Annotated in this window: 56 protein-coding genes (1 of these 56 running past the window's edge); 42 read left to right on the forward strand and 14 right to left on the reverse strand. The window is 54.7% G+C overall.

Annotation, left to right across the window (positions count from 1 at the left end; translation table 11 throughout):
* A partial coding sequence (locus tag KQI17_RS09280) for a hypothetical protein (RefSeq protein ID WP_216495878.1) occupies positions 1–260 on the reverse strand: 260 nt, incomplete at its 3' end.
* Positions 261–509: 249 nt separating this feature from the next.
* On the opposite strand from KQI17_RS09280, the gene KQI17_RS09285 reads away from it, so the two are divergent.
* The 5 genes from KQI17_RS09285 to KQI17_RS09305 all read left to right on the forward strand — a co-directional run bounded on the left by KQI17_RS09285 (position 510) and on the right by KQI17_RS09305 (position 2373).
* On the forward strand, positions 510–806 hold the full coding sequence (locus tag KQI17_RS09285) for a hypothetical protein (RefSeq protein WP_216495879.1): 297 nt from the start codon (positions 510–512) through the stop codon (positions 804–806).
* On the forward strand, positions 803–1297 hold the full coding sequence (locus tag KQI17_RS09290; RefSeq protein WP_253285756.1) for a DUF3990 domain-containing protein: 495 nt from the start codon (positions 803–805) through the stop codon (positions 1295–1297). Before KQI17_RS09285 ends, KQI17_RS09290 begins: the two co-directional genes overlap by 4 nt.
* A 4-nt stretch (positions 1298–1301) precedes the next feature.
* Entirely contained in the window at positions 1302–1538 is a 237-nt protein-coding gene (locus KQI17_RS09295) for a hypothetical protein (RefSeq protein ID WP_216495880.1), read from the forward strand.
* 12 nt (positions 1539–1550) lie between these two features.
* Entirely contained in the window at positions 1551–1766 is a 216-nt protein-coding gene (locus KQI17_RS09300) for a DUF3791 domain-containing protein (protein WP_216495881.1), read from the forward strand.
* A 208-nt stretch (positions 1767–1974) separates the two neighbouring features.
* Positions 1975–2373, forward strand: a complete 399-nt coding sequence (locus tag KQI17_RS09305; RefSeq protein WP_216495882.1) for an amidohydrolase family protein — start codon at positions 1975–1977, stop codon at positions 2371–2373.
* A 220-nt stretch (positions 2374–2593) separates the two neighbouring features.
* On the opposite strand, the gene KQI17_RS09310 is transcribed toward KQI17_RS09305, so the two are convergent.
* From KQI17_RS09310 to KQI17_RS09340, 7 genes are all read right to left on the reverse strand, one after another.
* A complete protein-coding gene (locus KQI17_RS09310; RefSeq protein ID WP_216495883.1) occupies positions 2594–2968 on the reverse strand; it encodes a response regulator transcription factor in 375 nt (124 codons plus the stop codon).
* A gap of 39 nt (positions 2969–3007) precedes the next feature.
* Positions 3008–3319, reverse strand: a complete 312-nt coding sequence (locus tag KQI17_RS09315) for a helix-turn-helix transcriptional regulator (protein WP_216495884.1) — start codon at positions 3317–3319, stop codon at positions 3008–3010.
* Between the two features lie 242 nt (positions 3320–3561).
* Positions 3562–4761, reverse strand: coding sequence for an ATP-binding protein (locus tag KQI17_RS09320; protein WP_216495885.1), 1200 nt, complete (start codon positions 4759–4761; stop codon positions 3562–3564).
* A gap of 497 nt (positions 4762–5258) precedes the next feature.
* On the reverse strand, positions 5259–5549 hold the full coding sequence (locus tag KQI17_RS09325; RefSeq protein WP_216495886.1) for a type II toxin-antitoxin system YafQ family toxin: 291 nt from the start codon (positions 5547–5549) through the stop codon (positions 5259–5261).
* Complete coding sequence (locus KQI17_RS09330; protein WP_216495887.1) at positions 5546–5824, reverse strand: type II toxin-antitoxin system RelB/DinJ family antitoxin; 279 nt, start codon at positions 5822–5824, stop codon at positions 5546–5548. The genes KQI17_RS09325 and KQI17_RS09330 overlap by 4 nt, the downstream gene beginning before the upstream one ends.
* Positions 5825–5940: 116 nt before the next feature.
* Positions 5941–6291 (reverse strand): hypothetical protein, encoded by a 351-nt coding sequence (locus KQI17_RS09335; protein ID WP_216495888.1) that lies wholly within the window; start codon positions 6289–6291, stop codon positions 5941–5943.
* On the reverse strand, positions 6288–6626 hold the full coding sequence (locus KQI17_RS09340) for a DUF5674 family protein (protein WP_216495889.1): 339 nt from the start codon (positions 6624–6626) through the stop codon (positions 6288–6290). Before KQI17_RS09340 ends, KQI17_RS09335 begins: the two co-directional genes overlap by 4 nt.
* A 373-nt stretch (positions 6627–6999) precedes the next feature.
* Between KQI17_RS09340 and KQI17_RS09345 the strand changes: the two genes are divergently transcribed.
* The 8 genes from KQI17_RS09345 (at position 7000) to KQI17_RS09380 (ending at position 15064) form a co-directional block, all read left to right on the forward strand.
* Positions 7000–8778 (forward strand): DUF4209 domain-containing protein, encoded by a 1779-nt coding sequence (locus KQI17_RS09345; RefSeq protein WP_216495890.1) that lies wholly within the window; start codon positions 7000–7002, stop codon positions 8776–8778.
* Between the two features lie 200 nt (positions 8779–8978).
* On the forward strand, positions 8979–10553 hold the full coding sequence (locus KQI17_RS09350; protein ID WP_216495891.1) for a SatD family protein: 1575 nt from the start codon (positions 8979–8981) through the stop codon (positions 10551–10553).
* A gap of 1 nt (position 10554) precedes the next feature.
* A complete protein-coding gene (locus KQI17_RS09355) occupies positions 10555–11307 on the forward strand; it encodes a DUF3307 domain-containing protein (RefSeq protein WP_216495892.1) in 753 nt (250 codons plus the stop codon).
* 897 nt (positions 11308–12204) lie between these two features.
* A complete protein-coding gene (locus KQI17_RS09360; RefSeq protein ID WP_256445989.1) occupies positions 12205–12387 on the forward strand; it encodes a helix-turn-helix transcriptional regulator in 183 nt (60 codons plus the stop codon).
* 122 nt (positions 12388–12509) lie between these two features.
* Positions 12510–12998: an RNA polymerase sigma factor gene (locus KQI17_RS09365; protein ID WP_216495894.1), complete on the forward strand. Its 489-nt coding sequence runs from the start codon at positions 12510–12512 to the stop codon at positions 12996–12998.
* Positions 12991–13980 (forward strand): DUF4367 domain-containing protein, encoded by a 990-nt coding sequence (locus KQI17_RS09370; RefSeq protein WP_253285759.1) that lies wholly within the window; start codon positions 12991–12993, stop codon positions 13978–13980. The genes KQI17_RS09365 and KQI17_RS09370 overlap by 8 nt, the downstream gene beginning before the upstream one ends.
* 1 nt (position 13981) lies before the next feature.
* Positions 13982–14416: a hypothetical protein gene (locus KQI17_RS09375; protein ID WP_216495896.1), complete on the forward strand. Its 435-nt coding sequence runs from the start codon at positions 13982–13984 to the stop codon at positions 14414–14416.
* A 285-nt stretch (positions 14417–14701) separates the two neighbouring features.
* The gene (locus KQI17_RS09380; RefSeq protein ID WP_216495897.1) at positions 14702–15064 is read left to right on the forward strand and encodes a sporulation initiation factor Spo0A C-terminal domain-containing protein; all 363 of its coding nucleotides are present in this window, start codon (positions 14702–14704) and stop codon (positions 15062–15064) included.
* Between the two features lie 212 nt (positions 15065–15276).
* Here KQI17_RS09380 and KQI17_RS09385 read toward each other — a convergent pair whose 3' ends face one another.
* A complete protein-coding gene (locus tag KQI17_RS09385) occupies positions 15277–17187 on the reverse strand; it encodes a sigma 54-interacting transcriptional regulator (RefSeq protein ID WP_216495898.1) in 1911 nt (636 codons plus the stop codon).
* 260 nt (positions 17188–17447) lie between these two features.
* On the opposite strand from KQI17_RS09385, the gene KQI17_RS09390 reads away from it, so the two are divergent.
* From KQI17_RS09390 to KQI17_RS09420, 7 genes are all read left to right on the forward strand, one after another.
* Positions 17448–18413, forward strand: a complete 966-nt coding sequence (locus tag KQI17_RS09390) for a 2-hydroxyacid dehydrogenase (RefSeq protein ID WP_216495899.1) — start codon at positions 17448–17450, stop codon at positions 18411–18413.
* Positions 18414–18520: 107 nt separating this feature from the next.
* Positions 18521–19498: a tripartite tricarboxylate transporter substrate binding protein gene (locus KQI17_RS09395; RefSeq protein ID WP_216495900.1), complete on the forward strand. Its 978-nt coding sequence runs from the start codon at positions 18521–18523 to the stop codon at positions 19496–19498.
* A 39-nt stretch (positions 19499–19537) separates the two neighbouring features.
* On the forward strand, positions 19538–20020 hold the full coding sequence (locus KQI17_RS09400) for a tripartite tricarboxylate transporter TctB family protein (RefSeq protein WP_216495901.1): 483 nt from the start codon (positions 19538–19540) through the stop codon (positions 20018–20020).
* A 19-nt stretch (positions 20021–20039) separates the two neighbouring features.
* Positions 20040–21545 (forward strand): tripartite tricarboxylate transporter permease, encoded by a 1506-nt coding sequence (locus KQI17_RS09405; protein WP_216495902.1) that lies wholly within the window; start codon positions 20040–20042, stop codon positions 21543–21545.
* Between the two features lie 5 nt (positions 21546–21550).
* The gene (locus KQI17_RS09410; RefSeq protein ID WP_216495903.1) at positions 21551–22642 is read left to right on the forward strand and encodes a lactonase family protein; all 1092 of its coding nucleotides are present in this window, start codon (positions 21551–21553) and stop codon (positions 22640–22642) included.
* A gap of 24 nt (positions 22643–22666) precedes the next feature.
* Positions 22667–23392 carry an RraA family protein gene (locus KQI17_RS09415; protein WP_216495904.1) on the forward strand — a complete coding sequence of 242 codons (726 nt, stop codon included), beginning with the start codon at positions 22667–22669 and terminating at the stop codon, positions 23390–23392.
* A 145-nt stretch (positions 23393–23537) separates the two neighbouring features.
* On the forward strand, positions 23538–24887 hold the full coding sequence (locus KQI17_RS09420) for an MATE family efflux transporter (protein ID WP_216495905.1): 1350 nt from the start codon (positions 23538–23540) through the stop codon (positions 24885–24887).
* A 20-nt stretch (positions 24888–24907) separates the two neighbouring features.
* On the opposite strand, the gene rpoN is transcribed toward KQI17_RS09420, so the two are convergent.
* Positions 24908–26260, reverse strand: a complete 1353-nt coding sequence (gene rpoN, locus KQI17_RS09425; RefSeq protein ID WP_216495906.1) for an RNA polymerase factor sigma-54 — start codon at positions 26258–26260, stop codon at positions 24908–24910.
* Positions 26261–26846: 586 nt separating this feature from the next.
* Between rpoN and KQI17_RS09430 the strand changes: the two genes are divergently transcribed.
* The 11 genes from KQI17_RS09430 to KQI17_RS09480 all read left to right on the forward strand — a co-directional run bounded on the left by KQI17_RS09430 (position 26847) and on the right by KQI17_RS09480 (position 38535).
* Complete coding sequence (locus tag KQI17_RS09430) at positions 26847–27716, forward strand: M20/M25/M40 family metallo-hydrolase (protein ID WP_216495907.1); 870 nt, start codon at positions 26847–26849, stop codon at positions 27714–27716.
* A 298-nt stretch (positions 27717–28014) separates the two neighbouring features.
* Positions 28015–28791: an IclR family transcriptional regulator gene (locus KQI17_RS13895; RefSeq protein WP_216495908.1), complete on the forward strand. Its 777-nt coding sequence runs from the start codon at positions 28015–28017 to the stop codon at positions 28789–28791.
* Positions 28792–28877: 86 nt separating this feature from the next.
* Positions 28878–30101, forward strand: a complete 1224-nt coding sequence (locus tag KQI17_RS09440) for a 3-isopropylmalate dehydratase large subunit (RefSeq protein WP_216495909.1) — start codon at positions 28878–28880, stop codon at positions 30099–30101.
* The gene (locus KQI17_RS09445) at positions 30098–30580 is read left to right on the forward strand and encodes a 3-isopropylmalate dehydratase small subunit (protein WP_216495910.1); all 483 of its coding nucleotides are present in this window, start codon (positions 30098–30100) and stop codon (positions 30578–30580) included. Before KQI17_RS09440 ends, KQI17_RS09445 begins: the two co-directional genes overlap by 4 nt.
* Before the next feature lie 54 nt (positions 30581–30634).
* Positions 30635–31537 (forward strand): isocitrate lyase/PEP mutase family protein, encoded by a 903-nt coding sequence (locus KQI17_RS09450; protein ID WP_216495911.1) that lies wholly within the window; start codon positions 30635–30637, stop codon positions 31535–31537.
* Positions 31538–31540: 3 nt separating this feature from the next.
* On the forward strand, positions 31541–32812 hold the full coding sequence (locus KQI17_RS09455) for a 3-isopropylmalate dehydratase large subunit (protein ID WP_216495912.1): 1272 nt from the start codon (positions 31541–31543) through the stop codon (positions 32810–32812).
* On the forward strand, positions 32809–33312 hold the full coding sequence (leuD, locus tag KQI17_RS09460) for a 3-isopropylmalate dehydratase small subunit (RefSeq protein ID WP_216495913.1): 504 nt from the start codon (positions 32809–32811) through the stop codon (positions 33310–33312). The genes KQI17_RS09455 and leuD overlap by 4 nt, the downstream gene beginning before the upstream one ends.
* A gap of 4 nt (positions 33313–33316) precedes the next feature.
* Positions 33317–34180: an oxaloacetate decarboxylase gene (locus KQI17_RS09465; RefSeq protein ID WP_216495914.1), complete on the forward strand. Its 864-nt coding sequence runs from the start codon at positions 33317–33319 to the stop codon at positions 34178–34180.
* A 57-nt stretch (positions 34181–34237) separates the two neighbouring features.
* A complete protein-coding gene (locus KQI17_RS09470; RefSeq protein ID WP_216495915.1) occupies positions 34238–35260 on the forward strand; it encodes a TAXI family TRAP transporter solute-binding subunit in 1023 nt (340 codons plus the stop codon).
* 100 nt (positions 35261–35360) lie between these two features.
* Entirely contained in the window at positions 35361–37265 is a 1905-nt protein-coding gene (locus KQI17_RS09475) for a TRAP transporter fused permease subunit (protein ID WP_216495916.1), read from the forward strand.
* A gap of 97 nt (positions 37266–37362) precedes the next feature.
* Positions 37363–38535: an isochorismatase family protein gene (locus KQI17_RS09480; RefSeq protein WP_216495917.1), complete on the forward strand. Its 1173-nt coding sequence runs from the start codon at positions 37363–37365 to the stop codon at positions 38533–38535.
* 494 nt (positions 38536–39029) lie between these two features.
* On the opposite strand, the gene KQI17_RS09485 is transcribed toward KQI17_RS09480, so the two are convergent.
* The 3 genes from KQI17_RS09485 to KQI17_RS09495 all read right to left on the reverse strand — a co-directional run bounded on the left by KQI17_RS09485 (position 39030) and on the right by KQI17_RS09495 (position 41897).
* A complete protein-coding gene (locus KQI17_RS09485; protein WP_216495918.1) occupies positions 39030–40331 on the reverse strand; it encodes an ATP-binding protein in 1302 nt (433 codons plus the stop codon).
* Between the two features lie 259 nt (positions 40332–40590).
* Positions 40591–40818, reverse strand: a complete 228-nt coding sequence (locus KQI17_RS09490; RefSeq protein ID WP_216495919.1) for a hypothetical protein — start codon at positions 40816–40818, stop codon at positions 40591–40593.
* A 179-nt stretch (positions 40819–40997) separates the two neighbouring features.
* Positions 40998–41897 (reverse strand): LysR family transcriptional regulator, encoded by a 900-nt coding sequence (locus tag KQI17_RS09495; RefSeq protein WP_216495920.1) that lies wholly within the window; start codon positions 41895–41897, stop codon positions 40998–41000.
* A gap of 256 nt (positions 41898–42153) precedes the next feature.
* Between KQI17_RS09495 and KQI17_RS09500 the strand changes: the two genes are divergently transcribed.
* The 10 genes from KQI17_RS09500 to KQI17_RS09545 all read left to right on the forward strand — a co-directional run bounded on the left by KQI17_RS09500 (position 42154) and on the right by KQI17_RS09545 (position 52651).
* Positions 42154–43206 carry a tripartite tricarboxylate transporter substrate binding protein gene (locus KQI17_RS09500; RefSeq protein WP_216495921.1) on the forward strand — a complete coding sequence of 351 codons (1053 nt, stop codon included), beginning with the start codon at positions 42154–42156 and terminating at the stop codon, positions 43204–43206.
* A 31-nt stretch (positions 43207–43237) separates the two neighbouring features.
* Positions 43238–43729 carry a tripartite tricarboxylate transporter TctB family protein gene (locus tag KQI17_RS09505; RefSeq protein ID WP_216495922.1) on the forward strand — a complete coding sequence of 164 codons (492 nt, stop codon included), beginning with the start codon at positions 43238–43240 and terminating at the stop codon, positions 43727–43729.
* A 13-nt stretch (positions 43730–43742) separates the two neighbouring features.
* Positions 43743–45242, forward strand: coding sequence for a tripartite tricarboxylate transporter permease (locus tag KQI17_RS09510; protein ID WP_216495923.1), 1500 nt, complete (start codon positions 43743–43745; stop codon positions 45240–45242).
* Positions 45239–46516 (forward strand): amidohydrolase family protein, encoded by a 1278-nt coding sequence (locus tag KQI17_RS09515; protein WP_216495924.1) that lies wholly within the window; start codon positions 45239–45241, stop codon positions 46514–46516. The genes KQI17_RS09510 and KQI17_RS09515 overlap by 4 nt, the downstream gene beginning before the upstream one ends.
* 16 nt (positions 46517–46532) lie before the next feature.
* Positions 46533–47339 (forward strand): HpcH/HpaI aldolase/citrate lyase family protein, encoded by an 807-nt coding sequence (locus KQI17_RS09520; protein WP_216495925.1) that lies wholly within the window; start codon positions 46533–46535, stop codon positions 47337–47339.
* Between the two features lie 23 nt (positions 47340–47362).
* Positions 47363–48313 (forward strand): hydroxyacid dehydrogenase, encoded by a 951-nt coding sequence (locus KQI17_RS09525; protein WP_216495926.1) that lies wholly within the window; start codon positions 47363–47365, stop codon positions 48311–48313.
* Between the two features lie 245 nt (positions 48314–48558).
* Positions 48559–49860, forward strand: a complete 1302-nt coding sequence (locus KQI17_RS09530) for a tyrosine-type recombinase/integrase (RefSeq protein ID WP_216495927.1) — start codon at positions 48559–48561, stop codon at positions 49858–49860.
* A 157-nt stretch (positions 49861–50017) separates the two neighbouring features.
* Positions 50018–51133 carry an alanine dehydrogenase gene (locus tag KQI17_RS09535; protein ID WP_216495928.1) on the forward strand — a complete coding sequence of 372 codons (1116 nt, stop codon included), beginning with the start codon at positions 50018–50020 and terminating at the stop codon, positions 51131–51133.
* A gap of 38 nt (positions 51134–51171) precedes the next feature.
* Positions 51172–51678: a hypothetical protein gene (locus KQI17_RS09540; RefSeq protein ID WP_216495929.1), complete on the forward strand. Its 507-nt coding sequence runs from the start codon at positions 51172–51174 to the stop codon at positions 51676–51678.
* Positions 51590–52651, forward strand: coding sequence for an S-layer homology domain-containing protein (locus KQI17_RS09545; RefSeq protein ID WP_216495930.1), 1062 nt, complete (start codon positions 51590–51592; stop codon positions 52649–52651). The genes KQI17_RS09540 and KQI17_RS09545 overlap by 89 nt, the downstream gene beginning before the upstream one ends.
* A gap of 209 nt (positions 52652–52860) precedes the next feature.
* On the opposite strand, the gene KQI17_RS09550 is transcribed toward KQI17_RS09545, so the two are convergent.
* The gene (locus tag KQI17_RS09550; protein ID WP_216495931.1) at positions 52861–54573 is read right to left on the reverse strand and encodes a helix-turn-helix transcriptional regulator; all 1713 of its coding nucleotides are present in this window, start codon (positions 54571–54573) and stop codon (positions 52861–52863) included.
* A 194-nt stretch (positions 54574–54767) separates the two neighbouring features.
* On the opposite strand from KQI17_RS09550, the gene KQI17_RS09555 reads away from it, so the two are divergent.
* Positions 54768–57671: the 5' portion of an S-layer homology domain-containing protein gene (locus KQI17_RS09555; protein ID WP_216495932.1), read on the forward strand. It continues 324 nt past the right edge of the window; only the first 2904 of its 3228 coding nucleotides appear in the window; its start codon is at positions 54768–54770; its stop codon lies off the right edge, out of view.

Consider the following 57671-nt stretch of genomic DNA (forward strand, 5'->3'; position numbering starts at 1 on the left):
GAGGAAAATGTGCCCCTGTCGGCGTTGAGACCCCAGCTCTCCCAGAATTCGTCCTCGAAGTAGTTATAGCAGCCCCACGCGCGTCCGGTCTCATCCAACTCCGGCGGATAGAGCAGGCGGATGCGGTGGCCGAAAAGTCCCACCTCGTCCACGGACATCATGCCGCCCGCATGGAGCAGACGGAGCATCTGCCGCGCGTATTCCGCGCGCCGGTTCTCCGGAACGTCCATTTCCCCGATATAGTCTGCAAAGGTCCCCATAAGCCTATCCTCCCGTGTTTTCTTTCAGCATAACACGGGGCAGGGGAGACGTCATTGGAGCCATGGTATAATAAGGTGCGCTCTTTTCTGTCGGCACCATTCAGACAAAATATTTTATGACAATGCGAAAAGCCTTTGAAATAAAGGCTTTTGAAAAAGTCAATTACATTGATAGAGCTATCTTTTATACCACACACAATGGTTGATATTCTGTGGCTTGTGTGGTATCATCAGCTTGAGGTGAGAGCGATGCTGATCGATTCCGTGGTTCAGCGGGAGGCTGTTCGCAACAAACAGATGATACTTCAATATGAGTCCCTGATTGGGGAGCTTCCCAAAGGGTCGATTACCTGCCGTAAAAACGGATATTACTATCTCAGATACCGCGAAGGCGGCAAACTGTATGACAGGTACATTGGCAAGAGCGCAGAAAAGGTTGATGCAATCCGCGAAAAACTCGCTCTCCGAAAGCACTGTACGGAAATGCTCTCCGCATTAAAACGTGAACAAAAGACCATTCATAGACTGTTGGAGGAACTTGCATGATCATTTATCACGGAAGTACGGTACTCGTTGAAAAACCGGAGATCCGCACCGGCGATTCGTTCCTTGATTTTGGAAACGGCTTTTATACTACGACAGATGAAGGTCAGGCGGAACGTTGGGCGAAAACCAAAATGCGGAGAGAGCGTAAAAGCGTTGGGTATGTTTCAATATACGGATTTGACTTTGAACTGGCGAAGGAGCAGACAGCAATCTATCGCTTTGACCATGCCGACATGGAATGGCTGCAATTCGTTGTCAGAAACCGTCGCGGCGAAATGCCGGAAAATGCATTCGATATGCATATCGGCCCGGTAGCGGACGATAATGTTTACCGATCTATCCGACTTTTTGAAACCGGTGTGCTGGATGCGGACGAAACGGTGAAGCGGCTGAAAACAGAGGTTTTGCAGGATCAATGGACATTCCATACGAAAAAAATACTGTCCTTTGTTCATTTTATTGATTCAAAAGAAATCAGAGCGGAGGAATGATGATATGGGACAGGAACAATTTGCCGCAATCATGCCCTACATCAGCGCCGATCTTGTTGGGATGATTGTCAAAAAGAAAAACATATCCGAGCCTGATGCGGTTACAAAGCTGTATAACTCAAAGCTGTACGCCGCTCTTGAGCAGGAGGATACAAAGGTCTGGCAATACAGCACGGATATGCTGTATTCCCTCCTTGAGCAGGAAGAAAGAACAGGGGAAATCGAATTTCCCGATGTGTGAGGAGGCGCAAATATGAGCAAGGAGACTGCTTTTGCTGTGTTTTGCCTTGAAAGCTATAAGGTTTATAAGTCCCTGACGGGCAAACAAACGGCAGAATTGTTTCGCCGCTACGGTGTGTTTGACTATCTGAACGAGTTTTACGATGTCCTTCATACGACAGGGTATCAATATATCAACCATGACATTGATATCTACCTGAAGTCTCGCAACGCCGTGATTCCGGCATGATGTAAAAAGATGTGAACTACCTGCGACTGAAGTCGCAGGCATCCGGCAGCGAGATTTTATCACTGCCGTCACTTTTCCTGATTAACCAGACTGACAGGATGGTTTCCGGCCATCCCTGCTTGCAGTACATGGTCCTTAGCCCAGGCGTCCCAACCGATTCTCGGTTAAGGAAGGCAGCATCGGGAAGGGGAGGATCCATTGAAGCTGTATGGCCGAGCCGTTTATCTGCGTAGGGATCGACGGATATTCCTTTTCCTATGATAAGCTACACACAAAGACCAATCCTCACCCGCGCAACTTTGCTACCTTCCCGCAGTTCTTCCAGACCGTCCGTGAAAAACAGCTTATGTCCATACAGGATGCCGTCTATAAGGCGACTGCGCTTCCGGCACAGATTCTCGGCCTGTGCGACCGCGGGCAGTTGAAAAAGGGGATGGCTGCGGACATAACGATATTTGATAGAGAGCGAATCGCAAGCTGTTCAACATATCTGGATTCAAAGGTTCGTCCAGTGGGAGTCCCGTATGTCTTTGTCGGCGGCAAGCTGGCATACTGCGATGGTCGCACCGTCGATTTCCATTTCGGCAAGGTGCTACTTCATCTGTAACTGTCGGGGCTATGCCATATACAATGCGTCTATCGGTTGGATCACGGGCAGTTCCTCGAAAGCGTCCATAACAAAACAGCGAGGCAATGCCTCGCTGTTTTGCTTGCCCGGGAGAGATCTCTTCCTGCAGAAGGTCTGCTAAACGCTGCCTCGGTCCGAGGCGCGGCTCTATAAAAAGCGAATGGTCTGTCTGCAAAAAAATCTGAATGGAATTCAAAGATCACGATCTCCCCAAAATGTGATCCATTCTGCGTAATAAAAATTTATGACTGAACGGCTTTGGCAGATAGCATGCCGCGCCCAATGCAAAAAACTCTTCGCGCAGGCGGTTTGACACTCTTGCCGAAATGATGATCGTGCGCAGAGCAAGCTTCTGACGGCCCAGCTCACGCATGACCTCTGCACCATTCACATCCGGAAGATCCGGATCCATGATCAAAAGCGCCGGCTGTCTTTCTCGAACAGAGCGCAGAATATCCCATCCCTTTTTTGTCCGCACGACCCGATAGTTTTCGCGCAGCGCGATGGATTCCTGCAAGAGACCGCAAAAGGCTTCGTTGGCATCCGCCAACAGAATGTCATGACAATGCTTCATACATATCTTCCTATCCTAATTTTTTGAATCAAATAGTATTTACGTACACAGTGCGGCAGGCGGTGCTTCTTCTGCCTCCATCAGGCCATCTTCTTCATTCTCACAGAGCTCGCGCCGAAGCGCACAAAGCGTATCTCTCACCGCTTGGTCGTTCAGTTCGTCCAAAAGCAGCAGAAGAAAAACCAGACTTGTCGCAGACAGGCAGTATTTCCCTCGCTCCAGATCACTGTATGCACGGCTCGTGATGTGAAGGCGTTCTGCCATTTCTTCCTGTGAAAGCCGAAGCTTGCGCCGCAGGTCACGGGCTGACCGGGAAAAGAAATTCCGGATCAGCCGCTTGTAATATCCCATATGATAAGATCTCCGTTTCTTTGAGGAATTCTACGGAAATCTTACTCAGTGCCGAAGTGCGCTTCCATGAAGTACACTTCCTAATATTGAAATTTCCTTTTCCTTCCATATCATTTTAACATCCTTAAGAAAACGCTTTCCGGAACGTTTCCGACTATCCGGTCCCACATGCAAGAAAAATGCTGCACATCCTCACGGTCAAAGCCGCAAGGATGTGCAGCGCATGATTCTGCGATCCGTATTCACCATTCTTCGGCAAGCAAAAAGTCTGCAAGATGAACGATTTTGATGCCGTTTTCGATACCGGTATCCATTTCATTGAGCGTAACGACATATTTGGGGTAATGGTCGCGGATCTCCATCAGGTTTCCGACCTCGCGGTCAGAAGTCTCCGGAATCCGGACACAGACCTGCACATAGATACGTTCGTCGCGGCGTGTGGCCACAAAGTCGATTTCCTTTGTATCATTCTTGCCGATGAAAACATCGTAACCGCGGCGCTTCAGTTCAAGAAACACGATATTTTCCATTGCGCCGTCCAGCATTTTCCGGTTGTACCCCAGCAGCGCATATTTCAGGGAAACATCGGCAAGGTAATACTTTTCCTGCGTTTTCAGGATGCTCTTGCCTTGCAGGTCATAGCGCTCGCAGGGGTAGATAATAAACGCCTGCTCCAGCCAGCGCAGGTAGTTATAGATGCTCTCCACCGAAACCTTGCGATGCTCGCTCTTTAAGAATGTGGAGATAGCGTTCGCAGAAAAGGTTTTGCCCATATTCTCGATGATATATTTTACCACGCGGTCAAAAAGGTCGTGCTTATTGATGCGGTGGCGCTTGACAATATCGCGGGAAACCACGGTGTGATAGATGCCGTTGACGATCTGATAGGCGCTTTGCTCGTCGTACTCATTGAGCGCCACGATAGGGAAGCCACCGAAGCGGATATAATCTTCCAGCAGCTCCCTGCGGGATAATGAGCTGTCCTGTTTGAACGCAAAGTATTCCTTGAACGACAGCGTATAGACCGGGATAGAAACATAGCGTCCGGTCAGATAGGTCGAGATCTCGCCGGACATGAGCTTGGAATTGGAGCCGGTCACATAGATGTCGGCATCCGCACTTTCCAACAGGCTGTTGACCGCCTTCTCCCAGCCGGTGATCTCCTGAATCTCGTCCAGCAGAAGATAGCAGTGTCCCTTGCCCACCATGGCAGCGGTCAGCTCGTCATACATCTGCTTGGCGGTGATGTTCTCGGGAATATCCATCTCCGTGTACCGCTTGCAGACGATCTGGTCCCCCCCAATACCGCGCCGCAGCAGTTCCTCTCTCAGCATCTCAAAGATCGTAGACTTGCCACAGCGACGGATACCGGCAAGTATCTTGATGAGCGGCTTGTCGATAAAAGGCTCAAGTGCCTCAATATAATCCGGCCTGTTGATCATCGTATCGCCTCCCTCACAGTTGTTAGTATAACCGAAATAACCGCTATTTTCAATAAGTTTTTAAGGTTTAGCAAGAAAAATCATCAAGCGGTTAGGAGATCAACGAGGGCTGTGCGGCATGAAAAAAGCGAAGCACCTCTGCCAGCATATCACTCAGCGGAGGTACTCTGATCTTTTCGATATGATAGTTTGTTGGGACTTCGCTAATTTCTCAGCATCAGCGCAAACGCATCGAAGTAGCGAAGCATATCGTTATCGTTGTCAATATATCAACCGTGACATTGATATCTACCTGAAGTCTCGCAACGCCGTGATTCCGGCATGATGTGCATACGGCGGTATAGCACTGCGTGCCATGCGTGGAAAGATCAAGACCGAGGAGAAACTGCGGGGCACCTCGAAAAGAGCGCTCAGCCCAAGGAGGAGAAATGGAATGAACCCGAACGCTGAGCCGAAAAAAACCGCCGTACAGAATGACTTCCATACGGCGGCAGGCGTTATTTTCCGAACAGGTCGCTGTGCGTCCCCGTGCGGGCCAAGATCAGCACCAGCACTTCATCCTCGATGCGGTAGATTAGCAGCCAATCCGGGAGGACATGACACTCACGGTGTCCGACCCAATTTCCGGTCAACGCGTGATCCTTGTGCTTTTGGGGGAGTGTTTCGCCCATTGCAAGGGCGGCGATCACTTCCTCCAGCAGCTCGATTTTCAATCCGCGCTTCATGGCCATCTTGAAATCCTTTTTAAACTGCGTGGTGGGCTTGACGGTGTATCTTGTCTTTCTCATGCTTCCAGGTCTGCAAAGAGTTCATCCAGGTCGTTGTACCCCTTCACGGACGGATCCTTTGCGATCCTTTCTGCCTCCAACATAGCGCTGATCGTTTCCTTGTTGGGCGGGTTGAGAGAGATGTCAAACGGGATACGACCCTCGCGGAGCGACTGACGGACAAAGACATTGAACGCCGTGGACAGGTTCATGCCGAGTTCGCCAAAGAGCGCGTCAGCCTGTGCTTTCAAATCTGAATCCATACGGATGCTGATATTCGTGGTGGAGCCAGCCATAAAACCATCCCCTTTCCTGCCGGCAAGTATAGTATATGCTGTTTGCACGGAGAAATCAATACTTTGCACGAATGATTGCGTTAATTTTATTACAAGGGTTGCTTATAAGGTTTGCTCTAATTTCTCAGCATCAGCGCAAACGCATCGAAGTAGCGAAGCATATCGTTATCGTTAGACAAGTACGCATTCTCTCCACAGTAGTAGTCACACACGACTTCGCGAAGCCTGCATAACTCATGGAGCGCGCCTGGATGGGCCCGTCGGGCTTCACCCGTCTGCGCCCATTGGATGCTCAAGTCGATCAGTTCCAGCGCTCTATCCAACGCACCGTTCATACGCTCGGTATTACCCTTGGTCTTCCAGCGGATCACTCTGGATATCTCACTTCCGATGTTTCCCATTTGTTCCGCCAGCGACATATTCTCCCACCGACCACTTGCAAGCTCATGATGCATAAACTCGCTCATTCAAACCACCTTCCTATGATCTCGCGGATCTTTTCGCGGATGGCAGGGTCATTGACGCCGCGGCCGCGGTTATTCTGCCGAGGGCGGATATTGATAAGAGAATCAAATTCGATAAAATCCTCTCCGTTTTCATCCGGGTAAAGGTTGATGCCCCAAAGCTGCTCCTGCCTGCTGCCATTTTCCAAAAGGAGCGTTTCTAAGTCAGCATGCAGCTCCGCATCAATTGCAACGATTTCTTTTTCAACGTCAACAACACCCTTTGTCATGTCACCGAAATAGTGTCCCGATATCTTAGCCAAATCTGCACGGCTGATTTTTTCGTTTACGATCTGCACGAATTCATCCTCCTCCGATTTGCTTATGGTGTTGTAATTATAGCAGAACTCGGCTCCATATACAATGAGTTTGTAATACCGACTACAATAAATAATGTTTACCTCACATTTTTGTTCCGTTTTCATAACAAAAATGTTTTGCTTTTGCAGATTATTCTTATAGCGACGGTCATGTTCCATCTTGCATAGAACAGGTCTTTTGCAAAAGCTCTTTCAACCGCTTGCACTACGGCGCAGGAGTGTAATAAAATAAATGTGCAACAAATCAGCAAATAGGATTTCACGCACAGAAAATGTAGAATACAAAGGCGGGGGAAGTCGCAGCCGCGTATGGATACGGGCAGCGATGCCGCCGCAAGGGGAGGGCAGAGGGATGTTATCGGCATATGCAGCAGAACAGATAAAAAAACTCAATCACAGCACCGACAATGTCCGCTTTTCCGCTGACACCTACCTGCGAGCTGCGGGAGAAAACGCCGAAACGCCTGAGGACAAGGCTGCATTTGCTGTCCTCAGCGGTGCGCTGTCGATGGCATACGACACACAGGAGGACTGCTATACCTCGATGCTCGTGTTGAACGACGGTCGGAGGTCCTTTGGTATGGAGGATCTGGACGAGCGCGGCACTGCGATCATAGAAGAGGCTCTTCCCCTTTTTGAGCCGTTCTGGATCAGGGCACAGTTGGCGGATATTCTGTGGCTCAAAACGGGCGACCACCGATACGCTCAGACAGCGGCTTTCGCAAATCTGTCTCTGTTTGAAGCTTCCTACGATCCGGAGGACTGGGTATCCTGCTTTCAAGCCGCCCAGCGCACCTTCCGAATCGCCATAAAGCTGGGGCGAAATCATGCTGTGTTTCTCGCCGCACTTGTGAAAATCGATGAGGTGCTCCGAAAGGCGGACGGGACAGACCCTCTCTTCTTGTCGCTGAATCTGATCGAAATGGTCGCCCCCTACGCCGGCAAGGAGCAATTGCAGCACTATCTATCCCTCAGCCAAAAACTTTTTACGCAGGCAAAAGCAGGGGGCGAGGCATCTGAGCTTGTGATCCAAGCAGCATACCGCGTCTATGCGGACCTTCTTCATCGGACGAACAAAGATAATAAAGTTCGTGCTTTGAATTTGGAATTGGCGGAGCACTATGAGGCGCTTGCAGACGATTTGACTGGGCGTCCGATCCATGCAGAACTAATGCTGCAAAAGGCTTATAACCTATACGATAAAAAACAGGACAGGGAAAGGCTTCTTCAACTGCGCGGCAAACTGAAACAGGTCCAGCAAGACAGACTGAATTCAATGGCGTCTATCCCGTTTGAATTTGATGCTGCTCCCATCCAAAAGAACATAGAGACGCTTTTTCACGGGCTTTCGCGGCAAGAGGCGATCCTTGCCTTCGGAGAGGTCGCGATGCTGTATAAAGTGGAAGAGGTGCGGCAGGGCGTCTTGACAGATCATCAGAAGAACGTGTTTTCTTCGCTGTTTTCCAAGCGGTTCATCGACGAGGAGGGAAGGCTGGTAAAAATTCTTTCCCCCTTGGACCTGCGAGACCCGCAGGAGGATGCGTCCCTGCTCCGCGAGCATATGGTGCATTATGTGTCGGAGCGACGATCGCTGGGCGAGACCATTTGCTTACAGCTTGCGTATCACAAGGTTCGAGAAAGAGGAGCGGTAGCTCCTGACGACCTGAGCTTCCTGATCGATCGGAACGCCCTCATTCCCGAGGAGCGAAGGGCGATCATCAGGACGGGGCTGCAGCTCGGGCTAAACGGTGAGCTGTACGCATCGCTGCACATCCTTCTTCCGCAGACGGAAAACCTCCTCAGAGAGTTGGTCAAATTGTGTGGGGACATGCCCACCTATTTAAAAGAAGACGGCACGGAGGACATCAAGCCGCTGTCGCAGCTATTTGACTCGCAGAAGCTGAGGGAGGCTTACGACGAGGACCTGCTTTTCACTTGGAAAACGCTCTTGGACGAGCGGGGCGGGCCGAATTTGCGCAATGAAATTGCACACGGGGTGTTGTCGCCCAAACGAGGAAGCAGTGGCGCGGCGCTCTGTTTTTTAAGCCTGCTGATCCGCTTTCTCTCCCTTTACTCCACAGACGCCTATATGGTTTATGAGAAATTGAGCGCGACCCGCTCGCCACGGTGATCATATTTTCATGTTTGCGCACATATGTGAGCTAATCCCCGGGGAAAAGATCATGCCGTGCGGTCGGCAAGGGGAGCCACTAGACGTATCATTTCGTCTAGTGACTTTATTTGCTTAATTTATGCAATAATTTTTCTGTTGCTTTTTTTATGCAATTATATTATACTTGCCTTAAAAGAGCATGTAAGGAGAGAGTCTCTATGTACTGCGCTATGATCGGCGACCTGATCAACTCAAAAAAACTCCCCGCAGAGGACCGCGCCGCAATTCAGGAAAGGCTGAGGACACTGCTGAATGGCGTGAACGAAAAATTTTCTCTTTTTTTGGTTTCTCCCTTTCTCATGACCTTAGGCGACGAGTTTCAAGGCGTCCTCACGGCTGCCGAGCCCGTGCTGGAGATCATTGATTTTTTGGGGCAGAATCTGATGGAGCTTCCCATTCAAATTCGCTATGGCATCGGCATTGGTGAGCTGAGCACCAATGTAAATCGGGAGCAGGCGCTCGGCGATGACGGGCCTGCCTATCACCACGCCAGACAGGGTATCGAGCAGCTGAAAAAAGAAGGGTGGACGGGATTCCCCGTCTCCATTCAAACGGGAAGCAACGATTGCGCGCTCCTCCGCTGCTATTGCCGGCTCTTAAATGAAATAGCGGAAGCGTGGTCTGCTCCTCAGCGTGACTGTATCCTGAATATGGAGGTCGCGGAAGAGCAGCTGCTGGTCGCCCACAGGCTGGGGATTTCCCCGTCCTCGGTCTCCCGCAGTCTGCGGCGCGGGCACTATGCCGCCTATCACGAGAGCAAAAAAACGCTCGGCGAATATCTCTTAAACGTCTACGATTGTCCGAAGTCCGCAGGTCGAATCGGGAAATACAACCGCGCCGCCATACTGCGGCAAAGCCACAGGTCTGCGGACGCACTCGATATGCTGCGGGAGCTGCTGCAAACGGCGTCCGACGCAGATACACCGCCATCGCGCTCAGACATTGTCTACCTTCTCAGCGAATGTCATCTCGATCTGCTGCAATATAAAGAGGCAGCCGGCCTCGTGGAAGCTTTTTTAGCCTCTGCAAAAGCATCCTCTCTGCCGCATGTCACGGCCGCGCGGCTGCGCAACCAGCTTGGGCACGCTTACCTCGGCCTCTCCAAGGGCGCAGCGGGCGCACACGACAGGCGAGCGGCGAAGCGGTATGCGGATCAGGCTGTTGCCGTGCTGACCGAGGCGCTCCGCGACACTGGCGATGATCTTTTCCTGCATGCTCAGGCGAAGGGAAATCTCGCCGCCGCGTTCGGAAAACAGGGCAATAGCTCCCTCGAGATCGAGTCGCGGTTGGAATTGGAGCGGGAGCTTTGCGCTGCTTCTCCGCTTTTCCCTGATGCGCGCATTGCGAATCTTCACAACCTTGCCTCCGCCTATTATACAACAGACGAGCTCAACAAGGCGCTCAAGGCGGTTCGGCTTGCTCTGAAATTGGCGCAGGAGCATCCCTCGGCAGAGACGGCGATAGTGAGCCTGTATAATCTCTACGCTCTGCTTCTGTCTCGTTCCGGCGCAGCAACGGAGGAGATCCTTGAGCAGTTTGAAAGGGCAATCTCCCACGCCCGCAAAAGGAACAACGACCAATACCTCATTGCGATCTGCCAAAACCTGCGGGAAATCTGCGAGGAAAAGCATAATCCGGAGGCTGCAGCCCCCTATATGCTGTTGCTGCGCCAAGCCGAGCGCCGTCTGGACCGCAGCCGGAAGAGCAGCGGGGCGAGAGGGGAGGGGAGCTGACATGTCTGCGACATTTTTTTCCCTGTTCCTCGCGCATCTGCTTGGAGATTTTTACTTTCAAAGCCACAATGTGGCAGTCGGAAAGCAAGACGACTCTGCGATGCTGCGGAAGCATTGCCGGTATTATGGCTTTACCTTGCTGTGCATCGGCGCCGCAGCCGGCTGCTTGCTTTTTCATTCCTGCGCCATTCTCGCGGCGTGTCTTTTAGCAGCGGCTGCTCATGCCATTATTGACGTGCTCAAATTCCTGTTCCGCAAGCGACTGAAGGGCTTCTACCGATCCAAGTGGTGCTTTTTGACCGACCAAGCGCTGCATCTCGTCATGCTGGCCGTGATCAGCAGCCGGTTTAGAGCTCCGGACACGCTGTTTTTCTTTCATTGGACGGTCTCCTCGCAGGATATCCGCTTCCTCTGCCTGCTCTTCCTTCTGGGGAAGCCCTGTAATATCGCGCTGAAAAGCTTTCACCAAAAGCCCGAGGCAAAGAGGGAGGCGTCCGCCGGCTATCCTGCCGGCGCCGCCATCGGCACGCTTGAGCGCCTTCTGACAGCGATTCTTTTTTTACTGCGGGCATACAGCGCCATCGGTGTGGTGCTTGCCGCAAAAACGCTGACACGCTATCCGCGGCTGCAGAACGACCCGGATTTCTGCGAATACTACCTCATCGGCACGCTGAGCAGCCTTTTGCTGGCGATCGGCGCCGCCCTTCTCTTTTTCCCGCCGGACGAGCTAATCCTTCTCCTTTCTTCCTGTTGACAGCCAAATAAGAACCGGCAGAGAGTCTCTGCCGCTTCTTCACTCGACCCGTTCATACAGCCGGTGGTGTACAGGCCAGTACTGTGATATACGGTCCGGTCGAAACTTCGAAGGAAAATGGGACACATCCGTACCGTTATCTGCTATGGGTCCTACAAAAAGCGCCAGCTCTAAGTGAAACAGATGAAACATGGACCGAAAAGCTATCGCCCGCGAGAGTTCCGGAAGAATGCTATCAAAAATAGAAGACCGCCATCTGGCCTTATACGTGGGTAGATTTTACGCTTACGTCGCTCTGATACGAGGCGATTTAGTCGTTAAGGTAAACAAATCTCGTCAAAGACACAGCACCTCTGCCGAGCCGTAAGTCGGCAGAGGTGCTCAAATTCTTTTTTAAGACATGCTGTTGTGGATTTACAAAGCACTGAATGTAAATGCAAACATATTAAAGCATCTCAGCGAAAGGAGTAGCATATGAGATACAGCTCGCCGAGGGGGACGTTTCAAGAGATAAGGTGATCTGGCAGGGGAGAGGCCGTTCTCCCTCCGTTTGGTACTTACGGTACCGTTCCTGCTCTGCTACTTCACCGTGCAGCAAAACAAATGTTGTCTTTTGTCAGCCCTGTTGCATGGGTTGGTTCCGGATATGTCGATAATGCAGATCCACAAACTGTCCATTATTTAGGGCCGCGCAGTCAAGCGTGTTGCGAACTGGCCGCGAAATAGGCCGCAGCTTTTCTAAAACTGATTGAGTGCAAATCCCCAAAGTTGTCATCTCTCATTTGTGTACTCGTATATTCACACATACTCAACCTGAAAAGTTCACATTATACTTGATTGCAGAGTATATAATTGTGAGGATTCGGGATGATCAGCTATGCACCATTATTTAAGACGATGGCTCAAAAGGGAATTACTTCGTACCGATTAGAGAAGATGGGCTTCTCCCGTGCAACATACTATTCAATCAAATGTGGAAATAGTGTTTCTACCAATACGATCAACCAGCTCTGTACGCTCCTGCATTGCGAGGTTAGTGATGTTATGGAGTTTATCGAAGTCGAGGAAGCAGCGGACTGATATAGGTATGCAGGGCTGGACGCTTAGGTCCAGCCCTCTTCTTTTATAAAGGTGGAAACGTTACCGGATGATAGAACGGACGGAAAAAGCATCTTCAAAGAGAACGAGAAGGAGTTGCAGACATGGCACCGTTTGTATGGCACGATGAATTTTACAAGGAGTGCTATCCAAAGCTGTATGGATTGGCGTTGCGAAATGTCCACAACGCACAGCTTGCGCAGGACATGGTGCAGGAGGCTTTTCGCATTCTGTTCGAAAAATGGACGACTGGACAAATCCAGCCGGACGACCATATCGACGTGTGGCTGAAAACCGTGGTGGTAAACTGCTGCCGAACAGAAATGCAGAAAATGAGTTACCACGCAGACGCGCCGCTTTTAGATTCGGTCACAATACCCGGCGTGGATGAAGAACTCCCATTTGTCGACCGTCTGCCGCTCGGTTTGTCGGAGTCGGAAAAGAAGGTATTGCAATGCTTCTATGAGTACCGACTATCGCACAAAGATATTGCCCAGCTGTACGGCATTTCTCTGGAGGCCAGCCGCATGAAATTGTTCCGTGCAAGAATGCATTGTAGAGAACTTTTATTAAAGTGTGAAAAATATGTGTAACATTTTACCTGATTTGACAAATAAAGAGATGGAGGTGAATGAGATGCCTGATGCTCGCAAGCCCGCAACGTTTGGCAGTAACGATGGCCGGTTGGAGCAAATCCCGTGGCATTCGGAAAATGATCCGGAAGAAGCGATTCTGGATGAGCTGACTGACCTGTCAACGCGCGAAACACGCACGGACGCCGAACAGGCGCGCCTTGCGGAGTTGTTCGATCAGTTGGAGCAATTCGACCATTCGGAGAATACGCTTTCCGAGGAAGAAATAGAAGCACGTCTGCGCGAGCTGCACGAGCGCGTGCAGATGCCTTCTGCGGAAGACTCTGCCACTACTGCCGTGGCGCAAAAAAATAAATTAAAAAATGAAAAATCGATTGGCGATACGAAGACTTCATCTATACACTCCCGCAAAGCACTCAAACTTCTCCCGCTTGTCGCAGTTCTTGTTCTTTTGATCGGTACCGTGTCCGCGCAGGCCTTCGGTGAAAATTTCTTTGATTTGTTTGCTAAGTGGACGTCTGAGATATTCCATTTGGACGACAGCGCAAAGCCCGAAGCATCCATCGGCCATAATGACCTCGAAGAGGGCGAGGTGCGCGAATACGCCACGCCGCAGGAAATGCTCGACGATTTCGGCATCAAGGGGCAACTCATTCCAGCAGAGGTACCGGAGGAATTCGGTTCGCCAACCTGTTGGGCAAGCAATGATGAGAGTGGAGTAAAGCTACAAATTCTATATGAGAGTACAGGCCATTATATATTTTTTTGGTATAAGCAAATCAACAAGGATAGTACGAGTACCGTAGAAAAAGATGGCTGGACTGTCACCTCGTGGGATTTAGAAGGAATCAAACATTATCATTTTGTAGACAATGGTATTGAAAAAGTCGTATGGACTAATGGAGTATTTGAATGCCATGCCTCAGGTGATATGACCGAAGAAGAGATGTACCGGGTTATCGAGTCGATTTATGGAGGTTAAGATGAAAACCACATTTCGGAGAGTTGTTTGCCTTGTTATGACCCTTTGCCTTTTTTCTGCGATGACCTCCGCTTTCGCGCGATCCAGTTTGACTTTGGATGCGTATAGCGCAGGTTGCGCTGCGAAAAGTGGCGGTAAAATTGCAATCTGGATTGATGTAACGGGGAGAAATCCTCGGATGGATAAGATTGGGTCGGATGTAATCTACCTTTATGAGTCTACAGATGGTACACGCTACACCCGCGTAGCAATTTTCGAGCCAGAGGATTACCCTGCTATGCTGACTACGAATACGATCAGTTACTATAAAACTGTAGTCACCTATCAGGGTGTACCAGGGCGGTATTACTATGCGCTCGTCTACTGTTACGCCGAAAAAGGCGGTGTTTCAGACAGCAAGCCTTACGAGACTGCAACTGTCCGGGCTATCAGCTGATTGTATAATATATTCATACAATGAAAAAGCGGGCTTAAGCCCGCTTTTTCATTGCCTAAGCTAGCAAGAAACCATTATCAATCCGTCGAGCGCAAAGATTTTGTCGTATTCTCAAAAAATTTGTAACATTTTGCCGTAGTGAACAAATATAACCAATGGAACCATAGACGCAGGCCTGTCACAAAATTGTCTCTGATTGTAAATCAACATTGCGAAAACCAGCGACCTTATTGGATGGAATCTGTCAGTACTTTGTGTGAGAATTTTATGGAAGGAAGGATGAAAATGACGCTGCTTGAACAGTCACCCGCGTCGGCGAGCGTCTATGGAGCCCTTCGAAAACTCGGAGGGAGTGAACGAACCGTAGGATATTACTACGCCGCCTACGGCATACAGCTTGCTTTGGAGCAGCCACAGCGCATGGTCTTAGTCACAAAATGGCTGCAGCCCGACATTGCAAAGAAATATGAAACAACATCGGCGGCCGTCGAGCGTGGGATCAGGCTTTTGATCCACCACATGTGGAAGGCGCAGACGCCAGATTGGCAGGCGCTGTTTCCAAATGACAGACGTCCGACCGTATCCGAGCTTTTCCCTGTCGTGGTAGATTTTATTCGTAAGTGCTCAATAACAGCGAGTCAACTGTAAGACCAAATATCCCCTACATAGCCGGTCAGGTTTCAGATTGAAACCTCCCGGCTATATTTTTTGCAAAGGATGTGATGCACATGCCCGCCGACGCCCCCAATAGTCCTTCCAGACACGCCGCTGCACGGTCTTGATATTGCTCGCCGCAGAAAAATGCATGGTTTCCTCCTGCGGCGTATAGCCCGGAAACCAGCGTTGACAAATGTTTGCGCTTACTTCTTCAAAAACTCCGGATCGGTTTCGCGCACACGCTTGATCCACCGCCACAGCGTTACCGTGCTGATCCCAAGCTGTTCGGCTGCCGCTGCATGGCTGCCTTTGGCGCTTGAAAGGGCGGAGAGGATCCTTTCCCGCATTGCCATGTCCGCCTGAGACCGGGGCGGCTCGGCAGGATTCGGAAAAGAACGGTCCCCGGAAAACGCGATGTCAGAGGCATCTATAACATCTGTGTCGGAAAAGACGGCTAACCGCTCCGCTTCATTTCGCAGCTGGCGGATATTGCCGGGCCATGGCATTTTCTTCAAAAGCCCGACCGCGGCGGGGGTCAGTGTTTTATTCGGAGACTCCTGTGACAGAAAACGCTGCATCAGCAGCGGTATGTCCTCCGGCCGCTGCGTAAGGGGAGGAAGGTGAAGGGTAAGGACGCTCAGGCGGTAATACAGGTCGCTACGGAAACGGTGCTTATCCACCTCCTCCTGCAAATCGCGGTTTGTTGCCGCAATGATGCGGACATCAACTGGAATGACCTTGTTGTCCCCGATGCGAACGATCTCCTTTTCCTGTACAACGCGCAGAAGCTTGGCTTGAATGTCGAAGGGAAGTTCACCGATCTCATCGAGAAAAATCGTTCCCATGTGTGCCAACTCAAAGATGCCCGTTTTTCCTTCGGAAAGCGCGCCAGTAAACGCGCCGCGGACATAGCCGAACAGCTCACTTTCCAGAACGCTTGGCGACAGCGCCGCACAGTTGATTGCAACAAAAGGTCCGTTTGCACGGCGGCTTGCGTTGTGTATGCTTTGGGCAAACACCTCCTTACCGGTGCCAGTCTCGCCGGTAAGGAGAACGGTACCGGATGCCCATGCAATGCGCTTTGCGCGATCGATCGTGGTCCGGATCGAGGGGCTGTTTCCGATAATATCCGAAAAGGAGTGCTTTGCCACAAGGCCTTTCTGAGTGATCGCCGAGCGCAGTTTCTGCTCCAGCTTTTGAATTTGTGCGACCTTCTGCGCAGACACCACCGCACCGGAAAAAACCGAGCTGATAAAAATAGGCACGATGTCCATGACGATATTTTGACCGTCGTATTGATGAACCTTCTCGTGAAGTTCAACAGGGTGCTCCCGAAAGGCATTCCAGTTAACAGAGGGGATCAGCTCGGTGACGGTCGTGCTGCGCTCGGAAGATAGATGGAAGAATGACTGAGCGGCCGGATTAAATTCCGTGATGCAGCCATTTTCATCGACCTTGATCAGTATTTCGGAAACGGCGCTGAGAAACGCGGAAATGGTCTGGCTTTTTTCTTCATAGGCCGTGAGGGATCGGGCGGTATATTCCGCTTCGATCAGCGCCATTTCAATCATGTCCGTATCCGGATAATGAATGGCGCTTACAAAGCCAAGCGAATCCGCAACCCTCCGAATAGAATGGTTTCCGATCACCGCCTTGATGCCCTCCGCTTTCATCCCGCGCAGCGCTTCGGCAAATTCCTCCTGCAGCGTCTCGTCGGTCTTCCCGCGCCATTGAAAACTGCGAAATACCACATTTGGACCGAAAATATCCTTATACCTCTCTGCAACATGATGAAATTGATCGGAAAACCCCAAAACGGCGATCCTGTAAATGCCGCGGCGGCGCAGATCGTTGATCGCGTTTGCATAGGAGAAGTAGGAGGATCCGATATCCACCACAGTAGTCGGCAGATGCTCGCGCAAGTAGGTCGCTGTACGGCCGCGGCTCACAAAAACCTCTATGCCGTTTTCCATACACCGCTCTGCAATGCTGACCGCCTGGTCAAGCGTTGCTTCATAGACCGGATAGGACTTGCCGCCCTGCTGCAGGACAGTATTGACAGCCTGCGTCAGGGTCTGTGACACGGAAATAATTGCGATCTTGTTATTCGGCATTTGGAAATCGCCCCCTTACCTGTTTTATTATAACAGATATTACATTATATTGCAACATTGATATGAAATGAAATGTAATGTCCGATTGAGGAACCACAGCAAATCGGAACAGCAAGCGGAAGAAGTGGAAAGATTGGCACAAAAATGACTGCGTATTTTTGTGCAGAACAGAAAAACAGAGGAAGGTAAAAAGTTGGCACACTATTTGCTTGAATAAGAGCAGCGGCGCGCGCAAAATTTTTACAGAGGTGAATTTATCCATGAAAATTGTTGTAGGAGGATCGTTTCCTCCCGGTGCAACAGAACTGTTTCTAAAAGAGATCCCTGCCGAGTACAGCGCTGAGATCGTGACCGACCTTGAAGCATTGAAGAAGCGCACGGATATTGAAGTCCTGATCACGCGGGGCTTTGAGGTAACAAGAGAATTTATCGAACAGAATCCCAAGCTGAAGTTCATTCAGAAGTGGGGCTCCGGCCTGAACGCAGTTGATGTGCAGGCGGCAGGGGAGATGGGAATCCCTGTTTGCAATGTCCCCGGCGCGAATTCCTATGCGGTTTCCGAGCTGACGATCCTGCTGATGCTGGCAGTTTACCGCAACCTGCTGTATCACAACGCAAAGCTCAAGGCCGGCATTTGGAGCAAGAGCGACTTGGTGGAGCGTACCTACTGCCTGCGCGGCAAGACGATCGGCATCGTCGGAAGCGGACATATCGGCCGTTTGGTGGCAAAGAAGGTGCAGGCCTTTGATGCAGAAACGATTTATTACGATGTTGCGCGTCTGAGTCCGGAGGAGGAAGCCGCCCATCACATGACATTCGTACCGCTCGACGAGCTGCTCCGCACCTCTGACATCGTTACACTGCACATTCCGCTGCTTGAGAGCACCAAAAATTTTATCAGCAAGCGCGAGCTCGATCTGATGAAGCCGACGGCCGTGCTGATCAACGCGGCGCGCGGGGGACTTATCAATGAGCCGGACCTTCTCGACGCACTTGACCACGACCGGCTTATGGGCGCCGGACTCGATTGTCTGGTCAACGAAAAGGACAAGCTCCATGCCGACGACCCCATGCTTCATAACGATAAGATCACATTGATGCCTCATGTCGGCGGAACATCCAACGATCTTGCCCAGGAGATGGTGCCGCGCATGGCGGCAAATGCCGTCCGTTTTCTCAAGGGCGAACCGCTGCTCTCGGTTGCGAACCGGGAATATCTCTGTTAACGAAATAACGATCATTGCATTTCCTGCTCCGTTGGAGCTAAAATAAAGAAAACGAATGGAGAAAGATGAAAATGAAAAAATTGGTTGCACTATTCCTAGCACTTGCTATGACATTGGCGCTGGTGGCCTGCGGTCAGAAGGAGACGAATGAGCCGCAGGACAATCCGAAGCAGAACGACACCGAGCAGACGCAGACGACTGACTGGCCGAAAAAGAGCATTCAATTTGTCGTTCCCTATAATGCCGGCGGCGATACGGACTACTATGCCCGTGCAACCGCAAAGTATCTGGAAAAGGTCCTCGGCCAGTCCATCGTCGTTGTAAATACGGCCGGCGCGAGCGGCACGACCGGTGCGCTTTCCGTGCTCGATCAGGATGCCGACGGCTACTGCTTCCTCTTCGGTCACCAGTCTGTCCTCTTCAATCAGGCGGCCGGTACGGTCCCCTTTGACTACCTGACTGATTTTATCGCGGTCGGCAGCCCGCTGGTTGACCGCACCTACGGTCTATACTGCCACGCGGACGCCCCTTATTCCACGCTCGCCGAGCTTGCCGAATACTGTAAGGCGCACCCGGGTGAGGTCAGCACCATTGCTGCGACAGGCGGCTCCTCCGGCATGAATGTTGCGCTGATGGAAAAGGCTCTCGGCGGGATCCAGTTCCGCTGGGTCGAAGGCCCCAGCTCCTCGGCGGAAAAGCTCGCCGGCTTCCTTGGCGGCCAGTATGATCTGCTCACCGGCAACTTTGCGCAGTATAAGGATTACATTGCCGAAGGCACGATTGTTCCCCTTGGCAACTACGGCTCTGAGGATGTTCCCGTTTTGACAGAGCAGGGCGTTTACAGCTGGATCACGCAGGGCTACGATCACTCTGAGGACTATATGTTTATGCTGCGCGCCAAGGCCGGAACGGATCAGGCGATTATCGACAAGCTGGCAGATGCGCTTGCCCAGGTCTGCGAAGACGCTGATTATCAGGCAGAGATCGCCGTTTACAATGCTACGGTGGAGTTCCAAACAGGGGATGCCTGCGTCGCCTATGAGGAAGAATACTTCCAGAAGGCACAGGACTATCTTGCGCAGTAAACCTCGGATTTTCTGCAGAACCGCTGTCAGGAGTGAATCATGAAAATTAGTAAACGAATTAAGAACTGCAGTACCGCTGTGGTGCTGATACTGCTCTCGATCGCAGGGTATCTTTATTGCAAGGCCAACACGCTTGCATATGAAGGAGAAATCGGCTCGATGTATATGCCGAAGCTGCTCTTCGTCTGCCTGCTTGTGCTAAGCGTTTTGAAGCTCATCTATTCTCTCAAGGATGACCCGACGCCGATAGAGGTTAAAATCGACAAGAAGAAAATGCTCACCGGCATGGGAACGATCATTCTGATCGGTCTGTACTGCGTGCTGTTCAAGACGCTCGGCTTCGTGATCGTTACCTTCCTTTATCTGGTAGGGCAGATGGCGCTGTTCTGTCCGGGGAGAAAACGGTGGGGCCTGGTTGTTCTGATTGCACTCCTGGCAACGGCGGCAACCTATTTGATCTTTGCGGTGGCGTTCAGCCTGATGCTGCCGCTTGGTCCGCTCAAAAACATTCTGATCTGGTAAGAAAGGGGGAGAGAACACAATGATGATGGAAGGTATTATGTCAGTAGTGACCTCTCCGTCCTGCTGGGCGTTGATTGCTCTTGGTACCGTAATCGGGCTGATTTTCGGCGCCATTCCGGGCCTGTCGGCACCGATGGCGATGGTGCTGTGTCTGCCGATGTCCTTTGCGCTTGAGCCGGTCGAGGGCATTTCACTGCTCATCGCACTGTATGTGGGAAGTACATCGGGTGGCCTGATTTCGGCCATTCTGCTGGAGATCCCGGGAACTCCGGCGTCGATCGCAACGGTGTTTGACGGCGGGCCGATGGCCCGAAACGGAGAAGCGGGCAGAGCGCTTGGCATCGGCATCCTGTATTCGTTTATCGGTGGTGTGATCAGCACGGTCGCGCTGGTGATCGGCGCAAAGGCGCTGGCGTCCTTTGCCCTGAAGTTTACGCCGTTTGAGTATTTTGCGATCGCGGTTTTCTCGCTCACCGTTATTGCGAGCCTTGCGGGAAAATCCATTATTGACGGATTGATCAGCGGTGTGCTGGGCTTTCTGGTCGCTATGGTGGGAATGTCCCCGCTGGGGCAAGTCCGATTCACCTTTGGCAATCACAATCTCCTCTCCGGCATCGACACCGTACCAATCTTAATTGGCATCTACGCCATCGGCGCGATCATTTCCAACGCCTTTGGCGATGTGAACAAGGGCGTCGGCGAGAAAAAGAGCTATAAGCTCGGCATGCCGGTCACTTGGAAGGAATTTATCGATCAGAGCTGGAACGCCATCCGCTCCGCTGTCATCGGCATCGTGATCGGCATTCTTCCCGGTATCGGAGGCAGCACAGCGGGACTGCTGTCTTACACGATGGCAAAGGATTCCTCCAAATACCCGGAGAAATTCGGCACCGGTATCATCGACGGCGTTGTTGCGTCGGAAACGGCGAACAATGCCGTGGTCGGCGGCTCCATGATCCCCCTGCTGACGCTTGGCATTCCCGGCAGCACGCCGGCATGCCTGCTGCTGGCCGGCCTCACCATTCACGGCATTACGCCGGGGCCTCTGGTTTTCAAAAACAACGGTGTTTTTATCTATGGCCTTTTTGCCGCCGTGTTCATCGCAAATATCGCCTTTGCCGTCATCGAGACGGCGGGCATCAAAGCCTTTGTCAAGCTGCTGGATATTCCCAAGTGGATCCTTTATCCCGTCATCATCGCCATGTGCGTGATCGGTGCCTATGCCAACAACAACCGCTATTTCGATGTGATCCTCGTATTTGCGTTCGGCCTTGCAACATATTTGCTCAAAAAGGTTGGACTGAATACGACCCCATTTATCATCGCCTACATTCTCGGCACGCTGGCCGAGACCAATTTGATCCGCGCCCTCAGCCAGAGCCAGGGCAGTTGGCTACCGTTTATCACCCGTCCGATCTCGGCTGTTATGCTGGCGGCGTCTGTGCTGTCGGTTACGCTGGTCATCCGTAAGCATATCAAAGCGAAGCGCGCCGGCAAGGAAATTGAAGCGGACGAAGAGGACTGATGCGAATGAAGAATCCAAAATACGCTTACACCGCGTCATATACCACAGAGAGTGCGGCCTATAACCGTTACTCTGCGGGGGACGGAGTTCATGTTTACAAAATTTCCGAAAACGGCGACATGTGGGACGAGATCCAATGCGTTCAGGAGCCGAATCCCGCGTTCATCGGATTTGGTCGAAACAAAGAGGTCATTTATGTTGCGCACAGCGCGTCACCCGAGCCTGTTTCTGGACTGGTGGCCTATGCGGTAGACAAGAAAAGCGGCCTGATGACAAAAATGGCGCGACAGCTTGATTTCGGTAAGCCGATCTGCTGCTTTTGCGTACATAAGAGCGACCAGTATATGGTGGCCGCAGACTTCAAGGGCACGATTTATGCGATCGCGCTGAATCAGGACGGCTCTCTGAAGGAAATTACCGATACCGTTGCCTTGGAAGGCGAACTTGGCCCGCTGACAAAGGTGCAAAAATGTTCCCGCCCGCATCACATCCCATTTGATCTGGATGGCAATTTCCTTGTTATTCCGGATAAGGGGTATGATTTGGTGCATGTTTACCGTCTGAATATCGACAGCGGCAAGCTGGAGAAGGTGAGTGAAACAGCGATCCGCCCCGCATCCTGCGCGCGTCATATGGCATTTCACCCCAATCGAAGGACTGTTTACATGGTCGCTGAATTTACCAGCAAGGTTTATGTATTTGACTATGACGCGCAGAAGGGCTGCCTTACAAAACGGCAGATCATTTCCGCGGAACGCAGTACCTATGTCGGGAATTATTGCAAAAGCTCGGAAATTGCAGTGCATCCGAATGGAAAGTTCCTCTATGTTTCCAACCGCGGCGACAATACGATCGGTGTTTTTGCAATCGACGCGCTTACGGGCGAATTAACGCCGCTTGCGTGGCAGGAGACGCAGGGCGAGATTCCGCGCTATTTCTGCCTGAGCGACGACGGTTCGACACTTTACGTCGGCAACCAAAAAAGTGGGAATGTGGCGGTATTTAACGTGGATGCTGAGAGCGGCATGCTGTTCTTCTGCGCTCCGCTGATCCCGGTACCGTGTCCGACGTGGATTCTGTTTTCAGAAAACGGCTAAAATCAAGGAGAAGTATCAAGTACAATGAATATCGGAAATCGAATTTTTACTGAGGTCAAGCGTCCGTCACGCGAACTGGTCGAGCAGTTCCGCGGTCTGCCCTCGAGCAACATCAATGACGAAATGAATCGCCTGTTTTGTATGCATGACTACATGAAGCTGCTCAACCGCGATAGCGCCGTGCAGCTGCTTGGTACGGCGATCACCGTCAAAGCGCCGATCGGCGACAATCTGTTTTTCCACGAGGCGCTTGATCTGGCACAGCCCGGCGACATTATCGTGGTCGACGGCGGCAGTGGCTGCAACCGCTCGCTCGCGGGTGAGATCATGATCCGCTTCGCCCAAATGAAGGGCCTTGCCGGCATCGTAGTCGATGGCTGCCTGCGCGACAGCGACGGCATTGAAACACTCACCATGCCTGTTTATGCCAAAGGAGTGACCCCGCAGGGACCGTTTAAGTTTGGACCCGGTGAAATAAATGTTCCTATCGCCTGCGGCGGTCAGGTCGTGTTCCCCGGCGATATTTTAGTGGGGGACAAGGACGGCATTGTTGTTATTCGGCCCAAGGACGCCGAAGCCGTTGCAAAAGCCGCGCAGGAGAAAAAGGAAAAAGAGGACAAGACCTTTGCCTCTATGAAGGCGGACTGGCAGGCTTATGCGCAAAAGCATATCGCCAGCACGCAAAAGCGCATGGACGGCAAGGGGATCGCGCTTCTCGACGAGCCGTACACGGAGACTTACAAGAGCTGAGCGGCTGCCGCGACGCCGATACCAGCAGAATAAAAAACATCAGCGGAAGCCGGAAAAAGGAAGGCTTCCGCTGATTATGTATTGCCTGGTATAAAAAAAATGTGCTATATTGAACCTATATAAATGGATTACTGAAGGGTGAGTTATGAAGCAGCGAATCGACTTTACACAAGGAAATATGCTTCGCTCGATCGTGCTGTTTTCGATCCCGCTCATCACGGGCGAGCTATTGCAGAATCTCTACAACAGCGTGGACGCGCTGGTGGTCGGGAATTTTGTCGATCAATATGCGCTGGCAGCGGTGACGGTGTGCGGCGTGATCGCCAACATGGTGGTCAACTTCTTCAACGGAATGTCTGTGGGGGCCAATATCGTTGTTGCAAAAGCGAGCGGGAGCGGAGACCGCGCGAGGATGCAGCTTGCAGTCCGCGCGGCGTTTTCGTTCGGCGTCGTGCTGGGCGTCGTGCTTTCCGTGCTCGGTATCCTGACCGTTCCGCAGTTACTCCGCTTTGCGGGCACGCAGGAGGATTATTTTGATGCGGCGCAGGTGTATCTGCGCATTTACCTCGCGGGACTGATGTTCACCGTGATCTACAACAATGCGGCAGGCATTCTGCGTGCGCTCGGCAGGGCGGACATTCCGTTTCGCATTTTGCTGGTCTCCTGTGGGATGAATATTGCGCTCGATCTGCTGCTGACCGGTGTGCTGCGTATGGGAATCGCCGGCGTCGGCCTTGCCACCGTGATCTCACAGGGCACCTCCGCCGTGCTGATCTATCGGGCGATCAACTGCTGTATTCAAGGGAACTGCTTCGACCTTGCGGAGATGCTCCATCGCGGAAAAGGCGTTGTCGCGGAGGTGCTGGGCGTCGGCGCGGCGGCGGGCATCCAAAGCGCTCTGATCGGCTTTTCCAACATTTTTGTGACACGATATATGAACTGGTTCAGCGCGGAAACGGTCGCCGGGATCGGCGTTGCGCAGCGGCTGGACCGCTTTGTGATCCTGCCGGCAAAATCGTTCGGCATCACGATGACGACCTGCGTGGGGCAGAATCTCGGTGCAGGCCATTATGAACGGATCCGAAAGGGCGAGCGGAACTGCATTGCGGTGGCGCTGGGGGGCACGCTTGCGCTCAGCGGGATCGTTTACTTCTTTGCGCCGCAGTGCGTGGCTCTGTTCAACGCGGAGCCGGAGGTGGTTGCCGTCGGCGTGGCGATGATGCATGTGCTCGCGCCGATGTTCTGGATCATGGCGCTCAGAGAGGTTTTACTCGGCGTACTGCGCGGCTGCGGACACAGCGTGGGGCCGACGATCCTGAGCCTCACCGGCATGGTTGGCGTGCGGCAAGTGTTTCTTGCATTTACGATGCGCAAAAGTGCGGCGGTGGAGTACATATACTATTGCTACCCCGTGGCGTGGGCGGCGACCCTGCTGCTGCTTTCTGCCTACTACATTATCGTGCGGAAAAGGCTGCTACCGGACGGAGAAAGATAGCTGACATCTCCGCGGACTCCTTATTGCATCTGCCGCCTGCGTTCTACGGAGGATGGAATCCCCATGGAAATGCGGTATTTTGCGACCGCACGGCGGCTGACCTTTATGCCGGAGGCGGCAAGCGCGCGGCAGATGGCTTCGTCGGACAACGGCGCATCGGGGTCTTCCGCTTGAATGAGTACACGAAGGTGCTGCTTGACGCTGTGTGAGGACAATTCCCCGTCTGCGCGGAGTGCCGCAGTAAAAAGGCTGCGGACAGGGATGGTTTTGCCTTGAAACTCGATATATTTGTTCTGCGCGGCACGGCTGACTGTAGAGACATTAACATGCATTTTCTCGGCGATCTGCTGCATGGTAATCGGGCGAAGCATACCACCGCGGCAGAAGTAATCCTCCTCGGCCTCCGCAAGCTCGCGGATAAGCCGGAGGAAGGTATCGCAGCGCGTGTGAATTCCGTTGACAAGCGTTTGCGCTTCGGAGAGCTTCTCCTTGAGGTACTGTGCGACCTCAGGCTCTGCCGCCCCCTGAAGCATTCGCGTATATTCTTCATTGATGGTGATACGGGGGAGAATGCGCTCATTCAGCTCGATCGTCAGGGTGCCATGTTCCGTGCGGAAAATGGCATCCGGCACAGCATAAGAGGCCTGCCGCCCGGATGAAAAGCCGCGTGCAGGGATCGGGTTAAGTGCAAGGATCGCCCTGCTTGCCTGCTTTATTTCGCTCACGCTGACGCCGAACCGCGCGGCCAGCGCAGGATAATTACGTGAACCAAGCAGATCCAGTCCGTTCTGTGCGATGGAAAGAGTAAGGTGGTTGAAGTCTGCACCCTGCACAAGCTGGAGGGCCAGACATTCCGAAAGGCTGCGTGCACCGACGCCGGGTGGGTCAAGCATCTGCACGGCATAAAGTGCTTGCTCAAGTGAAAAGACAGACTGCCCGGTCTCCGCCGACAGCTCCTCGAGCGGGCAGTCAAGATAACCTCGCTCATCCAAGCAATCAATCAGATAGAGGCAGAGCGGACGCATTTCGCTGTCCACCAGTTTTGATTGACCGATTTGATCGTGCAGGTAATCGCGGAAGGTCTTTTCCTTTGCAAATAAACTTCCGAGCTCCGGTTTGCGCTCTCCGCCCTGCGCTGCGGAGGAATAATCCGCCGAATGATACGGCTTGTCCCACACCGCAGCCGCTTCGGTCGGAAGCTCGACCTCAAAATAGGAGGGAGGCTGTATCTCCAACAGGGGATTGGACAGGCCAAGCTCTTGTATGTATTCGTTCAGCTCAAGCGCGGGCATTTGCAGGCAGTCCAAGGATTGCCGCATGGCCTGTGTCAACGCAAGACGCTGGGTCTGTATGACGCTTTGCTCTAACTTCATAGCCGGTCCCCCTTCGACACGGAATGGCATGGGAGAATGGAATCTCGACAGCAGCCGCAGGTTCCCTTTACATCAGGTTCCCTTTACATTATATTATATATAGAAAAAAATGCAATGAACACTCATTCTGCCTCATCGCCAAAGTTTGGCAGAAGCATTTTGCTTTCCTTTTATGATCGGTCTCACCCATGGTCAACGCAAACTAAGCTACCACACTTCTGCAAGCAAAAAGTCTGCAAGATGAACGATCTTGATGCCATTCTCAATACCGGTAGCGAAGCATATCGTTATCGTTAGACAAGTACGCATTCTCTCCACAATTGGTCTCAGAGCCAAAGCCGGACGATACTGAAACATGAACATGTCAGCACGCAAAAGCGCATGGACGGCAAGGGGATCGCGCTTCTCGACGAGCCGTACGCGGAGGCTTACAAGAGCTGAGCGGCTGCCGCGACGCCGATACCAGCAGAATAAAAAACATCAGCGGAAGCCGGAAATTGAAGGCTTCCGCTGATTATGTATTTGTCTGGTACGAAAATAATGTGCTATATTGGACCTATATAAATGGATTACTGAAGGGTGAGAGATGAGACAGCGAATCGACTTTACACAAGGAAATATTATCAATGGGGAAAAAGGGTCGCTCACTCTGTTGTTCAAAAGGCCCTTTGCATCAGCGGGGGAGTGCCGCATAATTTCCCTTATCGGAGGGAAGGGGTCAAATGTTGTGCCAGACACGGCCGATACTTTCGTCGCGTTTTCATGCGACGCGGAGAATATGCCGGATTATGCCGAAGATAAGCTCACATTCTCTTCTGACGATGGCTGTTTGCACATTCATGCAGACGGCGTAAGTGCACACGCCGCGCGCCCGCAGGGTGGGGAAAATGCGATCGGTCGCCTGCTTTTGCTGCTTAGTACTTTGCCTCTCGCGGGGGAACAGAAGGACGCGATTGCTTTCCTCGCCGAAAAATTTGGCTTAGAGGTGTATGGCGAGGCGCTTGGCCTTTGTCATCATGATGATATTCCCGGCGAGCTAACAGTCAACCTTGGCATGATTTCGCTGGACAACGGCGTGCTGAGTATACATCTGAATATCCGCACACCAGTTACGGCAAATGTTGAAACGATTCATGCCCAGCTATGCAGCCTGATGACAGAAAACGGGTTTGAGGAGGCGGAGGCAAAGATAAAGGCTCCACTCTATGTCCCGTCCGACAGCGTGCTTGTGCAAAAGCTCTCTGCGGCATTTGAAGGAATGACCGGCGAAAAAGCGTATACCCGCACGATCAGCGGAGGGACCTATGCAAAAGAAATGCCAAATGTAGTGGCGTTTGGGCCGAATTGGCCCGGAGAACCGCCGCTGATCCACCGTGCAAATGAGTATATGGAGCTTGAAAAGCTCAAAAAGCATGTGCGAATCACCGCCGCTGCCATGTATGAGCTTGCAAGATGACTGGTCGATGCAGTAGTACGATAAACGTATAGGAGTATAGTGAAGCATAAAACTTTCTTGGCCAGCAGCTCAAAAGCTGCTGGCCGTTTTTTGGTCAAATCCGAAACATGGAAGGGCCGGATAATCCACATGGTGAAACGCACTCCCATTATATTGCACAATAGCATTTTGGAATATTATCTTTTTTGTCGAATTTAGCATAGACCGGGAAAATACTCTTGACTTTTTCCAAAATATCTTATTATAATTCCATTATACAGAATAAAATTCCGTTCTATGGAATGTAAGGGAGACAGTCGTGCAAACAGACGCAAAACGAAAGGACTCCGTTCGGGTGGTCGAGCGGACAATTGACATTCTTCAGACCTTTACCGCCGAAAAGCAGGAGCTTTCTCTCTCCGAGGTTGCACTGGCGGCTGATCTGCCAAAAACAACGGCTTACCGTATTCTCTCCACACTTGAACAGCGGAATTTGGTCGTGCTCGACACACAGCAGGCAAAATACCGGTTAGGGTATGAATTTATCCGTATGGGAAGCGTAGCGCAGGCAGGCAACTCACTGCCGCGTGTGGCGCGCGCGGACATGGAGTGGGTCACGAAGCAGACCGGCCAAACCTGCAACCTGTACATCCGCGACGGCATGGAACGGCGGTGCATCGCGCAGGTGGAAGGGACGGAATATGTCCGCCGCTTTTCGTTCCTTGGCGCGAAGTATCCGCTCTACTGCGGCGCGGGCAAGCTGCTGCTGGCCTATGCCGAACCCGCATTCCGGGAGATGTATTTCCACACGGTAAAGCTGGAGCGGTACACAGAAAACACGGTCATGGACAGGGACACGCTTGAGCGCGAGTTGGACGAGATCCGTTCCGCTGGATACTCCGCCACGCGGGGCGAGCGCGACGCGCTCACAGCAATGGTGTCCGTTCCACTCGTCGACTATACAGGCCGGGTGGTCGCGACGATCACTGTTTCCGGCCCCGTCTATCTCTTCACGGAGAAAAACGTCCAGCAGTACCGCGCGTGCCTGACAAAGGCTGCCGGAAATATCTCGTCCAAGCTGGGCTATCGTTCCTGATAAATCAGAAATGCTTCCGCAGAACGGAAGCTTTCTTGATGTCAAATTTTTGAAACGCCGTTCCATTATACGGAACAGGAGGGAATATGGGATACACATTTGCTGAAAAGCTGATCGCGCGCAAGGCGCATCAGGAGGTCCATGCGGGGGACTGCGTGATCGTCGATGTGGACGTAATGATGGCGAGCGACACTACTGGGCCGATTGCCATCCGCGCCTTTGAGAACATGGGCGGCAAGCGCCTTGCCAAAAAGGGCAGCACGGTTTTTGTCCTTGACCACGCGACGCCATGCCCGAATGAGCGTATCGCGGGGCTGCACGACCTCATCCGCACTTTCTGCCGTGAGCAGGGGAGCGTGTTCTTCGACCAGAACTGCGGCGTGTGCCATCAGGTCATGCTGGAAAACCGCATTGTGCGCGAGGGCGACCTCGTACTCGGCGGCGACTCCCACACCTGCTCCTACGGCGCGGTCGGTGCCTTCTCCACGGGCGTCGGCTCGACCGACCTCGGCGCGGCCATGCTGACCGGAAAGACATGGCTGCGCGTCCCTGAGACGACGCGCATCGAGCTCACCGGTGCGCTGAGACACGGCGTGTACGCCAAGGATGCCATTTTGAAGATCATCGGCGACCTGACCAGCGATGGCGTAACCTACCAGTCCGTGGAATTTGCCGGCGACGGCTTCGCCCGCTTCACGCAGGAAGAGGCGACGACGGTGTGCAACATGACGATTGAGATGGGCGGAAAGAACGGCGTATTTGTCTCCGCCTTAACCGACCCGAGCCTGATCCCGGACGCAGACGCGCGCTATAACCGTGTGCTGTGTTACCGCGCGGAAGAGATCGTTCCGATGATTTCCTGTCCGCACACGGTCGACAACGTCAAAACCGTGGTGGAGGCAGCCGGCACGAAGATCGAGGTGGCCTACATCGGCAGCTGCACCAACGGACGGCTGAGCGATCTGGCCGTGGCTGCTGAAATTTTAAAAGGGAGGCATGCCGCGCCGGGCGTGCGTCTGATGGTTTGCCCGGCCTCGAATCTGATCCTTAAGCAGGCCGCCGCGCTGGGCTATCTGGACACATTTATCGACGCAGGCGCAACGATCGTCACGCCGGGGTGCAGTCTCTGTGTCGGCACGCTCGGCGGCGTTCCAGCCGATGGGGAGAACGTTCTCTCCACGACCAACCGCAACTTCAAGGGCCGCATGGGCAACAACAAGGCAAATATCTATTTGGCGTCGCCGGCGACCGCCGCGGTCTCCGCGCTCGCAGGCGTCATCACTGATCCGAGGGAGGTCATGGCACGATGAGCAAGGCACTCGTTTACGGCGACAGCATCAACACCGATCTGGTCATCGCGGGCAAGTACACCAAAACGCTGAACTTTCAGGACCTTGCCGACCACTGCATGGAGGACCTTGACCCGCGCTTCCGCGAGAAGGTCCGGCCCGGCGACGTGCTGGTCGCGGGCTGCAACTTCGGCTGTGGCTCCTCGCGCGAGCAGGCGCCGCTGGCTCTGAAGTATTCCGGTATCAGCGCAATCCTCGCCAAGTCCTTTGCCCGCATTTTTTACCGCAACGCCATCAACGTCGGCATCCCGGCGCTAATCTGCGATACTTCCTCCATCCGCGAGAGCGACGAGATCCGCATCGACATGGACCGCGGCATCGTCACCGTCAACGGGGAGCGGGAGATCAAATGTCAGGCGCTCTCGCCCATCATGCAGAGCATCCTGCACAGCGGCGGTCTGGTGGAGTTTTTAAAGGAAAAGGGCGACTTTACGCTCTGATCTGAAATTGGCATCCGCATATTTTTATCAATCATCGCACAGGAGGGAAACGAAGTGAACCGTACCACATTATTAAAGCAGTACATTCAGGCAAAAGATGTTCTGGTCATGCCCGGCGTCTACGACTGCGTCAGCGCGAAGATCGCCGAGCAGTGCGGCGTGAAGGCCGTTCAGGTGACCGGCTACGGCCTCGCGGGCAGCTATCTGGGAAAGCCGGACGTCGGCATCCTGACCAAGACGCAGATGGTCGAGCTTACGCGCAACATCTGCAACGCCGTCAGCATCCCCGTCATGGCCGACGGCGACACGGGCTTCGGCAACGCGATCAATCTCTACTACGCCGTACAGGAATTTGAAGCGGCGGGCGCGGCGGGCATCAATCTTGAGGATCAGTTTTTCCCGAAGCGCTGCGGTCACATGGGTGGCAAACAGATCATCCCATTCGAGGAGGCCGTGAAAAAGATCGAGGCGGCGGCCACCGCGCGCAAGGACAAGGACTTTGTCATCAACGCCCGCACGGACGCCATTGCCGTCGCCGGCGTGGATGAGGCGATCCGCCGCGGCAATGCCTTTGCCAAGGCCGGCGCCGACCTGATCTTTGTCGAGGCGCCCACTGATCCGGACGATGTCAAGCGCGTCATCCAGTCCATCGACGCGCCGGTAAGCATCAATATGATCTACGCCAAGGGCTCCAAGACGCCCAGCATCCCTATCAAGACGCTTGAAGAGTGGGGCGCGGCCCGCGTGAGCGTGCCGGTTATGCCGCTCTTTGCCGCATCCTTCGCTCTGCGCAAAGCTTACACCGCCGTGGTCAACGACGACGTTGCCTCCATGGACGATGAGATCTTCAAGTTCGCGGAGTTCACTGACCTCGTCGGCCTGCCGGAGATCAAGGAGCTGGAGAAGCGGTTCCTCGCGTCAGAGGAAATGAACGCACGCTACAGCGAAAAGGCATAAGACATGGGAAAGACATTTGCCGAAAAGGTGCTTGGCCGCGCTGCCGGGCATGAGGTGAGCGCCGGCGAGATCGTCATTGTGCGCCCCGACTTCTGCGTCAGTCACGAAAACGGCGCGGCTGTTGTCAAGACTTTCCGCAAATTCGGCGTTCCCTCCGTGTTTGATCCCTCGCGAATTGTTCTCGTCATGGATCACACGGTTCCCGCTGCAACAGCGGGCAACGCCAACTCACAGAAAACCGTCCGGGACTTCACCCATGAGCAGGGGATCACGCACTATTACGACCTCAACTCCTGCGGCGGCGTGTGCCACCAGATCATGGTACAGGAGGGCTATGCGCTTCCCGGATGCATCGTCCTCGGAACAGACAGCCATACCTGCACCTCCGGCGCAGCCGGTGCGTTTGCCGTCGGCATCGGGCGGAGCGAAATGGCGTCGGTTTGGGCGGTGGGAGACATCTGGCTGCGTGTCCCAGAGACCATCAAAATCGTTCTTAAGGGCAGCTTCCGGCCCGGTGTGTCCGCCAAGGACCTGATCCTCAGGATCGTCGGCGACCTCCGTGCTGACGGTGCGGATTATAAGTCCGTCGAGTTCCACGGCGACGCCGCCGACCGGCTGTGCCTTGCCGAGCGGATGACGCTGTGCAACATGGGAATTGAAATGGGCGCGAAAAACGCCGTGTTCAAGCCCAGCGAGGAAGTGCTCGTCCATGCACGTGCACGGGCGAAAAAGGAGGACTGGGAGGTTCTTTGGGCGGACGAAGATGCCGTTTACTGCAGAGAGTTTGTTTATCAGCTCGAGGACATCGTTCCCGGCCTTGCCTGTCCCCATACGGTCGATAACTACGCGACGGTGCGCGAGCATATTGGCATGCCGGTCGATCAGGTCTTTATCGGCGCGTGCACCAACGGACGCCTCGAGGATCTCCGGCTGGCGGCTCAGGTCCTGCGCGGCAGGCATGTCGCCGTCCGCACGATCATCGTTCCTGCCTCGTGCGAAATATACCGCAAAGCGCTGGACGATGGTATCCTTGCCGAGCTGATGGACGCCGGCTGCGTCATCAGCCATCCGGGCTGCGGTCCGTGCGCGGGCGTGATGGGCGGTATTCTGGCCGACGGAGAGGTCTGCGTTTCCACAGCGAACCGCAACTTCAAGGGCCGCATGGGCAACCGTGAGAGCTTCATCTATCTCGCAAGCCCCCTGACCGCGGCCTGCACCGCGCTCAACGGAGCACTGAGTGATCCGACCGAATGGGCAAAGGAGGCGCGGATATGATCGCTGGAAGAGTTTGGAAATTCGGAGACGACGTCAACACGGACGTGATCTTTCCCGGGCGCTATACCTACGAGCCGATGAGCGACGAAGCGATGGGAAAGTACGCGCTTGAGGACGCAGATTCCGCCTTCAACCAAGAGGCAAAACCGGGCGACATCATCATTGCTGGGAAGAATTGGGGCTGCGGTTCCTCCCGCGAGCAGGCCGCCAAATGTCTCAAGGAGCGCGGCGTGGCCGCCGTGATCGCCAAGGGCTTTGCAAGAATTTTTTACCGCAACGCGCTCAACGAGGGTCTGCTGATTCTTGTCTGCTCAGAGGCGGATCAAATCGCGCAGGAAGGGGAAAGCATCTCCGTCGACACCGAGCGCTGCATCATCCGTAGCGTACACGGGGAGTACCGCTTCCAGCCCTATCCCGCCTATGTGCAGGGGCTGGTCGAGGCTGGCGGACTGATCCCCTACACCATCCAGCGCCTGCGGGAAAGGGAAGGGGAGAAGTAAGGCCATGACAAAACAACAAACGCTGCGCCGTCTGCTCGCCGAGCCGGAGACGCTTCTGGTCCCGGGCTGCTATGACTGCATCACGGCGCACATGATCCGGCACGCGGGCTTTCAGGCCGCGTACCTCACCGGATCGGGCATTTCCCTCACAACGCTCGGACACCCCGACGTGAACACGGTCAGCTATGCTGAGCTGCGAAATGTCGTGCAGAACATCTCGCAGGCGATCGACCTGCCGCTCATCGTAGACATTGATACCGGCTTCGGCGGGCCGCTGAACATCATTCGCCTGATTCGGGACTTCGAAAACCTCGATGTAGCGGCTGTGCAGATCGAGGATCAGGTCATGCCAAAGAAATGCGGCCACGAGCTCGGACGTCGGATCGTACCGGCGGATGAGATGGGCTACCGCATCCAGGCTATTCGCGATACGCGGAAGGCACCTGACGGCATGGTCATTGTTGCTCGCACGGACGCAATCACTGATTACGGCATCGATGAGGCGATCCGCCGCGCGAACGCCTATTTGGATTTCGGTGCAGACATTATCTTTGTCGAAAGCCCCGAGACGATGGAGCAGATTACACGAATCGCCACCGAGATCAAGGGCCCTGTGCTGTTCAACAACGTTGAGGGTGGACGTTCGCCCTTTCTCTCGCGCGAACAGCTTAATATGCTCGGCATCCGCGCCGCGATCTATCCCAACATGCTCACACGCATCATCACTAAATCGTGCCTAGACCTGCTCGGCGAGCTCAGGGAGCACGGCACCACAGAGGCCATGTGGGACCGCATAATCCCGCACAAGGATCTCTGGCCCCTGTTTCACAGCGAGGATTGGTACAAAACCGAGCAGAAATACCGGTAAATAGTTTTCCTTGGCATGGGTATGCCTGAAAAAATATGATTGAGAAGGAGAATCAACATGAAGAAAGCGTTATCACTGTTCCTTGCCATGCTCATGGTACTGAGCATGACCGCCTGTGGCGAAAAGGCGCCGGTGGAGGGCCCCACAGAAGATCAGCCCGAAAAGGTTCAGGCGCAGGAGGTCTACTGGTCCGCCTGCAACACCTCCTCCACCTACTATCCCCTTGCCGTTGCGGCGGCCGAAGTCATCAACCAGAATGTCCCCAGCGTGCATGTGACCATCATTGAGAGCGGCGGCACCTCCGATAACTTCAAGGCGCTCGAAGCCGGTCAGGCCTCTTTGGGAAACGCTTCCGATCCGGATACCTACGCCGCGCAGAACGGCGTCGGCAACTTCGAGGGCATGCAGTACACCAAGCCCCGCATCCTTGCCCTGACCAACCCCATCATGTACCTCTTCGCCGTCACCGAGGACAGCGGCATCAAGTGCTTCAGCGACCTGCAGGGCCGCGCCTTTAACCCCGGCGCGATGGGCTCCAACTCTGAGCGCGTGTCCTACGACGTGATCGAGAACATCCTCGGCATCACCCCGGACTGGGTCCCGTGCAGCAACGCTGACGCCGTTTCCTTCCTCAAGGACCGCCGCATCGACGGCTTCCAGCGCAGCGCCTCCACCATCGTCAAGGACAGCAACATCGCCGATATCGAGACGAGCGTTGACATGCACATCCTCAGCTTCACCGAGGAGGAGCAGGCCAAGGTCCTCGAGGCCATTCCCTACTACAGCTTTGCCACCATGGACGGCTCCATCTACGATCAGGAGGACATCACCTCCATCGCCTTCTTCTTCGGCTTCCAGGTCTCTGCTGATATGGACGCCGACACTGTGCACGACATTTTCGCCGCACTGTGCGAAAACGTTGATTACATGGGTCAGTCCTACTCCGCCATCAACGGTCAGAACCTTGCCGAGCTGACCGCGCAGAACGCCAAGGGTTATCTCCACGCCGGCGTCATCAAGTACCTCGACGAGCAGGGCATCTCCTACGATCCCAGCCTGATTCCCCCTGAGTGCAAGTAAAATTTTCCGGATAAACCATGCGCCCGTGCCGGTGCGCGCCGCGGGAAGCCGCGGCGCGCCGGACGGCGCGATCCGATGAGCCACGAAAGGAAAAGCAAATATGGGAGAAAATGTTCAAGCAAAGAAAACGCGGCTTGATTATTTCATCCGCTACTATGCGGTCATCTACGCCGCCTTCCACCTCTACACCGCCTTTTTCGGCAGCCTCCAGAGCCTGCTCCAGCGCCCGATCCATGTCGGCTTCGGTTTAATCTTGGTCCTGTTGCTGCACATCAAAAAGAATCCGGGCAAAAAGCTTGTCCAGATCATTGACTGTGTTCTGATTATCATGTCCGGCATCACGCCAATCTACATGATCACCAATTACACCCGCATTGTCCGGCCCAACTTCCTCCCGACACCGATCGAATACGCGATCGCCATTGCGTTTGTCATCGTTATCTTTGTCTGTACGATTCGACTGATCGGATGGGTGATTCCCGGCCTTGTCATGGTGTTTCTTGTCTACGCCCTCACAGGGCCCTATTTCCCCGGCATTTGGAAACACAATGGCATCAAGCTCACCTATCTTCTTGATAATCTCTACTTCACCGACCGCGGCATTTTCGGTACGGTGACCGGCATTTCCTCGACCATGATCGCGACCTTTGTCATCTTCGGCGCACTGCTCTTCGCTACTGGCGGCGGACAGGCGTTCCTCGACTTGGCAGGTTGCATGGTCGGCAAGACCTACGGTGGCGCAGCAAAGCTCGCCACCGTGGCCAGCGGCCTGTTCGGCACGATCTCCGGCAACGCGGCGTCGAACGTCGCCTCGACTGGTGCGTTTACCATCCCGCTGATGAAGCGGTTGGGCTATGAGCCCGAGTTTGCCGCAGCAGTTGAGGCCTCCGCCTCCTCTGGTGGCCAAATCATGCCGCCAGTCATGGGTGCGGGCGCGTTCATCATGGCAGAAATGCTGATGATGGACTATCTCGACATTGCTAAGTCTGCGCTGATCCCCTCGTTCCTATTCTATTTTGGCATCCTGCTTTCGGTCGACCTCAAGGGTCGCAAGGAGAATCTGCGCGGCGTTCCCGAGGATGAGATCAAGACCTGGAAGGAAGTCCTCGCGCCCCGCCAGTCGCTTCCCATCTTCCTGCCGGTCGGCGTTCTGCTGTTCTTCTTCGTCTGTGGCTACACAGCCGTGACCTGCGCGGCTTATGCCATTGTCGTCGGCGTGGTGTTCTATGTGGTCACACACCTCAAGACCGGCAAGGACATCTTCCGCGTGATGGGCGATGCACTCGAGGGCGGCGCAAAGGACATGCTCTCGGTTATGGCGTTGATTGCATGCGCGCAGATCCTGCTCAACATGATCTCCATGACCGGTGTGAGCGTCAAGTTCACCAACATGGTCATCGCCCTCGGCGGTGAAAGCATCTTTCTTGCCGGTGTGTTCGCCATGTTCGCAACGATGGTTCTCGGTATGGGCCTTCCAACAGTTGCAGCCTATCTGCTCGGTGCCTCCGTCATGGCTCCCGCGCTGATTCGTTTGGGCGTTGCTCCTCTCGGCGCGCACTTCTTCATCTTCTATTACTCCATCTTCGCCGGTCTCACGCCGCCGGTCTGTGCGACGGTGTTCATTGCCTCGGCGTTGGCCAAGGCCAAGTGGGTCAAGACCGCCATGTATGCGCTGCTCATCAGCGTCGGCGCGTTCGTAATCCCGTTTGTTTACCTCACCAATCCGGCGCTTCTCCTTATCGGCACAGTGCCTGAGATCATCCGCGTTGCGATCTCGTCCACGTTCGGTATCCTGTGCCTGTCGGTTGCCGGCATGGGCTATCTGCGCGGTGATGCGCCGTGGTACCTCAGAGTCCCCCTTGCCGTGTGCGGCATCCTGCTGGTCATGCCGTCCGCGATGACGGACTACATCGGTTACGGCATCGGCATCGTCAGTCTGGCCGCGCAGCTCTTTGTTTGCGGTCCACGCGCGAAGAAGCTGGCTGCGGTCAAAGAGAACACGTAAACAAAGCAATCAAAAAGAAACGGCAGGCTCACGGACTCTCTGCAAGGCCGTGAGCCTGTTTCTCAAATCGAAAAGCTGAGAAAAGGGAGGAGCTGTCATGCCAGAGAAACGAACGATCCGGCGGGAGACCGCCGATGTGCTCTCGCCGGAGCATACCGCGCTGGTGGTGCTGGACGGGACAGGGGAGGCGTACCGCACGCGCATCCCGCAACTCGTCCGCGCGGCGCGCTCGTGCGGCGTGCCGGTCATTTTTACCGAATACCGGCCTCTGCATCGCTTCGGCGAGGCGGCGGTGAGCGCGACCAATGATGCTTTGCTGCTCATGGGAGAAGGGGATGTCCGCATTCCACGCGTCAGCAGCAGCTGCTTTTTTGGGAACTGCCTGCACGCACTGCTTCAGGAAAATCGAATTGAGTCGGTGGTACTCTGTGGCGGGACGACAGAGACAAGTCTGTATACATCTGTATGTGAAGCGCAGTATCACGACTATTATGCCTGCTTCGTGCCGGACACGGCGGCGAGCGAGGGAGAGGAGACCGGCGCGTGCGCGCTGACCCTGCTCCAAAAGCGCTATCGCATGATTGACACACCGACACTCGCAGCGCTTTGGTCATGCGCACCACGCGTCTGCCGCATTGCTGCTGCACCGGTGAGGAAAGGGCATCTGGATCCTGAGCACACCGCGTTGGTCGTCGTCGATATGCAGAAGGACTTCTGCGATCCGGATGGCGAATACGCCAAAACGAGAGATGTCAGCGCCGTGCAGAAGATCATCCCCGTCATCCGCGCGCTGGTCGACGACGCGCACCGGAACGGCGTTCTGGTGCTCTATTTCAGCCAGTTCACGCCGCATAATGACCGCGCCGACAACGGAGCGAGCCTTGCTTTCAAAACGCGCGACGGGAAGAAGGCCTCCTATGCGCTCGAGGGTTCAGTCGGCCAGGAATACATCGACGCGCTTCCGCTCGCGTATGCGGACGTCGTTGTTCCGAAGCTGCGCTCGAACGGATTCCATGATACCTGGATGGAAAAGATTCTCCATGCCAACGCGATCACGCACCTTGTCGTCACGGGTACGCAGACGGAAGGCTGCGTGCTCGGCACCATGATGGGCGCGGAGCAGAACGGCTTTACCGTTATTCCGGTTGCGGACGGCATGGAGACCTCTGTGGCCAATGTTCAGCAGCCGGCGCTTCGGCTCATCGATCATCGCTTCAAGCTCTGGAACGCGCAGGATGTGATGGCAGCCTGGCAGCGTGTAGAACAGTAACACATTGGGATAGAATAAGTAAGGTGGTGTATCCGTAGATGCACCACCTTTTTCTTTCACAGAGTCCAGAACGAGCTGCCCGCTACCGACGCCCTCGGTCACACCGCCGACGGTCTGTCCACGCCACTGCGTCAACACGGTGTGCTGACGCAGGAATACCTGTGAGTCCGGCTTTGCCGAGACGAACCGCTGCATCAGCCTTTTCATCGTTATTTACATCCCAGCCGTTATCGAAAAGAGCTAGCTGATGTGCGGTTTATTTCTCCGCTCCCCTCTTTTGAACAAAAATTTGATTTTGTTCAATTCCGCATCTCAAATAATCAGGAAGCTCACGCGCTTCCCTTTTTATTGAAGATGTGGAGCTGAACGAATCCGATATTACTAGGAATGGATACATCTTTGCAGTTATCTCCTGTCGATGCAATCTATTTTATTCTTTCAAAAAACTGCCTGCCATGAGTCAATCACGGTAGGCAGTTTTGCTATGTGCGGGCTCAGACAAGCATGTCATCCAGCAAGAAGTCGATGACGCCGATATTGAGAATACCGTTGTCATCATACCAACGCTTGCGAATGTCATGACGCACGATAATCTTCGGAAAAGAATCGCCGGTCAGCGCGAAGGGCTTGTTTTCGGTGATTGCCTTTTCCTCGGTCCCCAATGCGTAGGCGGATTGAATGTAGGTCTTCTTACCACCGGAGGTCGCAATGAAGTCGATCTCCCGCGCGACCGGCGTGATCCTTCCTTTGGCATTTTTCTCATTGCCATAGACGATGCCGATGTCAACGGAGCATTCACGGATCATCAGTTCATTGAAAATGATGTTCTCCATGATGTGCGTCATCTCCTGCTGGCGGAAGCCGATGCGGGCATTTCTCAACCCGATATCCTCACAGTAGTATTTGTTGGGATAGTCAAAATAGCTCTTGCCCTTGACATCCCAGCGTTTGCATTCGGTGAAGAGGAAGGAATCCGATAAGTGATCCATATAGGCTTTCACGGTGTTCAGGGCAACGACATTCTCACCGCTGCGCTTCTGCACGGTGTTGATGGTGGTTGCAACCTTCGTCGGATTGGTCAGAGACCCGATAGACGAACACAGCAGATCAAGAATAGCGGACAGTACATCCTCACGCTTGATCTTCTTCCGCTCTACAATGTCCTTCAGATAGACCTCAGAAAACAGCGATTTCAGATATGCCATCTTTGCAGCGTCTGTGGGACGGGAAAGGATCAGCGGCATACCGCCGTAGAAAGCAAACTCATCAAAAGCGTCCTGCTTATCACCACCGACAGCCGAGTAGTATTCGGCAAAGGAAAGCGGATGCACACGGATCTCATCGCTGCGCCCTCTAAACTCGGTCAATATATCCGAGGACAGCATTTTGGAGTTGCTGCCGGTCACATAAATGTCCAAGTTGGACAAGGCATTCAAATCGTTAAGCGCGTCGTAGAAGGTGATCTTCTTTCCGTCCGGATTGTAGGGATTCGGAACTTCATCCGACATCTGGATCTCGTCTACAAAGAGATAATACTGGTCTGCGCTGTGTTCTACGATCTCACGGACGTGAGAGGCAATCTCCAACGGATTGCGATAGCGAATATCATGGGTCAAGTCCAACTCAAAGGACAGGATGTGGTCTTCTGCAACGCCCTCGCCAAGAAGGTAGCTCTTGAACAGCTTGCGAAGCAGATAGGACTTGCCGCACCTGCGAATACCGGTGATCACCTTTACCTGACCGTCCCACATAAAGGAGATGATTTTTTTCAAATAGCGATCTCGTTTGATTTCCATAGCTCTACCCCTTCTGTTGAAGATTTACCCGATATTATCATGTTACATTTCAATGAATACTATACATAAACAGAGCGGATTAATCAACCCCTTCATTGAAAAATTTATTGCAAATTCAGAAAACTTATCAACAAAAAAGCGATCGGCCATTGTGGAGCAAGGGCGTATTACGGGTGGTCTGAGTTCGATTAGCTGTTGCTGTCAATCTGGGTAATGCCATTTAGAGATGCCGTGCAGTTTTTGAAAACAGAGTTGGTAACTACCCGCTTGCAATTTGCAGCATCTCCCGAAGCAGCGTGCGCATCATCAGCGTCGCCGCCTGCACACGGGTGGTCGTGTCCTTGGGGGCCAAGAGCATTCCGCTGTTCTGCGCGATGCTGGTCACGAGGCCGGAGCCGCAGGCCCACTGCATCGCGGGGATGGCGTATCCTCTGACGGTCAGCGTGTCATCGAAGCTCAGAATGTTCGTGTCCTCACCGATGCTCACATCATAGCTCGGAATGGTTAATTCCGCCTGGCGCTAATACCAATAAAACATAAAAGCGGATAAAATCTTATTGCTCGGATCGGACGCAAACGAGATCACGGCGTATACCTATCTGCACTTCACCACGGTATGTGTCCTTATCGACAGGCTCTCCACAGAGAGAGCATATCAAACATCTGCTAATGATGGTTTTTTCTTTCCTTATCGAACTTCGGCCCAAAATACGTCCGGCAGAATTCAATAAAGGTTCTCACCGGCGGCCGCTGCGCCGTCTCCGCCAGATAGATCAGATAATCGTTTCGCGCGATCGGCTCACCGCGGTTATCCTTCAGAATGCAGCGGTAAAGACCGGACTCATTCTGATAAACCCGGTGATCCATCAGAATGCTATAGCCCAGGCCATGCGTGACCATCTCCACGCAGGTCTGAATGCTCGGCACATTCATGCCGATGCGGGGTGGAATATCAAAATTATTCTGCCACCAGTTTGTGATCATATTTTTCGTGTTTGCGCTCATGCGGGAGTCAATGCGCGGAAGAAACGGAAGATCCGCCAGCTCCACCGGCTTGGAATAGATCATGGTCATATACTCCTGCCGGATAAAATCCTGCTCAAAAACCCACGGCTGGTCGCCGCAGACAAACGCAAGATCGGCCTGCCCGTTATGCACGCGCTGCGCGGCTTCCCCGCTGCCGATCGCGTGCAGGATCAGATGAATATCGGGATGCAGCTCTCCGAACCTCTGAAAAAGCTCGGGCAGGATCTCGTGCGACAGCGAACCGGCCGAGGCAATGGTGATCGTCGTTTCCTTCCGCTCATGAAGGCCGAGCAGCGCCCGCCGCAGCTCCTTGTATTCCTCCAGGCTGCGCATGGCATACTGGACAATATACTCCCCCTCCGGCGTGAACTGAACCCCCTTTACATTCCGGTAAACGATCACAGTGTCCAGTTCGTGCTCGATCTGCTGAAGCCGCTTGGTCAATGCAGGCTGCGACACAAAAAGAGCCTGTGCGGCCTGCGTGAGGTTTTTGCTGTGATAGAGCGTGATGAGAAACTCATAGTCCCCTAATTTCTGCATAAATTCTCCTCCGTCTTTCAAAAAAACAGTATAATTGTGAAAATTTTATCAAAACCGCTTCTATTATTATATCAAATACACAAAAAAATAGCATCAAGTTTGGCGGAATGCATCAAACCCGGAATGGCAACAATAACTTTTGGTTATATAATATCTAAAGTGTTTGTATTTTACAAGGCCTATTTTTCATCGTAAAATAGCATTACATTAAGTCCACCGCTTGATGTAATCAAACAAATCGAAAGGAAGAATTGTTATGAAACGCACGTCTCGATTCCTTGCTCTGCTTCTCAGCGCCGTCATGCTGCTTGCCCTTGCCGGCTGCGGCGGCAAGGATACCACTCCCGCCCCCCAGCCCTCTGACGGGGATGCGGCCGGCGAAGCTATTGTCTACCCGGCCGACCTGCTCAACTACTATGTTGCCGCGTCTGCCGGCGGTGGTCTCGATATTGTCTCCCGTGCCTTCACCAATCAGTGGGAGGATGCGCTCGGCACCACCTTCGAGTATATCTACGAGGATACCGGCAACACCTACCTCATGGCGCTCAACGATCTCGGCGGTCTTGATGAAGACGAGTTCGGCGTGATCTGCGGCCTGCCCGAGGCGATGCTCGGTATGTTTGCGTTCCAGGATTCTCCCTACACCGTGGATGACATCGCCTGGATCGGCAACGTCTACACCGACGCGAACTGCCTGATGGTCCGCATCGACGATGACCGCTTCAACTCCGCGCAGGATCTGATCGACTATGCGCGCACCGCGTCCAGCCCCATCGCCATCTCCACGCCGCAGGCTCTTACGCCCGCCAACATCACCGCGCAGATCTTCGTTGAGGCCTCCGGCATCAATGCCAATGTCGTCACCTACAGCGGCGGCTCCGGCGCCCGCAACGACCTCATCGGTGGTCACGTCGACGTCTCCGTCGGCGGCATCTCCACTGCGGTCGGCCTGGCCGATCAGGTGAAGATCATCGGCATCTTCGGCGAAAACAACCCCGTCACGGACATCTGGCCCGACGCGCAGGTCGTTTCCGATTTTGCCACCGACTTCGAAATGCCCGACCTGACCTGCCACTGCTCCATCTGGACCACGAAGGCTATGGCCGAGAGAAACCCCGAGGTCTACCAGATGCTGGTCGATACCTATGCGCAGGCGATCCAGTCCGACGACGCTGCGACGAACCTGAAGAACGCCAACCAGGATCGCTTCATCGATTACTTCGGTCCCGATGAAACGGCCGCCAACGCCACCGGCTTTATGAAGACGCTCGAGGACTACGCCTATCTGCTCGATCCGGCAAACGGCTGAGCAATCGCTTACCTTGTGAAAGGAGAATCCCATGAAAAAGAAACTGCCATGGGGTGAGGTCAGCTTTTTAACCGTCATCGTGCTCTGCATTGCCTACTACTTCTTCTCTGTGAAAGGCTATGGCCTCAAGGCCGTTCTTTGGCCATATATTCTGATGGCAGGTGCACTTCTGTGTGTTCTTTTTATTGCGGTCGAACTGGTCCGGAACGCCTCCGCGGAAGCGAAGGCGGACCAGACGGCCGCGGAAAAGAAAACCCTCGGCGACTGGTTCAAGGCGAATTCCCCCATCTTTGTCATCATCGCTTCCCTGCTGTGCTACGCGCTGCTGCTCAAAACGCTTGGCCTGCACCTGTGCAACTTCCTGCTGAGCTTCTTCCTTGTCTATTACCTGAGCAAGGGAAAGTGGAAAACGGCACTGATCACCGCCGTCTGCATCACATTGGCATTCTATCTGATCTTTGACCTGTCGCTTGGGCTTCGCCTGCCGAAGGGCAAGCTGTTCAAGTTGCTGAAATCACTCTGAGGAGGCGCGTGAAATGGAAAACTTACTGCTTGGCCTTCAGGAGCTTGCCGACCCTCAGGTGCTTCTCTTTATTTTGATCGGCGGTGTCGTCGGATTGCTGGCGGGCGCCATTCCCGGCCTGAACGACACCAACATTCTCACCCTCTTTTTGTCCTTTGTCGTCTTTCTGGACCCGTTTCCTGCGGTCATTCTGATGACGGCGGTATTCATTGCCTGCCAGACGGCGGGCTCCATTCCCGCGATTCTCATCAATATCCCCGGCACGCCCTCCACCGCGGCTTCCACGCTTGAGGGCTATCAGCTGACCAAACGCGGCCTTGCCGGTCAGGCGCTCGGCTGTTCGTTCGGCTCGTCGCTGATGGGTACGGTCCTCGGCGGTCTGATGGGTCTGATCTTCGCGCCGGTCCTCGGTCATTACGCGCTCAGCTTCGGCCCGCCCGAAATGTTCATGCTGGCCCTGTTCGGTATGACCGCCGTCGCCTCTCTGACCGGCAGCTCCGTCTCCCGCGGCCTGCTGGCCGCGATCCTCGGCCTTCTGGTCGGCACGGTCGGTCTGGACTACTTCCTCGGCGTCACGCGCTGCACCTTCGGCGTGGCAGAGCTTTACGGCGGCGTGCCGCAGATCCCACTGCTGCTTGGTCTGTTCGGCGTCAGCGAGCTGTACTCCCTGATCTTCAAGAAATCCATCGGCGCCGGCACAACGACGGACGCCCCCGACGTGAAGAGCCAGTTTGAGGGCTTCCGCGCGGCGTTCCGCTATAAGAAGGCCATGCTGATCTCGGCGGTCATCGGCTTCATCATCGGCGTGATCCCCGGAACGGGTGCCACCATCGCCTCCTTCACGAGCTATGGCATGGCGCGCTCCGTGTCCAAGGAGCCCGATAAGTTCGGCACCGGCCACTATGAGGGCCTTGTCGCGACCGACACCGCGAACAACGCCAGCGTCCCCGGCTCCATCGTCCCGGCTCTGACGCTCGGCATTCCCGGCAGCGGCACGACCGTCCTCTTCATCAGCGCCTTCCTCATGCACGGTATGCAGCCCGGCCCGTCGTTCTTCAGCAATTACCTGCCGGAATCCAACGCGATTTTTATCACCGTCATTCTCGTCGGCGTTCTTGCGAGCGTTGTCGGCATCTTCATGGCAAAATACATGGTCAAGATCGTGTCTCTGCCGACCTATATTCTCGGCCCGATCATCGCCATCTTCTGCCTGCTGGGCGCCTACATCTGTCGAAACAAGGTCAATGACCTGTTCATTATGATGGTCTTCTCCATTCTGGCCATCTTCCTGAAGAAGTACAATTACTCTCTTCCGGCCTTCCTGCTCGGCGTGATCCTCGGCCCCATCATCGAGCCGAACTTCTTCCGCGCGCTGGCCATCTCCAACAATGACTACTCCATCTTTTTCACCCGCCCCATCTGTATCGTCCTGTGGCTTATGTGCGCCGCGACGCTGCTGATGCCCAAGCTCATCAGCCGCCGCACGGCAAAGAAAGGAGTCGAAAGCAAATGAATATCACCTATGATACGATCCGCGGAAGCAGGATCGTGACCGCCAAGGATCAGGGAGCGCTGATCCTGCGTACCGGAACCGTGTACGACGGGATCGGGCGGGAAGCCTCCCACGACCTCGATCTGCTGCTCGACGGCGGAAAGATCGTGCAGGTCGCGCCGCGCGGCAGCTTTGACGGCAAGGGTCTCCCCGTGTGGGACTGCTCCGACAAGTTCGTGATGCCCGGCCTGATCGAGGCGCACCTTCATATGTCCGGCATGCACACGCAGGAGCCCTACCGCCGCTATTTTGAAAACAACGACGTCCGCCTGATCCGCGCGCTGGGTCACGCCGAGGAGTTGCTCGCGCACGGCTATACGACCGTACGCGAGCTGGGCGCCAAGGGCCGCGGCATCGGGATCCGCGAGGGTATCGGCAAGGGCTTGTGCCGCGGTCCGCGTATCCTGACGTCCATCGAGTTTCTCTCCCCGACCGGCGGACACGGCGACTGGCCGATCCTGCCCTATGATTTCGTGAAGGAGACCTCCATGCGCAGCGTCCTCGTGGACGGCCCGGACCAATGCGTGTATGCGGTCCGCCGCCTGCTGCGCGAGGGGGCCGACCTGGTGAAGATCGTCACCGCGACCGGAAACATGGGCCAGCCCTATGACAACATGAAGTTCCGCGCCTGCTTCAATCTCAAGGAGATCCGCGCCATGAGCGACGAAGCGCACGAGCAGGGCAAAAAGATCGCGGCGCACGTCGTCGGCGACGTCGGCCTGCGCAACGCGCTCGACGGCGGCATCGACACCATTGAGCACTGCCTGTTCAACTTTGAGAAGAACCCCGAGCTGCTGGAAAAGATGCTGGAAAAGAAGGTCACGCTGGTCCCGACGCTCTCCATCATCAAATGGTTCGGCGAGTACGAGGAAAAGAACGGCAATCAGGCGGCCGCCGACCGCTTCTACCACAATGTGGAAAAGCACGGCGAATTTGTAAAGGCGGCCTGGGAGGCCGGCGTGCCCATCGCCTGCGGTACGGACGAAAACGGAATGCACGGCACCGGCCGCTGCCCGGAGGAATACGTCTCCCTCGCCAAGGCGGGCCTGCCGAACTATGCGATCCTGCAGGGCGCGAACAGCGTCGCCGCGAAAACGCTGGACCTTCAGGACAAGACCGGCTCGCTCGAGGCGGGCAAATCCGCGGACATTCTCGTCCTGAACAAGAACCCGCTGGAGGACATCTCGATCCTGCGCAGCAAGGAAAACATTGCCTACGTCGTGCAGGGCGTGTAAGGAAAGGAAGCGTTTTATGAGCCTGATCGAAAAAAATTCCATGCTGGAAAAAATGAAGCGCGGCGAGCCGGTGCTCGGCTGTCAGGTACGCAGCCGTTCCCCGCTCATCGCGGAAATGCTAGGCTACTGCGGGCTGGACTATGTGTTCATCGAGGGCGAGCACTTCGTACATAACATCGAAACCGTCGAAAACCAGATCCGCGCCATTCAGGTCGCAGGCGCGGTACCGATCGTCCGTATCCCGAGCCATGAGGACGGACTGATCCTGCAGGTCATTGAGGCCGGCGTGATGGGCGTCATCTTCCCCCACATCGACACGAAGGAACAGGCGCTCCACGCGATCCGCGAGGTGAAGTACCCGCCGGTCGGAAACCGCGGCTTCGGCGACTCCGCCCGAGCCTCCAAGTTCGGCTTCCTGCCGACCGAGCAGTTTCTCGACTACGTCAACGAGAATGTAATGGTCATCGGCATGATCGAAAGCCGGGAGGGCATCCGCAATCTGGACGAGATTCTCTCCACCGGCATTGACGTGCTGCGCATCGGCGCGAAGGACCTGTCTCTGGATATGGGCTATGGCGGCGTCGTCACGCCCGAGGTGAAGGAGACGGTCAAGGAGGTCTGCCGCCGCATCCGCGATTCCAAGGTCATTCTCGGCGACGCGGGCCTTGGCGGCCTGACCTCGCAGGAGGATTTTGATGAGCTTTGCGCGCTCGGCTGCCGTATGTTCACGGTGGGCTCCGACATGGCCTGCATCAAGCAGGCGGTGGTCGGCAAGCGCAAGAGCTTTGACGCATTCAAGCAAACCCACTTCGCTGAGAAGTGAACGAAGATTTAGGAGGTCATCCCTTGTCCTATCGCATTTTAGTTACAGAGGCCATGTCCGAGGACGGACCGGACTGGCTGCGTGCCAACGGCTATGAGGTCAAATACGGCCGCGGCACCGACGAAAAAACACTCATTGAAGATTTACAGGACTGCGACGGCGTGATCCCCCGCCTCGCCGTGATGAGCGACGCAGTGATCTCCGCGTGCCCGCGGCTCAAGGTCATCGCACGCCACGGCTCCGGCGTCGATACAGTCGACCTGGAGAGCTGCCGTCGTCACGGCGTCCGCGTGGTCAATACCCGCGGCAGCAACAGCGTGGCGGTCGCCGAGCACGCGATGCTGCTGGTGCTCGCCTGCGCCAAGACGCTCAACGTCCTGCAGGACCGTTACCGCGCAGGTCAGTTCAAGGAGGCGCGCAAGCTCGCCGCCGGTGTGGAGATCTCGGGAAAGACGCTCGGCGTTTTCGGCTTCGGTCAAATCGGGCGCCGCGTCGCTGCGATGGCGCACGACGGCTTTGGTATGAAGATTCTGGCATTTGATCCCTTCTGCAAGCCTGAAAGCGTACCCGACTATGTCGCTTTGGTGTCTGACCGCGACGAGATCTTTGACAACGCCGATTTTATCACCCTGCACATGGCGGCCACGGCGGAAAACAAGCACGGCATCGGCGCGCGTGAATTCGCGCGCATGAAAAAGACCGCCTGCCTGATCAACACCGCCCGCGGCAGTCTGGTCGATGAGGCGGCGCTGATCGAGGCGCTGCGCGCCGGAGAGATCGCCGGCGCGGGTCTCGACGCCACGGAGCCGGAGCCGGCTGACGCGGCAAGTCCCCTCTTCCGCATGGAAAACGTCATTATGACGCCGCACTGCGGCGGCAGCACCAAGGAATCCAAAAGCCGCTCCTCCCTCGGCGCGGCAAAGGGCTGCGACGAGGTGCTCACCGGCAAGCCGATCACGAGCCCCGTGCTCTGATTCCATATTGAATACTTATCTTTCTCCTACGGGAAGCGGTGGCACATCGACCGATGTGCCGCCGCTTCCTGTTCTGCTTCCTTCGGCAATGCGTTGTGCTTCCATCGTTGCTTTTCCTCCCAAAATAGCGTATACTATGGGAAAGGCGGCTTTTGAACGGCTGTCATTGCCGCAAGGCATTTTCCTTGACAGATAACCGCCCTTTGCAAGGGAAAAATCCTTTACAGGTGCAGGAGGATAAGGGCATGGAATGGTCCAAGCTGGACGAAAGCACGATCACCGAGCTGGAAAAGCTGCTTGCCGCGGAGCCGTGCAGCGGCGCGGGCGCGATCCTGCGCCTTGCGTGGCGCGCCGGATTGATGCGCGACGAGATCCACGCCCTGCAATGGGAGCAGGTGGACTTCGAGCGCGCGCTGCTCCGTCTCCCCGGCCGCGATGTGCCGATGGACGAGGACCTTGCGCGCTGTCTGCGGCAATGGCAGACCCTTTGCGGGCAATACAGTCCCTATGTCATCGTTAGCGAGCATAAGCGGACGCATATGCTGCCGGAGTCGATCTCGCGGCTGGCGCGCAGCGCACTCGACCGCGCGGGGCTGACAAGCGTGCGGCTCGCAGACCTGCATTACAATTATATTCTCCGCCAGTCCGCACAGCAGGGCTGGCAGGAGGCGCTGCGTACCTCGGGACTCTCCATCGCCACCTACCGCGGCCGGCCGCGCTACAAAAACGCGCGCAGCAGCGCCAAGACGAAAAAGGCGTCCTCCCCTGCCCTGCCGCACGGCGAAAAAAACGAACGGGAACGGCTGCAAGCCGTTCTGAAGGAAAACCGCCTCTCCCCTGCCGGACTTGCCCTTTGGCTGTACTGCGATACCGGCTTACAATATACGGAGATCTCCTCGCTGACATGGGAGCAGGTCGATCTTGAACACCATTTGCTTCACCTCGCCGACCGTGACGAGCCTCTTTCGGCAGAGCTGGTCTCCTTGCTGTGCGAGGTTCTCGAAACGCGCGGGCCGGTCGGCGAGACGCATGTGCTCCTTTCCCCCCATGCACGCAAGCCGATCCCCCGCGCGCGGCTTTCCAACCTGACGAAGGAGCTGTTGGCGAAGAACGGGCTGGACCCCGCTCTTCCGGCGCGGCTCCGTTCGGACGGGGCGCGCGAGAGCCGCAGGCGCAGACTCCTTGCGTATGCCGCACGGCACGGCGGCATTTCGCTCAAAGCCGCCATGGAGCTGCTCGGCCTTTCCGAGAGCGCCGCGCGGGGGCTGCTCACGCAGCTCACCGCCGAGGGGCAGCTGACGCGCGACCATCCCGTCTACCGTCCCGTCGGCGCGGAAACGACCGCGGCGCAGAGGGCGTCGCGGATACGGGCCGCCCTCGCAGAACACGGCCCCTGCAGCGCCCGCGAGCTGTCGGAGCGGCTCGGCATGGCGCCGCGCATGATCCAGCGTGCGCTGGAGCCGATGCTCGCGCGCGGCGAGATTGCAAAGGAGGCGGATATGTCCCGCCCCGGTCACCCCCTGAGCTATACGCTTATCCACCCTTGAGCATCGACTATCGGGCCGTCTTCGGGCGGCCCGAAATTTTTTCATTTGGGTACATCGACTTTCTTTTGCCGCATAGAAGCTCTTTCGGTGCAGCGAAGTCTGCCGGTCTCCCGACTGACAGCTGCTTTACAGGCGCGGTCGCCCGCAGCTTCTCCCTATGAAAATTGGTTTGCCCAAAGAGCGGAAAGAAAACGAATACCGTGTTGCAATCATCCCTTCCAACGTCGGCAGGCTTGTAGATGCCGGGCATGATGTCTACGTTGAGCATGATGCCGGCAAGGCTGCAGGGTTTTCCGATGAAATGTACCTTGAGAAAGGGACCCGGATCCTCTCTTCGGAGGAAGAAGTATTCAAAACCTGTGAACTGATCATCAAAGTGAAAGAAATTCTTCCGAGTGAGTTTGGTTTGCTGAATGACAAACACATCCTGTTTACTTACATTCATTCCGCAAACCGTCGGCCTCAGACGGAGGAGCTGCTCAACTCCAAGTGTGTAGCGTTCGCCTATGAGGACGTCAAGGATCAAAACGGAAGATTTGTTTTGCTCGAGCCGATGAGCCGCATTGCCGGCGAGGTCGGTCTGATCACAGGCGTTTTCTATTCCTCCACAACAACCGGTGGTTTAGGAAAGCTGGTGTGCGGCACACCGGGCGTAAAGCCAATGAAGATCGTAATCTTTGGTGCCGGAAATGTTGGCGTTTCCTGTGCTCGGCTTGCGCTCGGGCTGGGCGCAGAGGTCGTCCTGATGGATACGGACATCCATAAGCTGGAGGATATTCTGGCCAACAAGCTGCCAACCGTAAAGACCTGTTTCTCCAACCGCGCAAATGTATCCCACGAGATCAAGGATGCAGACATTGTTTTCAACTGTGTCAAGTGGTTCCCCGGACTCACGATCCTCTCAAGGGATATGCTGGAGCTCATGCAGCCCAACTCACTGATCGTTGATATTGATGCGGAGCCGGGCGGAGCAATTGAATCCAGCCAGTATACCACGCATCAGGATCCCATTTTTGTTGAGAAAGGTATTCGCCACATTGGCATTGCCAATCTGCCGAGCTCTGACGCAAATACTGCATCGGCCGCTCTCTCTAACGCTACTATTAAATATATTCTCCAAATTGCAAACAAAGGCTGGAAAGCCGCAGCACAAGACAATGAAGATCTGAAGTACGGCCTTGATTTTGTCAAAGGCTACCTTACCTTCAAGGACACTGCGGACGCCTTTGGAATGGAGCTCACCGACAAGGAAAAAGTCCTCGCAATGTTTTGAGCGTCTACACAAACATCTCATAATAAAGGAGAGTCACTATGGAATATGGAATTCTATCTCTGTTACCCGTTTGCGTAGCTTTGGTCTTAGCCTTCGTCACAAAAGATGCGCTGCTCTCTATTCTAATTGGTGTTTTGACCGGCATCATTGTCTCCGGTCAAAATATTGTCACCGGTTTCACCGGCATCCTGCAGTCAGCCCTTGGTAATGCAGACTTCATTTGGATCCTTGCCATTGAGGTTTTCGTCGGCATTGTCGTAGCATATTTCCAGAAGGCTGGCGCACTGGAGGCGTTCGCCAATATGCTCTCCAAACACAATCTCAAGCGTAAGGGTGCTACCATTCTTTCTTCTCTCCTTGGCATTTTCATTTTCTTCTCAGACTATTTCTCTTCTCTGTACGTTGGCAGCATTATGCGTCCGATCACCGATAAGGCCAAGGTCTCCCGAGAAATGCTTGCCTACGACCAGCGTCTTCCTGCTGGTCAGCCGTGGCGAAACACCGCCTGTGCTCACGCTCTCCGACCCGATCTTCTTTGTCGATAAGGCCACCGGCGAATACACCGTCACCGGTACAGCGGATGCGGGCAGCAGGATTGTCTACGGCGGAAGCGAAGCGTTTTACGCCAACAGTAACGGATTCTTTGCTGTTTCCGGCAAGCTGGAGGAGAGTGAAAATAGCGGAGTCCTCTCCCTCTATGTGCAGGACAGCGCGGGCAACCGATCCGATCCGCAACTTGCGCTGATCACGAAACAGACGAAGTATTCCGTCACCGTGAGCGGCAGCTACGCGCAGAGCCCCGGCGCGGGGAAGTATGCGGAAAACAGCATGGTCACCGTCCGTGCGGGGACTTGCAGCGGCTACACCCTCAGCGGTTGGACTTCTGATGACGGCAACACCTTTGACGATGCCGCCGCTGCCGAAACGACCTTTACCATGCCCTCCGGCAAGGTCGAGGTCAAGGCGGCCTTTGTCGAGGAGATCAAGGTCGGTCCCTTTGACGATGTGCTGACCAAAGCCTATTATTACGAGGTGGTCAAGTGGGCGCAGGAAAAGGGTATTACCGGCGGCATTGGCAATAACCTGTTTGGACCGAACCAGCCCTGCACCCGCGCGCAGATCGTCACCTTCCTGTGGCGCGCTGCCGGCTCTCCCGAGCCGAAGGGCGACACTGCTGGCATGACCGATGTGGTCAGCGGCAGCTACTATGAAAAGGCGGTCGCATGGGCCATCGAGAACGGCATCACGACCGGTACCGGCGAGGGCAAGCTCTCTCCCTATGCTACCTGCACCCGCGCGCAGGCCGTCACGTTCCTCGCCCGTGCGCTGAACGCCAAGGCGTCCGGTGCGGCGGAGTTCGATGACATCCCGACCGACAGCTATTTTGCGGACGCAGTCGCCTGGGCGGCGGCCAACGGCGTGACGACCGGCATCGGCAACGGACTGTTTGCCCCCGGCAACAACTGCACCCGCGGCCAGATCGTCACATTCCTGTGGAGAGCTTACACCGGCAAGTGATGGGGAAAAGGATTTTCTATCTCCTTTAGAAACCACATTGAGGTGCAGGGTCAGCCTGCACCTCAATGTTTGAAAATGGGCATATTCCTATTGAAAAAGCAGGACAAATGCGCTGCCGTAGGCAACCGCCTCGTGAGTACGATCCTCATGCGGCGGTTGTGCCATTCATGCGGCTGTGACACGGGCAGAATAAGATCAGGGCAGCGGCATCATGTTTCCCCGGCAAAGGTCTCGATTGCGCTGCGCAGCTTGGAATAGCGAATGATAAAGTGGATGGCGGGCGCATTACTTTTTGAGATCATCGCCCATCGACCCTCGTGGACGGAGATCGAGATATTGTGAAAATCTGTGTCACAGGGGCGAAGAGAGTAGCCGGGGTGGGCGCGGGCATACTCATTTGTCTGCTCCATATGGAAGCAATATTCTTCATAAGTATAGCGGATATCCTTCGGAAAGAACAGCGTCGAGAGCGGAAGAGCCGGCGTGCAACGCGCGAACTCTTCCCGCGTCAGCGTGGGGAAAGAATCCGTGATCGAACTGTGTGCAAGGATCTGCTCCATATGTGTACGCTGTGCCGAAGCATGCTCTAGGAGGTGCTGCTGTTCTGCGGCGGGCATGCCATGGGAGGAGAGGATGGCACGGAGCGTTTCCTCCCGAAGCGTCCCCAGCGGTGGGGCGGATAGAACCCGGCGGCGCGGTCCGGGTTTCTGTGCATCGGCCAACTGAAACGCATGAAACGCGGCGGCCTGCTTCTCCCGGTAAATGTCCATCAGCGGGAGCGCCTTTTTCCGGATCGCATCGGCGCGTTCTTGGTAATAGCGCAGAGCCTCCCCACCCTTGGTCAGCTCATAACGTCCCCGCTCATGCGCTCCGGCGATACACTCGCCGGAGAGGGCCGCACTGCCGGAAACATTGAGGAAATGGCAATAGACATTGTTCTGCACACCCTTGAGATAGCATGGCGTGATCTGCCCTGTCATATACAGCGGGATCCACCCCTCCAGTCCCAGCATCAGCTCATGAAAGGGCCGGTCCAGATTGTGTACTACATTCAGGTGCAGTCCTTTTTTCAGAAGCACGGCAAGACCGAACATATACTTTTTCGTAAAGTCCCGATCCTTCGCCATGTCGTCCATTGGCATATCGCTGCACAGGAATACCGGTGCGTCTGACTTTCCCAGCGCCGTCGCCTTGAGAAAGTCCAGCTCCCCGCTTTTCATTTCCTCCAGTCCATAATAGGTTTTGCTCAGTGGGAGCTGAAAAGGTACGGTAGGGACTTTCATATCGTCAAATCGAATGGCCTTCGTATATTCGTTCAGATCAAACTCGTCCAGATGACTCAGAAAAGCCGCAACATCGTCGTTTCGCTTTGCGTTGTGTCCGCCAAGCCATTGAACCAAGCTGCCATAAAGGGTCTCTGTGTCCTCCTCTGCTTCTTTTGCATTGATCAGCTCGGCAAGGATTGCGCGTTCCGTCGGGGAATCAAAGCGACGGATCACAAAATCGGCGACCGCGGAAACAAAGCGCTCGGGATCCGCAAGATGGCGCTGTCCGCTGCGGATGCGGGAGAGGTAAGAGGCATCATAATTGGTGCTGCGTGCCAGTTCGGAGTTGCTGATGGAAAAGGTCGTGAACAGGCTGTTGAGATTGTCACGCAAATGCTCTGCGTCAACGCTCTCCTCGGAAAAAAAGGGACGGAGGGTGGCTGACACGTTCTCCTCCGACAGCGCGGGTATACCCCGTGCGGCGGCAAGCTGAACAATACCGCTGATGAGCTTCGCCCGCTCTGCCTCGCTTTCCGGTTTACGCTCACCGCTGCGGTAGCGGCTGACAGTGGCGGGAGACAGACCGCTGATCTCGGCCAGCTCCCGACCGGAACAGCCGAGCTGCACCATATATTCGTTGAGCTGATCTTTGAACATTCAGGATCTCCTCCTTGCGTACAGCAGTGTTTTCAATAACTCTATTATAAAGTGTGTTTTGCAAAAAGAAAAGAGTTTCCCGAAGAGTCCGTGACAAAGTGGAAAGCCCAGATGAATTCTGCTTTTTCGCTTGGTATAATTTAAGATAAAGTGAATATTGGATATGCCAAATTGATAGAAAGTGAGGAATTATTATGAAAAGACGAGTGATGAGTGCCCTGCTGGTTCTGTTCCTGTGCCTGACCCTGCTGCCAAGCGCGGCATTTGCGGCATACACACCGCCGGTGGAGGTCGACGAGGTTTCCGTCAGCGTCTCGGCTTCGACGTCGGAGGATGGATTAAAGGTCCCGACAGTGGCGGACAATGCCCCCTACTTCATCGACAATCCCTACTCTCTGGACGATATTGACATGAACCTTTTCTACTGGAATCGCGTGGCCGCCAAGGGCAGCAAATCCCATGTCGGCGGCATTTATGACACCAACGGAACAAGCCTTGTAAACAACAGCTGGTACCGCATGCAGGTCAAGCTGCTGTTGGATTACGGCTATGTCTACGGCGAGAGCGTAACAGGAACCGTCCCCGGCGCCGAACTGGTCGAAGTCGAACGCTATAAGGACGATGCCGTCTATCTCTCCGCGTGGTTCAAGGTGGGTTCTCCCACAGAGTCCCCGGAGAGCGTCAGCACAATTTCGGTTTCCGGTGTACAGACGACATGGGATGGTGCGCAGATCAAGGGTTGGTCGGATAAAATCCAGCAGGCAGATGTCTACGGCGATGGGTACCGGATCTACGATGCCTCCCTTCAGAAATGGAACAGTGGGGAAAGCTGCTGGAACTATTGCTATGACTCCGACCCCACCGAGGGCGACGCCGTCTACGGCGTGATCCTGCACCTCAACACGCTCCCGGGTTATGTCTTTGAGAATACCGTTACCGCTACAGTCAACGACAGTGCGGCCGAGATCGCGGACCGGAGCATGGACGAGGTGGAAATTTTTGTTCCCTTCGGCAATGTGACCATCGACAAGGTCGAGGTAAAGAGCGCCGCCTGGCCCATTGACGGCAATACCATCCGCAAGGATGCGGACAATTTCACGCTCTACAGCTTTCTCAACGAGGGCCGCATTCCCTACACGCTGAAGTCCGCGCGATTCCAGATCGAGGACGGCGAAAGCTACCGCGACTTGAATGACGAGGAAACCGTATTCAGGGGATACAACAACTACCGCGTCATCGCCGAGCTGGAGGCCAAGGACTACGCAACCTTTGTAGATAACGTCACCGGCGACTTCAACGGTACGGATGGCGTAAGCTGTGAAATCTCCGCAGATAAAAAGACCTGCACCGTCACCCGCACCTGCGCGGTCTACGATCCGGTCTATACTTACAGTGTGGATGATCCCAACACCCATATCAACAGTGTGACGATCCATCAGAACGATCCGCAGCCGGGAGCAACGTATGCGGACGGCGTGTATGCGCCTGCCGGGAGCAGGACGATGCTGGTCGGTGTCAATGGAAACTACTCCTGGTACGAGGTTCCCTGCGTGGGCAGCACAGAAGGCATCAAGAAGCTGACAAATACCGACACCTTTGAAGCGGGCAAGGTCTATTGGTACTGGCTGACGCTGAGAAATGCGGACGGCTACCGCTTTGGTGACGGTTTCACCGTCTTCTTCAAACAGTTAGACGGCTCCAACAGCAATTACGCCATGATGCAGCGCGAGACGGATACTGAAAAACGGAAGGTGTACAACCTCTGGTACACCGTGGGAGATGTGACGCAGACGCCGATCACCCGGGTCGCCGTCACCGGCCCGGCGTATCAGAACGGAACCGTTGACATCAGCGACCCCGGCGCGTTCCATGCGGATGCCCCTGTGACTCTCAGATCTTTAAGCTATAACAACAACTATTTGAGTTTCACGCTGCTCCCCCAGTCCGGCCATTACTTTGGGCGCACGGTGGCCGTGACCTATAACGGCAAGGAGGCGCGGGTGTCCGATGGCTTCTTCAGTCGCTTTGACACCAAGTATATCGGTGTAAGCTGCTCCGTCGAACCCGCCGCCCCCGTCACCGTCACAGGCATCACCGCCGCAGGCAAAACCTATGACGGCACCGCGGCGGCCACCCTCACCGGTGGCACGCTCAGCGGCGTGGCGGAGGGCGACACCGTAGCGCTCGACTTCTCTGATGCGAAAGCGGAATTTGACAGCAAAGACGCGGGAAACGATAAGGGCGTTACCGTCAAGGGCGCCCTCAAGCTGACAGGCGCGGACGCCCACAAATACGCCCTTACTCAGCCCGAACTGAACGATTTAAAGGCTGATATCACCCCCTGCGCCGCTTTCGATGATGCCACCAGTAAGGATCAGATCATCTATGTGGGTGAGGATCGCTTCGCCGCGCCCAGATTCACCGGCATCGGCGGCGAGGAGTTGACGGGTACGCTTCGCTATACGCTGTCTGACGGAAAGACGGAAGCGGATATTCCCGAGATGCTCCGCGCTCTGAAGGCGGGCGATAGCCTGAACATCCCCTACACCTTCATCGCCTCCGGCAACTACAGCGGTGAAAAGACCGGAGCCGTCACCGTTATGGCACAGGAGCGTCCGTCCTCTGGCGGCGGCAGCCACACGTCCAGCTATCCTGTGACCATGCCTGGTCAGACCCAAAACGGCAGCGTAACGGTCGACCGGCGCTCCGCGGGGCGCGGTGACACTGTTACGATAACGGTCAAGCCCGACAGCGGCTATGTGCTGGAAACGCTCACGGCCATGGATAAAAACGGCAGCGAACTCAAGCTTACGGATAAGGGCGACGGCAAGTACACCTTCACCATGCCGGTCGGCGGGGTCGAGGTCAAGGCAGCTTTCATGGAGGACAACGCTGTCCTGAATTTCTTCTCCGATGTTCCCAACGACAGCTTTTACTATGAAGCGGTGAAATGGGCGGTCGAAAAGAATATCACCTCCGGCGTTGGCAACAATCTGTTCGCCCCTGACCAGCCCTGCACCCGCGCGCAGATCGTCACCTTCCTGTGGCGTGCCGCCGATTCTCCCGAGCCGAAGGCTGTCAGCAGCTTCTCGGATGTT

The sequence above is a fragment of the Oscillibacter sp. MSJ-31 genome, assembly GCF_018918025.1.
In the GTDB taxonomy this organism is placed as follows: domain Bacteria; phylum Bacillota; class Clostridia; order Oscillospirales; family Oscillospiraceae; genus Hominicoprocola.

Coding starts and splice junctions, on each gene's coding strand:
- KQI17_RS09285 (WP_216495879.1), top strand. CDS start 510: ATGCTGATCGATTCCGTGGTTCAGCGGGAGGCTGTTCGCAACAAACAG.
- KQI17_RS09290 (WP_253285756.1), top strand. CDS start 803: ATGATCATTTATCACGGAAGTACGGTACTCGTTGAAAAACCGGAGATC.
- KQI17_RS09295 (WP_216495880.1), top strand. CDS start 1,302: ATGGGACAGGAACAATTTGCCGCAATCATGCCCTACATCAGCGCCGAT.
- KQI17_RS09300 (WP_216495881.1), top strand. CDS start 1,551: ATGAGCAAGGAGACTGCTTTTGCTGTGTTTTGCCTTGAAAGCTATAAG.
- KQI17_RS09305 (WP_216495882.1), top strand. CDS start 1,975: ATGGCCGAGCCGTTTATCTGCGTAGGGATCGACGGATATTCCTTTTCC.
- KQI17_RS09310 (WP_216495883.1), bottom strand. CDS start 2,968: ATGAAGCATTGTCATGACATTCTGTTGGCGGATGCCAACGAAGCCTTT.
- KQI17_RS09315 (WP_216495884.1), bottom strand. CDS start 3,319: ATGGGATATTACAAGCGGCTGATCCGGAATTTCTTTTCCCGGTCAGCC.
- KQI17_RS09320 (WP_216495885.1), bottom strand. CDS start 4,761: ATGATCAACAGGCCGGATTATATTGAGGCACTTGAGCCTTTTATCGAC.
- KQI17_RS09325 (WP_216495886.1), bottom strand. CDS start 5,549: ATGAGAAAGACAAGATACACCGTCAAGCCCACCACGCAGTTTAAAAAG.
- KQI17_RS09330 (WP_216495887.1), bottom strand. CDS start 5,824: ATGGCTGGCTCCACCACGAATATCAGCATCCGTATGGATTCAGATTTG.
- KQI17_RS09335 (WP_216495888.1), bottom strand. CDS start 6,291: ATGAGCGAGTTTATGCATCATGAGCTTGCAAGTGGTCGGTGGGAGAAT.
- KQI17_RS09345 (WP_216495890.1), top strand. CDS start 7,000: ATGTTATCGGCATATGCAGCAGAACAGATAAAAAAACTCAATCACAGC.
- KQI17_RS09350 (WP_216495891.1), top strand. CDS start 8,979: ATGTACTGCGCTATGATCGGCGACCTGATCAACTCAAAAAAACTCCCC.
- KQI17_RS09355 (WP_216495892.1), top strand. CDS start 10,555: ATGTCTGCGACATTTTTTTCCCTGTTCCTCGCGCATCTGCTTGGAGAT.
- KQI17_RS09360 (WP_256445989.1), top strand. CDS start 12,205: ATGGCTCAAAAGGGAATTACTTCGTACCGATTAGAGAAGATGGGCTTC.
- KQI17_RS09365 (WP_216495894.1), top strand. CDS start 12,510: ATGGCACCGTTTGTATGGCACGATGAATTTTACAAGGAGTGCTATCCA.
- KQI17_RS09370 (WP_253285759.1), top strand. CDS start 12,991: ATGTGTAACATTTTACCTGATTTGACAAATAAAGAGATGGAGGTGAAT.
- KQI17_RS09375 (WP_216495896.1), top strand. CDS start 13,982: ATGAAAACCACATTTCGGAGAGTTGTTTGCCTTGTTATGACCCTTTGC.
- KQI17_RS09380 (WP_216495897.1), top strand. CDS start 14,702: ATGACGCTGCTTGAACAGTCACCCGCGTCGGCGAGCGTCTATGGAGCC.
- KQI17_RS09385 (WP_216495898.1), bottom strand. CDS start 17,187: ATGCCGAATAACAAGATCGCAATTATTTCCGTGTCACAGACCCTGACG.
- KQI17_RS09390 (WP_216495899.1), top strand. CDS start 17,448: ATGAAAATTGTTGTAGGAGGATCGTTTCCTCCCGGTGCAACAGAACTG.
- KQI17_RS09395 (WP_216495900.1), top strand. CDS start 18,521: ATGACATTGGCGCTGGTGGCCTGCGGTCAGAAGGAGACGAATGAGCCG.
- KQI17_RS09400 (WP_216495901.1), top strand. CDS start 19,538: ATGAAAATTAGTAAACGAATTAAGAACTGCAGTACCGCTGTGGTGCTG.
- KQI17_RS09405 (WP_216495902.1), top strand. CDS start 20,040: ATGATGATGGAAGGTATTATGTCAGTAGTGACCTCTCCGTCCTGCTGG.
- KQI17_RS09410 (WP_216495903.1), top strand. CDS start 21,551: ATGAAGAATCCAAAATACGCTTACACCGCGTCATATACCACAGAGAGT.
- KQI17_RS09415 (WP_216495904.1), top strand. CDS start 22,667: ATGAATATCGGAAATCGAATTTTTACTGAGGTCAAGCGTCCGTCACGC.
- KQI17_RS09420 (WP_216495905.1), top strand. CDS start 23,538: ATGAAGCAGCGAATCGACTTTACACAAGGAAATATGCTTCGCTCGATC.
- rpoN (WP_216495906.1), bottom strand. CDS start 26,260: ATGAAGTTAGAGCAAAGCGTCATACAGACCCAGCGTCTTGCGTTGACA.
- KQI17_RS09430 (WP_216495907.1), top strand. CDS start 26,847: ATGAGACAGCGAATCGACTTTACACAAGGAAATATTATCAATGGGGAA.
- KQI17_RS09440 (WP_216495909.1), top strand. CDS start 28,878: ATGGGATACACATTTGCTGAAAAGCTGATCGCGCGCAAGGCGCATCAG.
- KQI17_RS09445 (WP_216495910.1), top strand. CDS start 30,098: ATGAGCAAGGCACTCGTTTACGGCGACAGCATCAACACCGATCTGGTC.
- KQI17_RS09455 (WP_216495912.1), top strand. CDS start 31,541: ATGGGAAAGACATTTGCCGAAAAGGTGCTTGGCCGCGCTGCCGGGCAT.
- leuD (WP_216495913.1), top strand. CDS start 32,809: ATGATCGCTGGAAGAGTTTGGAAATTCGGAGACGACGTCAACACGGAC.
- KQI17_RS09465 (WP_216495914.1), top strand. CDS start 33,317: ATGACAAAACAACAAACGCTGCGCCGTCTGCTCGCCGAGCCGGAGACG.
- KQI17_RS09470 (WP_216495915.1), top strand. CDS start 34,238: ATGAAGAAAGCGTTATCACTGTTCCTTGCCATGCTCATGGTACTGAGC.
- KQI17_RS09475 (WP_216495916.1), top strand. CDS start 35,361: ATGGGAGAAAATGTTCAAGCAAAGAAAACGCGGCTTGATTATTTCATC.
- KQI17_RS09480 (WP_216495917.1), top strand. CDS start 37,363: ATGCCAGAGAAACGAACGATCCGGCGGGAGACCGCCGATGTGCTCTCG.
- KQI17_RS09485 (WP_216495918.1), bottom strand. CDS start 40,331: ATGGAAATCAAACGAGATCGCTATTTGAAAAAAATCATCTCCTTTATG.
- KQI17_RS09495 (WP_216495920.1), bottom strand. CDS start 41,897: ATGCAGAAATTAGGGGACTATGAGTTTCTCATCACGCTCTATCACAGC.
- KQI17_RS09500 (WP_216495921.1), top strand. CDS start 42,154: ATGAAACGCACGTCTCGATTCCTTGCTCTGCTTCTCAGCGCCGTCATG.
- KQI17_RS09505 (WP_216495922.1), top strand. CDS start 43,238: ATGAAAAAGAAACTGCCATGGGGTGAGGTCAGCTTTTTAACCGTCATC.
- KQI17_RS09510 (WP_216495923.1), top strand. CDS start 43,743: ATGGAAAACTTACTGCTTGGCCTTCAGGAGCTTGCCGACCCTCAGGTG.
- KQI17_RS09515 (WP_216495924.1), top strand. CDS start 45,239: ATGAATATCACCTATGATACGATCCGCGGAAGCAGGATCGTGACCGCC.
- KQI17_RS09520 (WP_216495925.1), top strand. CDS start 46,533: ATGAGCCTGATCGAAAAAAATTCCATGCTGGAAAAAATGAAGCGCGGC.
- KQI17_RS09530 (WP_216495927.1), top strand. CDS start 48,559: ATGGAATGGTCCAAGCTGGACGAAAGCACGATCACCGAGCTGGAAAAG.
- KQI17_RS09535 (WP_216495928.1), top strand. CDS start 50,018: ATGAAAATTGGTTTGCCCAAAGAGCGGAAAGAAAACGAATACCGTGTT.
- KQI17_RS09540 (WP_216495929.1), top strand. CDS start 51,172: ATGGAATATGGAATTCTATCTCTGTTACCCGTTTGCGTAGCTTTGGTC.
- KQI17_RS09550 (WP_216495931.1), bottom strand. CDS start 54,573: ATGTTCAAAGATCAGCTCAACGAATATATGGTGCAGCTCGGCTGTTCC.